General features: G+C 67.3%; 59 protein-coding genes and 2 pseudogenes (1 of these 61 running past the window's edge). 32 read left to right on the top strand and 29 right to left on the bottom strand.

Going from position 1 to position 53718, the window contains the following annotated elements:
• Positions 1–101 precede the first annotated feature (101 nt).
• The 3 genes and pseudogenes from ACW17V_RS19965 to ACW17V_RS19955 all read left to right on the top strand — a co-directional run.
• Complete coding sequence (locus ACW17V_RS19965; protein ID WP_492106761.1) at positions 102–908, top strand: exodeoxyribonuclease III; 807 nt, start codon at positions 102–104, stop codon at positions 906–908.
• 49 nt (positions 909–957) lie between these two features.
• Positions 958–2859 carry a CocE/NonD family hydrolase gene (locus ACW17V_RS19960; RefSeq protein WP_492106760.1) on the top strand — a complete coding sequence of 634 codons (1902 nt, stop codon included), beginning with the start codon at positions 958–960 and terminating at the stop codon, positions 2857–2859.
• 191 nt (positions 2860–3050) lie between these two features.
• Positions 3051–3241, top strand: a pseudogene (locus ACW17V_RS19955) (exodeoxyribonuclease III); the annotation flags it as partial.
• A gap of 38 nt (positions 3242–3279) precedes the next feature.
• Here ACW17V_RS19955 and ACW17V_RS19950 read toward each other — a convergent pair.
• From ACW17V_RS19950 to ACW17V_RS19940, 3 genes are all read right to left on the bottom strand, one after another.
• Entirely contained in the window at positions 3280–4806 is a 1527-nt protein-coding gene (locus ACW17V_RS19950; protein WP_492106759.1) for a tetratricopeptide repeat protein, read from the bottom strand.
• Entirely contained in the window at positions 4793–5494 is a 702-nt protein-coding gene (locus tag ACW17V_RS19945) for a hypothetical protein (protein WP_492106758.1), read from the bottom strand. Before ACW17V_RS19945 ends, ACW17V_RS19950 begins: the two co-directional genes overlap by 14 nt.
• Positions 5495–5683: 189 nt before the next feature.
• Positions 5684–6304: a TetR/AcrR family transcriptional regulator gene (locus tag ACW17V_RS19940; protein ID WP_492106757.1), complete on the bottom strand. Its 621-nt coding sequence runs from the start codon at positions 6302–6304 to the stop codon at positions 5684–5686.
• A 117-nt stretch (positions 6305–6421) separates the two neighbouring features.
• On the opposite strand from ACW17V_RS19940, the gene ACW17V_RS19935 reads away from it, so the two are divergent.
• The gene (locus tag ACW17V_RS19935) at positions 6422–7753 is read left to right on the top strand and encodes an oxygenase MpaB family protein (RefSeq protein WP_492106756.1); all 1332 of its coding nucleotides are present in this window, start codon (positions 6422–6424) and stop codon (positions 7751–7753) included.
• A gap of 674 nt (positions 7754–8427) precedes the next feature.
• On the opposite strand, the gene dnaQ is transcribed toward ACW17V_RS19935, so the two are convergent.
• The 5 genes from dnaQ to ACW17V_RS19910 are packed head-to-tail and all read right to left on the bottom strand — an operon-like array spanning position 8428 to position 12133.
• Positions 8428–9141 carry a DNA polymerase III subunit epsilon gene (gene dnaQ, locus ACW17V_RS19930; RefSeq protein ID WP_492106755.1) on the bottom strand — a complete coding sequence of 238 codons (714 nt, stop codon included), beginning with the start codon at positions 9139–9141 and terminating at the stop codon, positions 8428–8430.
• Between the two features lie 36 nt (positions 9142–9177).
• Entirely contained in the window at positions 9178–9771 is a 594-nt protein-coding gene (gene coaE, locus ACW17V_RS19925; RefSeq protein ID WP_492106754.1) for a dephospho-CoA kinase, read from the bottom strand.
• 3 nt (positions 9772–9774) lie between these two features.
• Positions 9775–10632 (bottom strand): shikimate dehydrogenase, encoded by an 858-nt coding sequence (aroE, locus tag ACW17V_RS19920; RefSeq protein WP_492106753.1) that lies wholly within the window; start codon positions 10630–10632, stop codon positions 9775–9777.
• Positions 10629–11228 carry a Maf family protein gene (locus ACW17V_RS19915; protein ID WP_492106752.1) on the bottom strand — a complete coding sequence of 200 codons (600 nt, stop codon included), beginning with the start codon at positions 11226–11228 and terminating at the stop codon, positions 10629–10631. The genes aroE and ACW17V_RS19915 overlap by 4 nt, the downstream gene beginning before the upstream one ends.
• A complete protein-coding gene (locus ACW17V_RS19910; protein ID WP_492106751.1) occupies positions 11225–12133 on the bottom strand; it encodes a pyruvate, water dikinase regulatory protein in 909 nt (302 codons plus the stop codon). The genes ACW17V_RS19915 and ACW17V_RS19910 overlap by 4 nt, the downstream gene beginning before the upstream one ends.
• 434 nt (positions 12134–12567) lie before the next feature.
• On the opposite strand from ACW17V_RS19910, the gene hemE reads away from it, so the two are divergent.
• The 4 genes from hemE to rho all read left to right on the top strand — a co-directional run bounded on the left by hemE (position 12568) and on the right by rho (position 16800).
• Positions 12568–13608, top strand: coding sequence for a uroporphyrinogen decarboxylase (gene hemE / locus ACW17V_RS19905; RefSeq protein WP_492108841.1), 1041 nt, complete (start codon positions 12568–12570; stop codon positions 13606–13608).
• The gene (gene hemH, locus ACW17V_RS19900) at positions 13605–14648 is read left to right on the top strand and encodes a ferrochelatase (protein ID WP_492106750.1); all 1044 of its coding nucleotides are present in this window, start codon (positions 13605–13607) and stop codon (positions 14646–14648) included. Before hemE ends, hemH begins: the two co-directional genes overlap by 4 nt.
• On the top strand, positions 14597–15112 hold the full coding sequence (locus ACW17V_RS19895; protein ID WP_492108840.1) for a CopD family protein: 516 nt from the start codon (positions 14597–14599) through the stop codon (positions 15110–15112). The genes hemH and ACW17V_RS19895 overlap by 52 nt, the downstream gene beginning before the upstream one ends.
• Positions 15113–15384: 272 nt before the next feature.
• The gene (rho, locus tag ACW17V_RS19890) at positions 15385–16800 is read left to right on the top strand and encodes a transcription termination factor Rho (RefSeq protein WP_492106749.1); all 1416 of its coding nucleotides are present in this window, start codon (positions 15385–15387) and stop codon (positions 16798–16800) included.
• An 81-nt stretch (positions 16801–16881) separates the two neighbouring features.
• Here rho and ACW17V_RS19885 read toward each other — a convergent pair whose 3' ends face one another.
• The gene (locus ACW17V_RS19885; protein WP_492106748.1) at positions 16882–17847 is read right to left on the bottom strand and encodes a quinone oxidoreductase family protein; all 966 of its coding nucleotides are present in this window, start codon (positions 17845–17847) and stop codon (positions 16882–16884) included.
• A gap of 4 nt (positions 17848–17851) precedes the next feature.
• The gene (locus ACW17V_RS19880; RefSeq protein WP_492106747.1) at positions 17852–18547 is read right to left on the bottom strand and encodes a dienelactone hydrolase family protein; all 696 of its coding nucleotides are present in this window, start codon (positions 18545–18547) and stop codon (positions 17852–17854) included.
• Positions 18548–18656: 109 nt separating this feature from the next.
• Between ACW17V_RS19880 and ACW17V_RS19875 the strand changes: the two genes are divergently transcribed.
• From ACW17V_RS19875 to ACW17V_RS19850, 6 genes are all read left to right on the top strand, one after another.
• The gene (locus ACW17V_RS19875) at positions 18657–18902 is read left to right on the top strand and encodes a DUF6489 family protein (RefSeq protein WP_492106746.1); all 246 of its coding nucleotides are present in this window, start codon (positions 18657–18659) and stop codon (positions 18900–18902) included.
• Positions 18902–20245, top strand: coding sequence for a tRNA uridine-5-carboxymethylaminomethyl(34) synthesis GTPase MnmE (gene mnmE / locus ACW17V_RS19870; protein ID WP_492106745.1), 1344 nt, complete (start codon positions 18902–18904; stop codon positions 20243–20245). The genes ACW17V_RS19875 and mnmE overlap by 1 nt, the downstream gene beginning before the upstream one ends.
• 168 nt (positions 20246–20413) lie before the next feature.
• Positions 20414–22267, top strand: a complete 1854-nt coding sequence (mnmG, locus tag ACW17V_RS19865; protein WP_492106744.1) for a tRNA uridine-5-carboxymethylaminomethyl(34) synthesis enzyme MnmG — start codon at positions 20414–20416, stop codon at positions 22265–22267.
• On the top strand, positions 22257–22919 hold the full coding sequence (gene rsmG / locus ACW17V_RS19860) for a 16S rRNA (guanine(527)-N(7))-methyltransferase RsmG (RefSeq protein WP_492106743.1): 663 nt from the start codon (positions 22257–22259) through the stop codon (positions 22917–22919). The genes mnmG and rsmG overlap by 11 nt, the downstream gene beginning before the upstream one ends.
• Positions 22909–23721 carry a ParA family protein gene (locus tag ACW17V_RS19855; protein ID WP_492106742.1) on the top strand — a complete coding sequence of 271 codons (813 nt, stop codon included), beginning with the start codon at positions 22909–22911 and terminating at the stop codon, positions 23719–23721. The genes rsmG and ACW17V_RS19855 overlap by 11 nt, the downstream gene beginning before the upstream one ends.
• A gap of 33 nt (positions 23722–23754) precedes the next feature.
• Positions 23755–24669 carry a ParB/RepB/Spo0J family partition protein gene (locus ACW17V_RS19850; RefSeq protein WP_492108839.1) on the top strand — a complete coding sequence of 305 codons (915 nt, stop codon included), beginning with the start codon at positions 23755–23757 and terminating at the stop codon, positions 24667–24669.
• A 215-nt stretch (positions 24670–24884) separates the two neighbouring features.
• On the opposite strand, the gene holA is transcribed toward ACW17V_RS19850, so the two are convergent.
• From holA to ACW17V_RS19830, 4 genes are all read right to left on the bottom strand, one after another.
• Positions 24885–25937, bottom strand: a complete 1053-nt coding sequence (holA, locus tag ACW17V_RS19845; RefSeq protein ID WP_492106741.1) for a DNA polymerase III subunit delta — start codon at positions 25935–25937, stop codon at positions 24885–24887.
• A gap of 24 nt (positions 25938–25961) precedes the next feature.
• Positions 25962–26465: an LPS assembly lipoprotein LptE gene (lptE, locus tag ACW17V_RS19840; protein WP_492106740.1), complete on the bottom strand. Its 504-nt coding sequence runs from the start codon at positions 26463–26465 to the stop codon at positions 25962–25964.
• 3 nt (positions 26466–26468) lie between these two features.
• Positions 26469–29075, bottom strand: a complete 2607-nt coding sequence (gene leuS, locus ACW17V_RS19835) for a leucine--tRNA ligase (RefSeq protein WP_492106739.1) — start codon at positions 29073–29075, stop codon at positions 26469–26471.
• Positions 29076–29216: 141 nt separating this feature from the next.
• Positions 29217–29750 (bottom strand): DUF3576 domain-containing protein, encoded by a 534-nt coding sequence (locus ACW17V_RS19830; protein ID WP_492106738.1) that lies wholly within the window; start codon positions 29748–29750, stop codon positions 29217–29219.
• A gap of 249 nt (positions 29751–29999) precedes the next feature.
• Here ACW17V_RS19830 and ACW17V_RS19825 point away from each other — a divergent pair, with 249 nt between their 5' ends.
• A complete protein-coding gene (locus ACW17V_RS19825; protein ID WP_492106737.1) occupies positions 30000–30410 on the top strand; it encodes an NtrZ family periplasmic regulatory protein in 411 nt (136 codons plus the stop codon).
• Here the strand turns inward: ACW17V_RS19825 and ACW17V_RS19820 are convergent.
• Positions 30407–31018, bottom strand: a complete 612-nt coding sequence (locus ACW17V_RS19820) for a thiamine phosphate synthase (protein ID WP_492108838.1) — start codon at positions 31016–31018, stop codon at positions 30407–30409. The genes ACW17V_RS19825 and ACW17V_RS19820 overlap by 4 nt on opposite strands.
• A 21-nt stretch (positions 31019–31039) precedes the next feature.
• Here ACW17V_RS19820 and ACW17V_RS19815 point away from each other — a divergent pair, with 21 nt between their 5' ends.
• Complete coding sequence (locus ACW17V_RS19815) at positions 31040–31732, top strand: YggS family pyridoxal phosphate-dependent enzyme (RefSeq protein WP_492106736.1); 693 nt, start codon at positions 31040–31042, stop codon at positions 31730–31732.
• 44 nt (positions 31733–31776) lie between these two features.
• Positions 31777–32088 carry a YdeI/OmpD-associated family protein gene (locus ACW17V_RS19810; protein ID WP_492106735.1) on the top strand — a complete coding sequence of 104 codons (312 nt, stop codon included), beginning with the start codon at positions 31777–31779 and terminating at the stop codon, positions 32086–32088.
• A 7-nt stretch (positions 32089–32095) separates the two neighbouring features.
• Here the strand turns inward: ACW17V_RS19810 and ACW17V_RS19805 are convergent, their stop codons facing one another.
• Positions 32096–32602 carry a L,D-transpeptidase family protein gene (locus tag ACW17V_RS19805; RefSeq protein WP_492106734.1) on the bottom strand — a complete coding sequence of 169 codons (507 nt, stop codon included), beginning with the start codon at positions 32600–32602 and terminating at the stop codon, positions 32096–32098.
• Between the two features lie 61 nt (positions 32603–32663).
• Here ACW17V_RS19805 and ACW17V_RS19800 point away from each other — a divergent pair, with 61 nt between their 5' ends.
• Positions 32664–33350: a response regulator transcription factor gene (locus tag ACW17V_RS19800; protein WP_035048857.1), complete on the top strand. Its 687-nt coding sequence runs from the start codon at positions 32664–32666 to the stop codon at positions 33348–33350.
• 82 nt (positions 33351–33432) lie between these two features.
• Here the strand turns inward: ACW17V_RS19800 and secB are convergent, their stop codons facing one another.
• On the bottom strand, positions 33433–33927 hold the full coding sequence (secB, locus tag ACW17V_RS19795) for a protein-export chaperone SecB (protein ID WP_492106733.1): 495 nt from the start codon (positions 33925–33927) through the stop codon (positions 33433–33435).
• A gap of 161 nt (positions 33928–34088) precedes the next feature.
• Between secB and timA the strand changes: the two genes are divergently transcribed.
• Genes timA through ACW17V_RS19780 form a run of 3 tightly spaced genes read left to right on the top strand, consistent with a single transcriptional unit; the run spans position 34089 to position 36400 of the window.
• Entirely contained in the window at positions 34089–34688 is a 600-nt protein-coding gene (gene timA / locus ACW17V_RS19790) for a TIM44-related membrane protein TimA (protein ID WP_492106732.1), read from the top strand.
• Positions 34688–35842: a murein transglycosylase A gene (gene mltA, locus ACW17V_RS19785; protein WP_492106731.1), complete on the top strand. Its 1155-nt coding sequence runs from the start codon at positions 34688–34690 to the stop codon at positions 35840–35842. The genes timA and mltA overlap by 1 nt, the downstream gene beginning before the upstream one ends.
• A gap of 3 nt (positions 35843–35845) precedes the next feature.
• On the top strand, positions 35846–36400 hold the full coding sequence (locus ACW17V_RS19780; RefSeq protein WP_492106730.1) for a Smr/MutS family protein: 555 nt from the start codon (positions 35846–35848) through the stop codon (positions 36398–36400).
• Between the two features lie 13 nt (positions 36401–36413).
• On the opposite strand, the gene ACW17V_RS19775 is transcribed toward ACW17V_RS19780, so the two are convergent.
• The 6 genes from ACW17V_RS19775 to ACW17V_RS19750 are packed head-to-tail and all read right to left on the bottom strand — an operon-like array spanning position 36414 to position 40479.
• Positions 36414–36737 (bottom strand): phosphoribosyl-ATP diphosphatase, encoded by a 324-nt coding sequence (locus tag ACW17V_RS19775; RefSeq protein ID WP_492106729.1) that lies wholly within the window; start codon positions 36735–36737, stop codon positions 36414–36416.
• Positions 36734–37516: an imidazole glycerol phosphate synthase subunit HisF gene (gene hisF / locus ACW17V_RS19770; protein ID WP_419253506.1), complete on the bottom strand. Its 783-nt coding sequence runs from the start codon at positions 37514–37516 to the stop codon at positions 36734–36736. The genes ACW17V_RS19775 and hisF overlap by 4 nt, the downstream gene beginning before the upstream one ends.
• Entirely contained in the window at positions 37516–38250 is a 735-nt protein-coding gene (hisA, locus tag ACW17V_RS19765; protein ID WP_492106728.1) for a 1-(5-phosphoribosyl)-5-[(5-phosphoribosylamino)methylideneamino]imidazole-4-carboxamide isomerase, read from the bottom strand. Before hisA ends, hisF begins: the two co-directional genes overlap by 1 nt.
• Entirely contained in the window at positions 38238–38879 is a 642-nt protein-coding gene (gene hisH, locus ACW17V_RS19760; RefSeq protein WP_492106727.1) for an imidazole glycerol phosphate synthase subunit HisH, read from the bottom strand. The genes hisA and hisH overlap by 13 nt, the downstream gene beginning before the upstream one ends.
• 11 nt (positions 38880–38890) lie before the next feature.
• A complete protein-coding gene (hisB, locus tag ACW17V_RS19755) occupies positions 38891–39481 on the bottom strand; it encodes an imidazoleglycerol-phosphate dehydratase HisB (protein WP_492106726.1) in 591 nt (196 codons plus the stop codon).
• Positions 39482–39489: 8 nt separating this feature from the next.
• On the bottom strand, positions 39490–40479 hold the full coding sequence (locus tag ACW17V_RS19750) for an adenosine kinase (RefSeq protein ID WP_492106725.1): 990 nt from the start codon (positions 40477–40479) through the stop codon (positions 39490–39492).
• A 126-nt stretch (positions 40480–40605) separates the two neighbouring features.
• Between ACW17V_RS19750 and ACW17V_RS19745 the strand changes: the two genes are divergently transcribed.
• Together ACW17V_RS19745 and ACW17V_RS19740 are read left to right on the top strand one after the other, a co-directional pair.
• Complete coding sequence (locus ACW17V_RS19745; protein WP_492106724.1) at positions 40606–41472, top strand: ATP-grasp domain-containing protein; 867 nt, start codon at positions 40606–40608, stop codon at positions 41470–41472.
• Between the two features lie 48 nt (positions 41473–41520).
• Positions 41521–42225 (top strand): glutathione S-transferase N-terminal domain-containing protein, encoded by a 705-nt coding sequence (locus tag ACW17V_RS19740; protein ID WP_492106723.1) that lies wholly within the window; start codon positions 41521–41523, stop codon positions 42223–42225.
• On the opposite strand, the gene nth is transcribed toward ACW17V_RS19740, so the two are convergent.
• The gene (nth, locus tag ACW17V_RS19735; RefSeq protein ID WP_492108837.1) at positions 42222–42926 is read right to left on the bottom strand and encodes an endonuclease III; all 705 of its coding nucleotides are present in this window, start codon (positions 42924–42926) and stop codon (positions 42222–42224) included. The two genes, ACW17V_RS19740 and nth, sit on opposite strands and share 4 nt — an antisense overlap.
• Positions 42927–42994: 68 nt before the next feature.
• On the opposite strand from nth, the gene ACW17V_RS19730 reads away from it, so the two are divergent.
• Together ACW17V_RS19730 and ACW17V_RS19725 are read left to right on the top strand one after the other, a co-directional pair.
• Positions 42995–43489, top strand: coding sequence for a DUF2244 domain-containing protein (locus ACW17V_RS19730; RefSeq protein WP_492106722.1), 495 nt, complete (start codon positions 42995–42997; stop codon positions 43487–43489).
• Between the two features lie 47 nt (positions 43490–43536).
• Positions 43537–44406, top strand: a complete 870-nt coding sequence (locus ACW17V_RS19725) for a methylated-DNA--[protein]-cysteine S-methyltransferase (RefSeq protein ID WP_492108836.1) — start codon at positions 43537–43539, stop codon at positions 44404–44406.
• Positions 44407–44435: 29 nt separating this feature from the next.
• Here the strand turns inward: ACW17V_RS19725 and hslU are convergent, their stop codons facing one another.
• Positions 44436–45731, bottom strand: coding sequence for an ATP-dependent protease ATPase subunit HslU (gene hslU / locus ACW17V_RS19720; RefSeq protein WP_492106721.1), 1296 nt, complete (start codon positions 45729–45731; stop codon positions 44436–44438).
• Positions 45732–46330: pseudogene (gene hslV, locus ACW17V_RS19715) on the bottom strand (ATP-dependent protease subunit HslV). It lies immediately after the preceding gene.
• Between the two features lie 5 nt (positions 46331–46335).
• Here hslV and ACW17V_RS19710 point away from each other — a divergent pair.
• The 3 genes from ACW17V_RS19710 to ACW17V_RS19700 all read left to right on the top strand — a co-directional run bounded on the left by ACW17V_RS19710 (position 46336) and on the right by ACW17V_RS19700 (position 48593).
• Positions 46336–47073, top strand: coding sequence for a HesA/MoeB/ThiF family protein (locus ACW17V_RS19710; protein WP_492106720.1), 738 nt, complete (start codon positions 46336–46338; stop codon positions 47071–47073).
• A gap of 61 nt (positions 47074–47134) precedes the next feature.
• Positions 47135–48118 (top strand): alpha/beta fold hydrolase, encoded by a 984-nt coding sequence (locus ACW17V_RS19705; protein ID WP_492106719.1) that lies wholly within the window; start codon positions 47135–47137, stop codon positions 48116–48118.
• A gap of 79 nt (positions 48119–48197) precedes the next feature.
• On the top strand, positions 48198–48593 hold the full coding sequence (locus tag ACW17V_RS19700) for a group II truncated hemoglobin (RefSeq protein WP_492106718.1): 396 nt from the start codon (positions 48198–48200) through the stop codon (positions 48591–48593).
• 16 nt (positions 48594–48609) lie between these two features.
• On the opposite strand, the gene ACW17V_RS19695 is transcribed toward ACW17V_RS19700, so the two are convergent.
• On the bottom strand, positions 48610–49596 hold the full coding sequence (locus tag ACW17V_RS19695) for a 2-hydroxyacid dehydrogenase (protein WP_492106717.1): 987 nt from the start codon (positions 49594–49596) through the stop codon (positions 48610–48612).
• A gap of 73 nt (positions 49597–49669) precedes the next feature.
• On the opposite strand from ACW17V_RS19695, the gene ACW17V_RS19690 reads away from it, so the two are divergent.
• From ACW17V_RS19690 to ACW17V_RS19675, 4 genes are all read left to right on the top strand, one after another.
• Positions 49670–50194, top strand: coding sequence for an SH3 domain-containing protein (locus ACW17V_RS19690; protein ID WP_492106716.1), 525 nt, complete (start codon positions 49670–49672; stop codon positions 50192–50194).
• Positions 50195–50288: 94 nt separating this feature from the next.
• Positions 50289–50810 carry a 3-hydroxyacyl-[acyl-carrier-protein] dehydratase FabA gene (gene fabA / locus ACW17V_RS19685; RefSeq protein WP_492106715.1) on the top strand — a complete coding sequence of 174 codons (522 nt, stop codon included), beginning with the start codon at positions 50289–50291 and terminating at the stop codon, positions 50808–50810.
• 52 nt (positions 50811–50862) lie between these two features.
• A complete protein-coding gene (fabB, locus tag ACW17V_RS19680; RefSeq protein WP_492106714.1) occupies positions 50863–52080 on the top strand; it encodes a beta-ketoacyl-ACP synthase I in 1218 nt (405 codons plus the stop codon).
• A gap of 121 nt (positions 52081–52201) precedes the next feature.
• A complete protein-coding gene (locus ACW17V_RS19675) occupies positions 52202–53017 on the top strand; it encodes an enoyl-ACP reductase FabI (protein WP_492106713.1) in 816 nt (271 codons plus the stop codon).
• A gap of 15 nt (positions 53018–53032) precedes the next feature.
• Here ACW17V_RS19675 and ACW17V_RS19670 read toward each other — a convergent pair whose 3' ends face one another.
• Both ACW17V_RS19670 and ACW17V_RS19665 read right to left on the bottom strand, forming a co-directional pair.
• Positions 53033–53641, bottom strand: coding sequence for a TetR/AcrR family transcriptional regulator (locus ACW17V_RS19670; RefSeq protein WP_492106712.1), 609 nt, complete (start codon positions 53639–53641; stop codon positions 53033–53035).
• Positions 53641–53718, bottom strand: partial view of a DHA2 family efflux MFS transporter permease subunit gene (locus ACW17V_RS19665; protein ID WP_492106711.1) — the 3' end only. Its footprint extends 1515 nt past the window's final position; only the last 78 of its 1593 coding nucleotides appear in the window; the start codon falls outside the window, past its right edge — the gene reads right to left on this strand; the stop codon is at positions 53641–53643. Before ACW17V_RS19665 ends, ACW17V_RS19670 begins: the two co-directional genes overlap by 1 nt.

Genomic DNA, 53718 nt, shown 5'->3' with positions numbered 1-53718 from the left:
AGGCGCTTCAGGTGCCTGGGCGTTTTTCGTTTTTGGCCAGCGGGCGCTGGCCGGGGGCGTTTTTCGTTTCCGGCGCTCCTCAAACGCTCTAGAGCGAAATCATGCGCCTCCGTCTCGCCACCTGGAACGTCAACTCCGTCCGCCTGCGCGCCGAGCAGGTCGCCCGCTTCGTCGACGAGCAGGCGCCCGATGTTCTGTGCCTGCAGGAGATCAAGTGCCAGGAGGGCGAGTTTCCGCGCGAGGCCTTCGAGGCCGCCGGCCTGCCGCACCTGAAGATCGCCGGGCAAAAGGGCTGGCACGGCGTGGCCATCGCCTCGCGCCTGCCGTTCGAGGACGTGCCCACCCTGATGAACTGCCGCGAGGGCCACGCCCGCTGCGTGGCGGTCAAGGTGGCCGGGGTCGACATCCAGAACTTCTACATCCCGGCCGGCGGCGACACCCCCGACCGGATCGGCAATCCCAAGTTCGACCACAAGCTGGACTTCTACGAGACCCTGACCGCCGCCCTGAAGAAGCGTGATCCCAGGGATCCGCTGATCGTCACCGGCGACCTCAATATCGCGCCGGGCGAGAACGACGTCTGGAGCCATCGTCAGATGCTGAAGGTGGTCAGCCACACGCCGGCCGAGCTCGAGGCCTTCGATGCGATGATCAAGTCGATGAACCTGCTGGACCTGCCGCGCCTAGCGACGCCCGAACCGGAAAAGCTGTTTTCGTGGTGGAGCTATCGCGCCGCCGACTTCCGCAAGTCCAATCGCGGCCTGCGCCTGGACCACATCCTGGCCAGCCCCGGCCTGCGCGACGCGGCCTTTGTGGACGGCAAGGTGTCGTCCAGAGTGCATGACACCGTCCGCGAATGGGAACGGCCCAGCGACCACGCGCCGGTGACGGCGGATCTGAAGCTTTAAAGGGCGGCCTTCAGGGTCGTCACGACGCGTTCGACTGAAAGGGAATAGCATGCGGTTTTCGGCGACATTCTGCGCGGCCCTCGTTCTGGCGGCGGCGTCATCGCCCGGCTGGGCCCAGGACTATTCCCAGTATTCCGACGCCGCGGTCGAGCGCGAGCTGGCCGAAAAGGTCGATGTCGAGATGTTCTCGATGGTGCCCATGCGCGACGGCGTTCGCCTGGCCACCAATGTCTATCGCCCCAAGGGCGTGTCGGGTCCGTTGCCCACCATCCTGGTCAAGACCCCCTATAATGAGCTGAGCTACAAGGCCGGCAGCAGTCGGGCGGCCCTGGACGCGGTCAAGCACGGCTATGCGCTGGTGCTGCAGAACGAGCGCGGCCGGTTCTATTCCGAGGGCGACTGGGAAATCCTGGGTCGGCCCCAGACCGACGGCTACGACACCCTGAGCTGGATCGCCAAACAGGCCTGGTCCAACGGCAAGGTCGGCACGCGCGGTTGCTCGTCATCGGCCGAATGGCAGCTGGCCCTGGCCGGCCAGAACCATCCGGCCCACGCCGCGATGGTGCCGATGGCCTCGGGCGCCGGCATCGGCAAGGTCGGAGAGTTCCAGGAGCAGGGCAACTGGTACACCGGCGGCGTGCCACGCAGCCTGTTCTTCGTCTGGCTGTACGGCGTCGACAATCCGCTGCGTCCCCAGCCCCCCAAGGGCCTGGACTCCAAGATGATCGCCCGCATCGCCAAGTACAACGATCTGGCCCCCACCAAGCCGCCCGTGAACTGGCCGTCGCAGATCAAGCATCTGCCCGTCGACGGAATCCTGAAGGACCTGGGCGAACCGGCTGGCACGTTCGAGCAGCTGATCGGCCACGACGGCCCGGCCGACCCGGCCTGGCGCAAGGGCGGCCTCTATCACGACGACAAGGGCTGGGGCGTCCCGGCGCTGTGGTTCAACTCGTGGTACGACGTCTCGATCGGCCCGAACATGGCCCTGTTCAACCACGCCCGGACGGTGAATTCGGACAAGGAAGCCAGCGCCAACCAGTTCGTGGTGGTCACCCCCACCAACCACTGCGCCTACAGCGCCAAGGTGCTGACCGGACCCTACAAGTCGGGCGACCGGGCCCTGGGCGAGATCAATTTCGACGCCGACAAGGAGGTCTATGCCTTCTTCGATCGCTGGCTGAAGGGCGACACGGCGGCCTTCCCGTCGACCACGCCGCCGGTCCGCTACTACGCGATGGGCGCCAACAGCTGGAAGCAGTCGGCCCAGTGGCCGCCGGAAAACAGCGCCCCGATGCGCCTGTATCTTCGCTCGAAGGGACGCGCCAACGGTCTGAACGGCGACGGCCAGCTCAGCGCGACGCCGCCCAGCGGGGCCGAACAGCCCGATCGCTATGTCTATGATCCCGCCAACCCCGTTCAGACGATCGGCGGCGGCGACTGCTGCAACGGCGGCCTGGTCACCGCCGGCGCCTTCGACCAACGCGTCATCGAGGCCCGCGACGACGTGCTCGTCTATACCAGCGAGCCGCTGACCGACGCGATGGAGGTGACGGGCTTTGTCCGCGCCGTACTGAAAGTGTCCTCGGACGCCAGGGACACCGATTTCGCGGTCAAGCTGGTCGATGTGGCGCCGGACGGCGCGGCCTATATCCTGGGCGACACCATCATGCGCGCCCGCTATCGCGACGGCTACGAGACGCCGAAGATGATGACCCCGGGCGCGGTGCACTCGGTAAAGCCCACGCCGATCACCACCAGCAACACCTTCCTTCCCGGCCATCGCATCCGCGTCGAGATCACCTCGTCCAACTTCCCCAAGTTCACCCGCAACCTGAACACCGGCGGTGACAACGAAAGCGACACCGCCTTCGTCGTGGCCCGCAACGCCATCCACCACGCGCCCGGCGAGGAATCCTATATCGAGCTGCCGATCGTGAAGTCGAGATAAGCCGCCCCGCCTCCCGTTCCGGCGAAATCCGGAACGGGAGGCTCGGAGGGTTGGCCGCCGCCCCTCCGCCGCGCGCAACAACCCGGCCACCACAAGGGTCATGCGCGAACAGGATTCCGGCGAAAGATCCAGATTGAGCTACGCCTTGCTCGCGATGGCAGCCAGAAAGGCCTGAACGATGGGCCGGCAGCGGCGACACGCCCGACCGGATCGGCAATCCCAAGCTCGACTACAAGCTGGCCTTCTACGAGACCCTGACCACCGCCCTGAAACACGGGACGCGACGGATCCGTCGATCGTCACCGGCGACCTCAAGATCGCGCCGGGCGAGAACGACGTCTGGAGCCACCGCCATATGTTGAAGGTAGTCAGCCACGCGCCAGGTGACGGCGGATCTGCGGGTTAGGCGGGCGAGTGCGTTTAGGTCGGGCTACGGGCCACCGCGCTCAGGAAGCCTTCTCCCAGCATCAGGGTGTTCTGGCCGGCCAGAGGCCGCCTACACGCCAAAGCCTGCACGATCCCGCTAGCTTCCGCGATGACGGGGGCCCAGTCGCGCGGACGAGCCTGCCGGATCAGGTGCACCGAAGCGTACCAGGGCAGGCTGGAGCCGCTTTTCATGTATCGCCACTCGGCATTCTGGGGCAGCAGGCCAATGCAGGGTTTGCCCATGGCTCCAGCCAGATGGACCGTTGCGTTTTGGACCGAAATCACAAGATCCAGGGTCTCGATCAGGTCGGCGAAATCCTGAAAATCCAGAAGCTCCTCCGCCGGAAAGTGGCGAATGGGCGAAGCCAAGGTCGCGTTGGTCTGCTCGATTTCGGCGGCGACATCGCCATACTGAAGACTGATGAATTCGCAGCCCGGCGTTTGGAGCAGGCCGCGCAAGGCTTCCAGGTCGACGGACCTTTCCGCGCGCCCCGTCTGGGCGACTCCGCCGCGCCATGAGATACCGACCCTGAAGGCGGCAGGATGTTCGCCGAGCCGTGTCGCCCAACGTGAAACGCCGTCCGGTCGGGCCTTGAGATACGGACGACCAGGAAAGTCGGCGGCGACCTTGCGGAACGCCGAGCCCAGGCTGCTTATCGCGAGCAGGACGTCCACGGACTCGCTGTCGATCCGCGCGCCGCTGGGGTGAACGAACGACACCCCTGGAAAAGCATTGCCCAGGACCCCCATAAGGCGGGGCTCACACAGGCAGACGATACTTTTGGCAACGCCTTGAAGGTCCGCAAACAGGCTGGCGAACATCACTTGATCGCCGATGCCCTGATCCCCGATTACCAGCACCCGCTTTCCAGCAAGCTCCGATACCGTCGGGGCGGTTTTCAGCATCGGGACAAGCGCCGCCGGAACAAAGCCGCGAGTCTGGGCAAAGTCCTCCGATCGCCAACGCGCCTCGTAGTCGGGCCAGCCCTGAGCAAAATCGCCATTGGCCAGCCTCAGAAGTCCGCGTTCGTACAGGGGGGCGATGGCGTCCGGTCGCAGCTGGGCGGCTTGGTCGAAAAAGGCCAGGGCTTGGTCGTTCTCACCCAGCACCCGATGCATCTTGCCAAGGCGCACCAGGGTGTCAAAGGTGACCGCTTCGTCCTGCAAGGCCTTCACGTAGGCTTCGATCGCCTCTCGCTGCCGACCGGAATTGGCCAGAGAATCCCCGCGCAATTGCCATGCCGCGCCAAAGCCAGCGTTCTCGGCCAGCGCCGCGTCGGCTATGGCAAGAGCATCGTCGTAGCGGCCTTGCAGCTGGAGGATTCTGCCCAGAACCCAGAGTGGTTGGGGCGCCGCAGGGCCGAAACGGTGCGCTTTCCGCGCCAAGATCTCGGCCTCCTGAAACTGCCCGGCTGCCTCGAGCTGGATCGCGAGGGCGAGAAGAGCTTCCTGGTCCCGAGGATTCTTCAGGAGGCGGCGGCGCAGCAGGTTGACGGCCTTGCGCGGATCAGCCTCCAGCATCTGACCTCGCGACGCTTACGGTGCGGGCTAGGGCCTCGCGCCATTCGTCGGCATAATCGCAATCGACGTATTCCTTGAAATAGGGGCCGCCGCGCGTGAAGTGCGCGATCTTCGCCGCGGGATTGGGCGGGTATTCGCCCACCAGCCAGTTCCATTCCAGGGGCAGGGCCCCGATCTGATCGTCGCTTTCCAGCCAGCGAAACTGGTGAAGATCCAGGCCGCTGGCGGTGTTGACATAGTCCGGCGTCAGCGCCCCACAGCGCGCGTTGTTGAACAGGACCACGCTGGACCAATTCTTCTTCGGATAGGGCAGTTGCGCGTGTCCGAGGAACTTCTCGCGGTCGCGCGGTTCGTACTCGTGCCGCGCCACGATCACCGCGAAGCGATCGTCGGCCTGAGCGAACAGTTCGGCGATGTCAGCGCGAACCAGCATGTCGCAGTCCATGAACAGCGACCAGCCCTCATAGCCTGACAAGTACGGCGTCAAGAACCGGCTGAAAGAGAAATCGGTGGACTGCTGCGTCACGCGGGGCCGATCGTGCAGCGCCCCCAGCGTGGAGAGCGCGATCGGCACAATGCGGATCGGGCGGGAAGCGTGATCGATAAGGCTCTGGCAAAGGGCGTGGTAGGCGACGCGCTCCGCCACGTCGTAACCGATGTAAATGTCCAGAGTGGGGGGAAGTGACAACCGAGGCTCCAAGGGCGGCGCTGCGGGGCTAAGTCTTCCCGAAACGAAGCTAACCTTTTAACGACGGTAGACAAAACGCCAAGATGATTTGGCCCCATAAGGGAGGAAGTCCACCAGGGGCCGCGCTGTGGTGATTTACGATCTCGACGCCCATCCCAGGACGCGATGGCGGCTTTTTCGCCTGAAACCTCAGCCGCCTAGTCCGGCGCCGCCTCTCCCCCGCGCGATCAGCGCCGACAGATAGCTCTCCATCAGCAGCACCAGTTCGTCCTCCAGCACGGCGGGCGACAGGTTCAGGTCCGGCTCGGCGGCCGCGGCGCGCAGCAGGCCGGCCACCGCGTGGGTCAGGACGAACAGCGACTCCGGCGACAGATCCAGACTGAGCCGGGCCTTGCCGTCGATGGTCGCCAGGAACGCCTGGTGGTGGTGGGCCATCACCGCGTCGCCGCCGCCCTGAAACAGCGCGTCCAGCAGCGCCCTGCGGGTTTCGGGCGAGCCTTCGAACGTCGTCATCAGGGCCTGGACGATGGACCGGACGCTGCCCAGTTGCGGGGCCGCGATCAGGGTCTGGGCGATCTTGCCGCGCGCCGCTTCGGCCCGGCGCTGGGCCATGGCCGCCAGGATCTCCGACTTGCCGGCGAAATATTGATACAGGGTGCCGATGCTGACCCCCGCCCGCTGGGCGATGTGATTGGTGGTCAGGCTCTCCAGGCCGCCGGCCTCCAGAAGTTGAAAGGTCGCGTCGAAGATCGCCTCGACCGTGACCTCGGCCCGGGCCTGCCGGGGCGTTCTCCTCGATTTTTCAGTCACTTGCCGGCTTCCTTCGCGCGAGGATCGCTCGCCGGGCAAGGCGAGTAGAAACATGAGCAATGCTTACATAACCTGACATCCAGGGCGAGGGGCCATCCGTCGCAAGGGATTTCGAGCATGAACGGCACGATCGAACAGGTCCGCGCCCGGGTCGCCGACCAGAAGACCCGCCAGCCGGAGCTCTATGGCGGCATCGACTTCACCGTGACGCCCGAGCGGTTCACCGAGGACCCGGCCGACAGCATCGCGCCGCGCACCGTCAAGGGCGCCGAGCCGACGGCGGAACATTTCGATCTGGTGCGGGCCTACACCCTGCTGGGCGACCGGGTGGCCGACGCCTATGCCGGCCTGATGCCGCAGCACGGCTTCCGGGGTCTGATCGCGATGCTGACCAGGGCCTGTGACGAGGGGCTGGAGGCCGTGCCCGACGCTCCGCCTGAGCTGGTGGCTTTCATTCGCGACATGGAGCACGTCCCTGACTGGGTCGACATGGATCTGGTGCGCGAGGGCGCGCGGCTGGACCGCAACGCCGCCGCCAACCTGTCGCCCTTCGCCATCCGGGGCGCGTTCGTCGCCACCTTCATGAACAAGTACGCGGCCCTGCCGATGGCCCTGACCGGCACCCTGGGCCACGAGACCGCCGCGCGGCGGGTCAATGAGACGGCCAGCTTCTTCACCTCGACCCTGCTGCCCGGCGCCCTGGAGCGGCATGGCGAAGGGTTCAAGGCCGCGGCCATGGTGCGGCTGATGCACTCGATGGTCCGCTTCAACGCCCTGCGCCGGCCCGGCGCCTGGGATTCCAAGGTCTATGGCGTACCCATCCCGCAGGTCGACCAGATGCCGGCGGGCCTGATCCCGATCTTCCTGCTCAGCTACAAGCTGCTGGCCCGGGGCCGCACCACCTTCACCCCGGCCGAGCGGGCCCGGGTCGAGCTCAGTCGCTACCGCTGCTATCTGCTGGGCCTGCCCGAGGACCTGCTGGCCGACACGCCGGTGGGCGTGGTCCAGACCATGACCGCCCGCAACCAGACCCTGCGCAAAGGCTTCGACGACGAGACCTGCGGAACCCTGGTCCGCGCCACCCTGGCGGCCTATCTGCCGCCCGACCGTTCGTGGCGCAATCGCCTGTTCGACACCGTCGAGCGCGGCTTCGCCAAGGTGTTCTTCCTGCGCCAGTTCATGGGCGGCGACGTCGCGGCGGCGGCCCGGATGGGGGTGCGGATCACCGGCGGCGACCGCGCCCTGTTCCTGCTGGTCGCTGCGATCGTCACCAGCCGCATGGCGATCTATGGCCTGGCGCTGAAGATCCCGGGCCTGCGCGATCTGGCCGACCGCGATCTGGTGGCCCAGCTGCGCCGGCATTTGGTTCGCTATGGCCACGCCGAATTCACCACCGACGCGGCGCAGTATCGACCCACCCGGCCGGCGCCGGAGCCCGCGACGGCCTGATGAACTACGGGGATAGAGGGCGCTCAATCCCCCTTCTTTCGAGAACAAACCCCCGCCCAATCAGCCACTTGTAAAATAGTTGATCGCGCCAATCCTCGGCGCTCAAACCACCCGTATTCTTGAGCCTGTCCCTGTCGCAGGGGGAGGCGCCTGGATCCGGCCCAACAGCGGCGATGGGGATGGAGCTGAGCGGGGCCGCGCGGTCAAGCGGCGAGGACGAAGGTGGTCTGTTCGTTGGATAGATCCGGGACCACCGGAAGGCTCGTCGGAGGAACAGCGTGGAGCGACAGGGCGAGGGATCGTAAACCCGCCTATCGCGCATCGTCGGGGGTCGAGACGGTTAGCCGATTGACCTTGGTGCGCGCCCGTACGGGGGCTCTTGGGTATCAGAGCTGAAACACGCTCGCTTGGCCCAATCCTCACGCAAGAACAGCTTCTGCGAAGCGGACAGGTCGAGCCGAAACGCACAAAACACATCACGGTCATCCGGGGTCGCCCCGGCCGCTTCGCGCCTCCCCATCCCCTTCAGTGGCTGATGCCGCGTGAGGCTGAGAGCCCGTGTCTTCTCCCTTCCCCCTTGATGGGGGAAGGGCGTCGAAAGGAGAACGCCCCAAAGGAGGAGGACGACCGCGACGGCAGGTCAGGAGAGAGCCAGTTCAGTCGCCCGGGGACGATCAGCCTTGCAGCTCAACCAGACCCAGCTTCACCCAGACGGCCTTGTCCTTCAGGGTCGACTGGATCCACTCGACATGCACCGCGCGCTCGGCCTCGGTCGAGCGGGGCGGCAGCGGCCGGGGGCGGACGCCATAGGCGCCAGCCTGCAGCTGGCCGGCCATGACTTCGGTGACCACCGCCGTCAGCTCCAGGGCGCGTTCCTTGCCGCCCTGCAGTTCCAGATAGACCTCGGCCAGCAGGTGGGCGTCGATCAGCGCGCCGTGCTTGTCGCGGCTTTCGAGGCTGATCTTGTAGCGTTTGCACAGGGCGTCGAGCGAATTGTACATGCCCGGAAAGCGCTTCTTGGCCATGGCCAGGGTATCGACCCAGCGGGCTTCGGGCAGGGCTGGGCGACCGCACTTTTCCAGCTCGAAATTGACGAAGCTGCGGTCGAAGGCGGCGTTGTGGGCGACGACGACGCTATCGCCCACGAAGTCCAGAAAGCGGTCGGCGATGGCCTCGAAGCGGGGCTTGCCGGTCAGGAACTCCGACGACAGGCCGTGAACCTTCTGCGCTTCGGCCGGCATGTCGCGCAGCGGGTCGCAATATTCATGGAACGAGCGGCCGGTCGGCATGAAGTCGACCACCTCGATACAGCCGATTTCGACCAGACGGTCGCCCGTCTTCGGATCAAAGCCGGTGGTTTCGGTGTCGAGGATGATTTCCCGGGCCATGGCGATTCAATGGGCCGGTTCGGCGGCCCCTTCAAGTCACGCAGGTTGTCGCAGGGTCGCCAGGATCTGACGAACCTGTTGATGGGCATGGTCCAGCCCCTGGCTGGTGTCGATGACGAAGTCGGCCCGGGCCCGCTTTTCGGCGTCGGGCAGCTGGCGGGCCAGGATGGCGTCCAGCTTGGCCTCGTCCATGCCGGGCCGGGCCAGGACCCGGGCGCGCTGGACGTCAGCAGGGGCCGAGACCACCACGACCTTGTGGACCCTCTTGTCGCCGCCGGTTTCGTACAGCAGGGGCACGTCCAGCAGGACGATGTCCTTGCCCTGGGCCGCCGCCTTTTCGAAGAAGCCGATCCGGTCGGCGCCGACCAACGGATGGACGATGGTTTCCAGCTTCTGCAGGGCTTCCGGATCGCCGACCACGGCGGCGCTCAGCCGGGTGCGGTCAATGGCGCCGTCGACGACCACGCCGGGAAAGGCCGCCTCGACCGGGGCCACGGCCGCCCCGCCGGCCGCGTAGAGCGCATGCACCGCCGCGTCGCTGTCATAGACGGGCACGCACTCGGCCTCGAACATCGCCGAGGTGGTCGACTTGCCCATGCCGATGGAGCCCGTAAGGCCGACGATGATCATGGTTCAGGCCTCGCCCAGCAGGTTCAGCGCCAGGCCGCGCACGTCGACCGACGCCGGCGGGGTCTGGCCATAAAAGGCTTCGAAGGACGGGACGGCCTGGCGCAGCAGCATTTCCAGACCATCCACCGTACGGCGGCCCAGAGCGTCGGCGCGCTGGAGAAATTCGGTGCGCAGCGGCTTGTAGACCATGTCGACCACCACCGCGTCGGTTGGGGTCAGCTCCAAGGGTGCGACGGGCCCATCGCCGCCGCCCAGCCCCAGCGAGGTGGCGTTGATCACCAGGCCGGCGTCGGCCAGCAGCCAGGGTAGGTCAGCCTCGGCGGCGGCGAGGGTCTGTTCCCCGAACGCCGCGACCAGTTCCTCGGCCCGGGCCAGAGTGCGATTGACGATCCGCACCTGTGGCGCGCCGGCCAGCAGCAGGGCCGCGACGGCCCCGCGCGCCGCGCCGCCGGCGCCAAGGATCACGACCGGCGCGGCGGAAACGTCAAAGCCCGGGGCCTGGGCGGCGATGGCGCCCAGCAGGCCGGGGCCGTCGGTATTGTCGGCCCGGATCGAACCGTCGGCCTCGAAGATCAGCAGGTTGGCGGCGCCGGCCATCCGGGCCAGATCGCTGGCGGTGTCGGCCGCCGCCAGAGCGCGTTCCTTGAAAGGGATGGTGACGTTCAGACCACGAATGGCTCCGCCGCGCAGGCCCTCGATGAAGGCTTCGAAGCGATTCTCCGCCGGAGCGAAAGGAACATAGGCGGCGTCGAGGCCGGCGGCGGCGATCCAGGCATTGTGGATGACCGGGCTCATCGAGTGCTTGATCGGCGCGCCGCAGACGCCGGCGACGATCGCCGCGCCGGTGAGGGTCGAACTCATGCCTCGAGGGCTCCATGAAGACGCAGGAAGTCCAGCAGCCCCACCAGCGGCAGGCCCAGGATCGTGAAATAGTCGCCGTCGATGGCGTCGAACAGCTGCACGCCTTCGCTTTCCAGCTCGTAGCAGCCGACGCAGTGCAGGATGTGCTCGCCGCGCCGCGCCAGATAGCCGTCGAGCCAGGCGTCGCTGAACGGGCGGACGGAAAGCTTGGCGCTCTGCACGACCCGCCAGATCGGCTTTCCGTCGCGGGCGACGACCACGGCCGAATGCAGCTTGTGGGTCTGGCCCCGCAGCTCCAGCAGCAGGGCGCGGGCCTGATCCAGGGTCTCGACCTTGTCGATCAGCCGGCCGGCGAAATCCAGCGTCTGGTCGGCGCCGATCACCAGGCCCGGCCGCTTGGTCGAGACCTTGACCGCCTTCAGCTCGGCCAGGGCGTCGGCCACCTCGCGGGGGCTGGCGCCCTCGGCCAGCAGCCCGGCCTTGGTCGCGTCTTCATCCACACCGGCGATGACGGCTTCGAAATCGATCCCGGCATTGCGCAGGATCGCCTGCCGGGCCGAGCTTTTCGAGGCCAGGGTGACCGGGGTGCGGCTCATCCCAGAACCTCGACCTGGCCGCGACCGCCCGACAGCAGGTTGATGATCGCCGCGGCGGTCTCTTCCACCGAGCGGCGGGTGACGTCGATGATCGGCCAGCCCATTTTCTCGAACAGGCGGCGGGCGGCGATGATCTCGCTGCGCACCGAGTCGGTGTCGATATAGTCGCTCTCGCGGTTTTCCTTCAGCGACAGCAGCCGGTTGCGGCGGATCTGGATCAGCCGGTCGGGCGAGGTCATCAGGCCGACGATCAGGGTATTTTTCAGCTCGAACAGTTCAGACGGCGGCGGCCGGCCCGGCACCAGCGGCACGTTGGCGGCGCGCACGCCCCGGTGGGCCAGATAGATGCAGGTCGGAGTCTTGGAGGTGCGCGACACCCCCACCAGGATGACGTCGGCCTGGGTCAGGTCCTGGCCGCCCTGGCCGTCGTCATGGGCGATGGCGTAGTCCAGCGCCTCGATCCGATCGAAATAGTCATTGTTGAGCGCGTGCTGCGCGCCGACCCGCGTGGAGATCCGCGCGCCCAGATAGCGCGACATGGCGCTGACCACGGGATCCAGGGCGGCGATGCAGGGCATTTCCAGCCGCCGGCAGCCTTCCTCCAGCGCCGAGCGCAGGTTGGGATCGATGATCGTGTGCATCACCACGCCCGGCGCGCCGGCGATCTCCTCCAGCGCCCGGTCCAGCTGACGGGTGGAGCGGACCAGGGCGTAGATGTGTTCGATCGGCAGGATGTCGGTGAACCGGGCGCAAACGGCGCGAGCCATCGCGTTCAGGGTTTCCCCGGTCGAATCCGACACCAGGTGGATATGGAAATAGGTCGCGAAGCGCGGCGCGGGCCGGTCTTCGCCCGGCCCTCCGCCCGAACCTTCCTGTGGATCATCCGTTAACGGTTGCTTAACCACTTGGCCTGCCTCTGGGGACGCGTGGGCGCCAAAGCCGTCCCGAAGCGTCATGTCATGGCGCCGCTGTGATCAACGGCCATATTGACCGCGTAACATCCCCAAGCCGAAGCCGCATCCCTGGAAGTTGGATGATCGCCATCCCATGTCCGGGGATGAATGGTTAACGAGGCCTTAAGGACGGCGAGGCGCGTTAAGAGTTCATTAAGGAACCTAAGGCCCTAGCCATTCATCCCCGTGATTAACAGGGCGTCGTCCCCATGTGGGGGATCGTGGGAATAAGCCGGGATGGCGTGTGCGCGACGACGACCGCCGGGCGGTTTTCCCCAGTTCCCACTTGCCCTGCCTCTCCTGCTTCCAAACTTAAGATCTTATTAAGAAATGGAAGAATGGCCTTCGGACTTGAGCCCAAGGGCAGGACGGGATTTAAGGCCTTCATGAACGCCCCGACCCTGATCGCTCCGACGCCCAAGCTGCTCTCCGTCCTCGCCGGACAGACCGCCGAACGCCCGCCCGTCTGGTTCATGCGCCAGGCCGGTCGCTATCTTCCGGAATACCGGGCCGTTCGCGCCACGACGCCGGACTTCATCAGCTTCTGCTTCGATCCTGAAAAGGCCGCCGAGGTGACGCTGCAGCCGATGCGGCGTTTTCCCTATGACGCGGCCATCGTGTTCGCCGACATCCTGTTGATCCCCGGCGCTCTGGGTCAGAAGGTCTGGTTCGAGGCAGGAGAAGGTCCGCGCCTCGGCGAAATGCCTTCCATTGAATCCATGGCCGAACTGGCCGGTGATGCGGGCGCCAGCCTGTCCAACATCGGCGAGACCCTGCGTCGCGTTCGCGCTGCGCTGGATCCCGAAAAGGCGCTGATCGGTTTCGCCGGCGCGCCCTGGACCGTCGCGACCTACATGATCGAAGGCGGCTCAAGCGACAGGACCGGCGCGCGGACCTATGCCTATCAGAACCCTGAAAAGCTGGACCAGCTGATCGCCGTGCTGGTCGAGGCGACGATCGACTATCTGGTCATGCAGGTGAAGGCCGGGGCACAGGCCCTGAAGCTGTTCGAAAGCTGGGCCGAGGGCCTGTCCGAACCGCAGTTCGAGCGGCTGGTGATCAAGCCGCATGCCGCCATCGTGCAGGGTCTGCGCGATCGGGGCGTGACCGTTCCGGTGATCGGCTTCCCGCGCGGCGCCGGCGCCCTGGTGGAAAACTATGCGTCGGTCGTGCCGGTGCAGGGCGTGGCCCTGGACACCCAGGTCAGCGCGGCGATGGGCCTTCGCATCCAGAAGATTAAGCCGATCCAGGGCGCGCTGGATCCCCTGCTGCTGCGGGCCGGCGGCGATGCGCTGCTGCGCCGGGTGGACCAGATGATCGAGCAGTGGGGGCAGGGCCCTTACATCTTCAATCTGGGGCACGGCATTCTGCCCGATACGCCGATCGCCCACGTCGAACAGGTTCTGGCCCGGGTGACCGGCAAATGACCGCCCGCAAGAAAGTCGCCGTCGTCCTGTTCAATCTGGGCGGGCCCGATGGCCCGGACGCCGTGCGTCCGTTCCTGTTCAATCTCTTTCGCGACAAGGCCATCATCGGCGCGCCGGCGATCATCCGGTATCCGATCGCGGCCCTGATCTCGACGACCCGGGAAAAGAGCGCTCAGGCCAATTACGCGATGATGGGCGGCGGCTCGCCCTTGCTGCCGGAAACCCAGAAGCAGGCTGCTGCTCTGGAAGCCTCGCTGGCTGAGGCCATGCCAGACGCCGAGACCAAGTGCTTCATCGCCATGCGCTACTGGAAGCCTTTGACGGAAGAGACGGCCAAGGCGGTCCAGGCCTGGGCTCCGGACGAGATCGTCCTGCTGCCGCTCTATCCGCACTTTTCAACCACGACGACCGGCTCGTCGGTCAAGGCGTGGAACAAGGCTTATCGCGGCCCGGGCAAGGCGCGGACAGTCTGTTGCTATCCCACCGACGACGCGCTGATCGAGGCGCACGCCCGCCTGATCCGCGAGGCCTATGAAAAGGCCGGCAGTCCCAAGCCGGCGCGGCTTCTGTTCTCCGCTCACGGGCTGCCCGAGAAGGTCATTCTGGCCGGCGACCCCTACCAGACGCAGATCGAGGCCACGGCCGCCGCCGTCGCGGCCCGGCTGGGCGAGGGCTGGGACTGGAAGGTCAGCTATCAGAGCCGGGTCGGCCCGCTGAAATGGATCGGTCCCTCGACCGACGATGAGATCCGCGCCGCCAGCCACCAGGGTCTGGCCCTGGTGGTGACGCCCATCGCCTTTGTCTCGGAGCACATCGAGACCCTGGTCGAGCTGGATCACGAATATCGCGAACTGGCGGTCGAGGCCGGCTGTCCGGCCTATATCCGCGTTCCGGCCCTGGGGATTGAGCCCGGCTTCATCGCCGGTCTCGCCAGGGCAGTGGTCGACGCCCTGCCCCGCGAAGGCGTGGCTCCGGCCTGCGCCTGGCGCTGCGCCGGCGACCGCAGCCAGTGTCCCCGCACGCAAGGAGCCGCGGCGTGACCGATTTCCTGGTTCAGAACTTCAACGTCTTTCGCGGCCTGCACATCCTGGCCGTGATCGCGTTCATGGCCGGCATGCTCTATCTGCCGCGGCTCTACGTCTATCACACCAAGGCCACGCCCGGTTCCGAGATGGACGAGACGTTCAAGGTGATGGAGCGCCGGCTGCTGCGCGGGATCATCAATCCGGCCGCGGTCCTGACCTTTGTGTTCGGCCTGGCCCTGATCCTGGCCGACAGCCAGATTCGCGGCTGGGACTTCCTCTTGCAGCCCTGGATGATCACCAAGCTGGTGGCGCTGGTCGGTCTCTATGGCTGGCACGGCTTCCTGTCGGCGTCGCGGCGCAAGTTCGAGCGGGGCGAGAACACCCGCTCGGAAAAGTTCTGGCGGATCACCAACGAGATCCCGTTTGTGCTGGCGATCATCATCGTGATCTCGGTCACCACCAAGTTCCTGAACCACTAGGTTGGGCCCCAGCGGGGCGGCGGCGCTTGACCCGCCCCCCTGCATGTGGTTCCCATCGGCTTCAAGCCTGACGCCCAGCGTCCGACTTGTGTCTTCACGGACTGGCGCCCGTCCTGGCGCGCCCCCTGGAGCCTGGCTCCGAAGGTCCGTTCCCCAATCGATCCGCGTCGTCGTCATGGCGCGCTCGCCCGGTTTCCTGAACCTGGCGTGGAACTGAAATCCTTTCCGACCGGATCGCCTCTCGCGGTCCGCGTCCCCGTTTGAGTCAAACCATGACCGAAGACACCGAACACCAAGACGCGTCCGCCGATCAGGAACCCGTCGTCGACACCACCACCCCCGCCGAAGTCCCCGGCGCCGAGTCCGAAGAGGATGGCGGCGACGAAGGCTCCGAGATCAGCGCCGCCGTCGCGGCCCTGGGCCTGAAGACCATGTCGCTGCAGGAGCTGAAGGAGAAATCCCCGGCCGACCTGCTGGCCTTCGCCGAGACCTTCGAGGTCGAGAACGCCAACTCCATGCGCAAGCAGGACATGATGTTCGCGATCCTGAAGACCCTCGCCGAAGAAGGCGTGGAGATCTCGGGCTCGGGCACCATGGAAGTGCTGCAGGACGGCTTCGGCTTCCTGCGCTCGCCGGAAGCCAATTATCTGCCGGGTCCGGACGACATCTATGTTTCGCCCTCGCAGATCCGCAAGTATGGCCTGCGCACCGGTGACACCGTCGACGGCGCCATCCGCTCACCGCGGGAGGGCGAGCGCTACTTCGCCCTGACCGGCGTGGCCAAGATCAATTTCGAGGCCCCCGACAACGTCAAGCACAAGATCCACTTCGACAACCTGACGCCGCTCTATCCCGAAGAGCGCCTGAACATGGAACTGCCCGATCCGACCGTGAAGGATCGCTCGGGCCGGATCATCGATATCGTCGCCCCGCTCGGTAAAGGCCAACGCTGCCTGATCGTCGCCCCGCCGCGCGTGGGTAAGACCGTCATGCTGCAGAACATCGCCAAGTCGATCGAGACCAACCATCCGGAAATCTACCTGATCGTCCTGCTGATCGACGAGCGTCCAGAAGAAGTCACCGACATGCAGCGCACGGTGAAGGGCGAGGTCATCGCCTCGACCTTCGACGAACCGGCGACCCGCCACGTGCAAGTGGCCGAGATGGTCATCGAAAAGGCCAAGCGCCTGGTCGAGCACAAGCGCGACGTCGTCATCCTGCTGGACTCCGTCACCCGTTTGGGCCGCGCCTACAACACCACGGTCCCGTCGTCGGGCAAGGTGCTGACCGGCGGTGTTGACGCCAACGCCCTGCAGCGTCCCAAGCGCTTCTTCGGCGCGGCGCGCAATGTGGAGGAGGGCGGTTCGCTGACCATCATCGCCACCGCCCTGATCGATACCGGCAGCCGCATGGACGAAGTGATCTTCGAAGAGTTCAAGGGCACCGGTAACTCGGAAATCATCCTGGACCGCAAGGTCGCCGACAAGCGCATCTTCCCGGCCATCGACGTGCTGAAGTCCGGCACTCGCAAGGAAGAGCTGATCACCCCGCGCGACCAGCTGCAGAAGACCTATGTGTTGCGCCGCATCCTCAACCCGATGGGCGCGTCGGACGCCATCGAGTTCCTGCTCGAGAAGATGCGCCAGTCCAAGACCAACGGCGACTTCTTCCAGTCGATGAACACCTGAGTCCGAACCGACTCATCGCCATACGGAAAAGCCCCGGGGATGACCCGGGGCTTTTTTGTGGGTCTGACCGGGTATGCGGCCCTACGGCAGCAGCAGGGTAGCGCCGGTCGTACGTCGACCTTCCAGGGCCTCATGCGCGGCGCGGGCCTCCGACAGCGGGAAGGTCTGGCCGATATCGATCTTGACCGCGCCTGAGGCCAGGACCGCGAATAGGGCCTCTGCACTTTCGTCCAGCTCGTCGGTAGTGACGATGTAGTCGAACAGGCGAGGGCGGGTCACGAACAGCGATTTGCCTGACAGCTCCAGCGGCGAGAACGGTGGGACGGGCCCCGAGGCGTTGCCGAAGGTGGCCAGAACGCCGCGTCGCGCCAGGCTCTTGAGGCTGGCCTCGAAGGTGTCATTGCCGACGCCGTCATAGACCACGGCGACGCCCTTGCCGCCGGTGATCTCGGCGACGCGCGCGGCGACGTCCTCGTGGTCATAGAGGATCACGTGGTCGGCGCCGAGATCGCGGGCGATGGCGGCCTTGGCCTCCGTTCCCACCGTGGCGATCACCGTTGCGCCCAGATTCTTGCACCATTGGACGAGGATCGAGCCCACGCCGCCGGCGGCCGCATGGACCAGCACGATGTCGCCGGGTTTCACGTGGAAACATCGGCGGACCAGGAACTCGGCGGTCATGCCCTTGAGCAGGACAGCCGCGGCGATCTCCAGGCTGACGTCGTCGGGAACCTTCACCGCCCGATCGGCCGCGACGACAGCCGCTTCGGCATAGGCGCCGAGCGAGCCGTTATAGGCGACGCGGTCGCCGACGGCGAAACGCGTGACGCCCTCGCCTAGCGCCTCGACGACGCCTGCCGCCTCCAGCCCCAGCACCACCGGCATCTTCATCGGATACAGGCCGGAGCGGTGATAGGTGTCGATGAAGTTCAGGCCCACCGCGTGGTGGCGGACGAGGATCTGGCCCGGCCCCGGCGTGGGGACAGGCAGGTCGACGGCCTCGAGCACTTCGGGTCCACCGGCCTTGGTCGCTTGGATCGCCAGCATAGGATCAGGTCAGGTTGGTCTGGAAGAAGGTCAGCGACCGGCCATTGGCCTTGGCCGCGTCGGCAGCGTCATAGTGTGCGCCGCCTTCGCGGGCGAAGGCGTGATCGCGGCCGGCATAGGTATGGATCTGGATCTGCGGGTGATCCTTCAGGGCGGCCAGGATCACCTGCTGCGCTTCCGGCGGCACGAACTGGTCCTTTTCGGCGATGTGCATCAGCAGGGGACGCGCCAGCTTGTCGGCCTCGCCCACGTGCTTCTCCAGACCGACGCCGTAGTAGGAGACGCAGGCGTCTGCGTCCGTGCGGGTGGCGGTCAGGAAAGCCAGCAGGCCACCCAGGCAATAGCCGACCGCGCCGACCTTGCCGGACACGCCGGGCAGGGCGCGGACGACGGCGATGGTGGCGGCGATGTCGGCGACGCCGGCGTCGACGTCGAACGCATTGAACAGTTCAAAGGCCCGCTTCCACTCGGCCTCCGACTGGTCGGTGATGTCGATGCCGGGCTCGATCCGCCAGAACAGGTCGGGACAGATGGCCACGAAACCCTGGGCGGCCAGGCCGTCGCAGATGTCGCGCATTACCTTGTTGACGCCGAAGATCTCCTGGATGACCACCACGGCGGGAGCGCGCTCTGCCTGGGGCCGCGCCACATAGGCGGTGAAGGCGCCGTCAGGCGTGGTGATGGTGAGGGTCTCGCTCATCAGGGCTCTCCGTCGTATGGCGTCGATGTGACTTTCGACCAAAGCGCTCTAACGTGACGCGTCGGGCCTGGCCCATAACAATATCGTGCCCTGACCTGAGGGAACCGCCATGAAGATGACCATCGAGATTGACTGCACCCCCGTGGAGGCGCGCACCTTTCTGGGCCTGCCGGATGTCAGCACGCTTAACGACCACCTCGTCAAAGAGATGCAGACGCGCATGGACGCCAACATGGCCATGCTGGCGCCTGAAGAGCTGATGAAGAACTGGATGGCGTTCGGGACTGGCGCCCAGGATCAGTTCCGCAAGCTGATGACGGCGGCGGCCGGTGCGGCGGTCGGCAAGCGCGACTGATGACCGATACGATCTTCGCCCTGGCCACAGCGGCCGGGCGGGCGGCGGTGGCCGTGGTGCGCGTGTCGGGTCCCCACACGCATGACATCGTGGCGGCGCTGGCGGGCAGGGTTCCGCCGCCGCGCCAGGCCGCGCTTCGCCGGTTGAAGCACGACGGCGTGGAGCTCGACGAGGCCCTGGTGCTCTTCTTCCAGGGACCGGCCAGCTATACCGGCGAGGACGCCGCCGAGTTTCACGTGCATGGCGGTCGGGCCGTGGTCGAGGCGTTGCTGGAGGCGCTGGTCGCTCTGGGGCTGCGCCTGGCCGAGCCCGGCGAATTCACCCGCCGCGCCTTTGAGAACGGCAAGCTGGACCTGGCCCAGGCCGAGGGCGTGGCCGATCTGGTCGACGCCGAAACCGAAGGCCAGCGTCGTCAGGCTTTGGGTCAGATCGGTGGCGCACTCAGCCAACGGTATGATCGCTGGCGCGAGCTGATGGTCCATGCCCTGGCCATGCTGGAAGCGGCCGTCGACTTCCCCGATGAAGACCTCCCGGAAGAGGTGGCCGCCCGCGCTCGTCCCGGACTAGAGACCCTGGCGGCCGAGATCGACACCGCTCTGGCTGATGCGGCGCGCGGCCGTCGGGTTCGGGATGGCTATCGTATCGCCCTGATCGGCGCGCCGAATGCCGGCAAGAGCACGGTGCTCAATGGTCTGGCCCAGCGCGACGCCGCGATCGTCACCGAGATCGCCGGCACCACACGGGACATCATCGAGGTCCCGCTGGTGCTGGGCGGCTATCGCGTGCTGCTGGCCGACACCGCCGGCCTTCGCGAGACCGTGGATGTCGTCGAGGCCGAAGGTGTGCGTCGCGCCCGGGCCTGGGCCCACGACGCGGACCTGCGGATCTGGGTCATCGACGGGTTTCACGTGGAACAGGCGGGCGGTGAGGGCGTCGATCTTCTGGCCCCGGGCGACTGGGTGCTGATCAACAAGATGGACATCGCCGACCCCGATGCGGTGGCCAGGGCGAGCGTCGCTCTGGTCGAGCGGGGCCTGACGGTTCGGACCGCCGCAGCGAAAACGGACGGCGCGGTCGACCGTCTCAAGGCGGACCTGACGTTCCACGTGACCGCAGCGCTGTCCGGCTCTGAGTTTCCCGCCGCAACCCGGCTGCGCCATGCCGAACGGCTGCGCGAAGCCCGTGGCTATCTGGGAAGAGCTCTCTCCGAGTCCGGGCTGGAGGTTGAACTTGCGGCCGAAGACGTGCGTCTTGCCGCGCGCGCCTTGGCCAAGATCACGGGCCGTATTGATGCTGAGGATGTGCTGGACCGGGTCTTCTCCAGCTTCTGTATCGGCAAGTAGAGTTTCACGTGAAACATGTACAGGTTATCCACAGGCTGATCACAGCTGTGCCATGAGTGTTTCACGTGAAACCTCCGGGACTCACGTCGACCTTTTCGCCTGAAGAGGGTATATGTGACTCCAGCGCCCCCGCCAGATCCGGGGGCGTTCGCATTGAGGCGCGCACCTTTGTCCAACACCTGGGATGTTATTGTCATCGGCGGCGGCCACGCCGGCTGCGAGGCGGCCAGCGCCGCCGCGCGCACGGGGGCTCGCACCCTGCTGCTGACCCACAAGCTTGAGACCATCGGCGAGATGTCCTGCAACCCGGCCATCGGCGGCCTGGGCAAGGGCCACCTGGTCCGCGAGATTGACGCCCTCGACGGGGTGATGGGCCGCATGGCCGACAAGGCCGGCATCCAGTTCCGGATGCTGAACCGCTCCAAGGGCCCCGCCGTCCGCGGCCCGCGCTCGCAGATCGACCGCCGGCTCTATCGCGAGGCCATGCAGGCCGAGCTGAACGCCACGTGTAACCTCGACATCGTCGCGGCCGCCGCCGAGGACCTCATTGTTGACGACGGCAAGGTGGCGGGCGTGATCGATGGGGCAGGGGTCGCCTACCACGCGCCGCGCGTGGTGCTGACCACCGGCACCTTCCTGAAGGGCCTGATCCATTTGGGCGAGACCCGCACGCCGGCCGGCCGGGTCGGCGACGCGCCATCCATCGGTCTGTCGGATCGCCTCTACGGCCTCGACTTCCACATGGGACGGCTGAAGACCGGCACGCCCGCCCGTCTGGACGGCGCGACCATCGCCTGGGATCGCCTGGAGATGCAGGCGGCCGATGAAGAGCCCGTGCCGTTCTCGTTCCTGACCGACCGGATCACCGTTCCGCAGATCCAGTGCGGCGTGACCTGGACGACCCCCGAGACCCACCAGATCATCGCCGACCGCCTCGGCGAGTCGGCCGTGTATGGCGGTCGCGCCACGGGGATCGGCCCGCGCTATTGCCCGTCGATCGAGGACAAGGTCGTCCGCTTCGCTGACAAGACCAGCCACCAGATCTTCCTGGAGCCGGAAGGGCTGGATGACACGACGGTCTATCCGAACGGTATCTCGACATCTGTTTCGGAAGAAACACAGCTGATGTTCCTGCGCACGATCCCCGGCCTGGAGCTGGTCGAGGTCAAGCGCTACGGCTACGCCATCGAATATGACTACGTGGATCCGCGCGAGCTGTTCCCGACCCTGGAGACCAAGCGACTGCCGGGCCTGTATCTGGCCGGCCAGATCAACGGCACCACGGGGTATGAAGAGGCCGGCGCCCAGGGCCTGGTCGCTGGCCTCAATGCCGCGCTCGCGGCTCAGGGCCGGGAGCCCGCCACTTTCGCGCGCGACGAGGCCTATATCGGCGTGATGATCGACGACCTCGTCACCCGTGGCGTCACCGAACCCTATCGCATGTTCACCAGCCGGGCCGAGTTCCGCCTGACCCTGCGCGCGGACAATGCCGACCAGCGCCTGACCGATCGGGGCGTCGCCCTGGGCGTTGTGGGCTCCGTGCGCGCCGAGGCCTGGGCCGACAAGAAGACCAAGCTGGAAGAGGCCCGCGCCTTCGCCCGCTCCGTCAGCCTGACCCCGCCGGAAGCGCTGAGGGGCGGCTTCAAGGTCAAGGAAGACGGCGAGCGCCGGAACATCTTCGCCCTGCTGGCCTATCCAGAGGTGACCCTGGATCGTCTCGGCGAGGTGTGGCCCGAGGTTTCCACGTGGAACATGGCGGTGCGCGAGCAGATCGAAATCGAGGCGGCCTATGCCGGCTATCTCGACCGCCAGCGCGCCGACGCCGAGTCTTTCCGCCGGGAAGAGGACCTGCGCCTGCCGGCCGATCTCGACTATCGCGCCGTCGGCAGCCTCTCCAACGAGGTCCGCGAGAAGCTGGCGCGAGTGAAGCCTCTGACCCTGGGCCAGGCCGCCCGTATCGAAGGCGTGACGCCTGGCGCGCTGACAGCGCTGCTGGCCCACGTGCGTCGCCATGCAGCCTGAGACCGTTTTGACCTCCGAAGCCGTGGCTGAACCCGTTCTGGACGCGGCCGGCTATCAGGCCCTGACCGGCGTCACCGACAGCCAGCTGGCGGATCTGGCCCGCTATCAGGACCTGCTGGCCGAATGGAACGCGGTGATGAACCTGGTGGGTCCGGCGACCATCGCCACCTACTGGACGCGCCACGTGCTCGACAGTTCCCAGCTGCTGGAGATGGCCCCGGGCGCGAAAATCTGGGCTGACCTCGGCGCCGGCGCCGGTCTGCCCGGTATCGTCCTGGCCATACTTTTGAAAGACACACCGGGCGCCAGGGTCCATCTGGTCGAGAGCATGGCCAAGCGCTGCCGGTTTCTGAGCGAGGTCGTCTCGGCCCTCGATCTGCCGGCCCAGGTGCACAACGCCCGGGCCGAAGAGCTCAATCTCAAGGTCGAGGTGGTCACCGCCCGCGCCTGCGCGCCGATGACCAAACTTCTGGGTTTTTCCTGGCCCTATCTGCACCGGGGCGCGCTTGGCCTGTTCCTGAAGGGACAGGATGTGGCCAGCGAGCTTTCCGAAGCCGAGACCGCTTGGAATTTCGAGGCCGAGCTGCGACCCAGTCAAAGCGACCCTCGCGGTCGCATCGTTCAAGTAAAGAGGCTTTCCCGTGTCCGCTAAGCCACTCCAGCCGCTCCGCGTCCTCGCCATCGCCAACCAGAAGGGCGGGGTGGGCAAGACGACCACGGCCATCAATCTGGGCACGGCCCTGGCGGCCTGTGGCGAACGCGTGCTGCTGATCGACGCCGATCCGCAGGGCAACTGCTCGACGGGCCTGGGCATCACCCGCCAGCAGCGCCGCACGACCCTGTATGACGTGCTGATGGGCGAGTCTCCGGTGGTCGACGCCGCCGTGGCCACCAGCCTGCCGGGCCTGGACGTCGTACCGGCCGACGCCGACCTGTCAGGTGTCGAGCTGGAACTGGGTCAGACCGCCCGCCGGTCCTACCGCCTGCGCGACGCCCTGGAGCCCCTGCGCGCCAATGGGCCCTATACCTATGTGCTGATTGACTGCCCGCCGTCGCTGAACGTGCTGACCGTCAACGCCATGACCGCCGCCGACGCGGTGTTCGTGCCGCTGCAGTGCGAGTTCTTCGCCCTGGAAGGCCTGACCCAGCTGATCCGCACGATCGAGCGGGTGCGCGGCAGCCTCAATCCGCACCTGGAAATCCAGGGCGTGGTCCTGACCATGTACGACAAGCGCAACAGCCTGTCGGAGCAGGTGGCCAAGGACGTGCGCGCCCACTTCGGCGACAAGGTCTATGACGCGGTCATTCCGCGCAACGTGCGGGTCTCGGAGGCGCCGTCCTTCGGCAAGCCCGTCCTGCTGTACGATCTGAAATGCGCGGGCAGCCAGGCCTATCTGAAACTGGCCCGTGAAGTGATCAGTCGCGAACGCGCCCGTCTGTCCCACGCCGCCTAGAACCGAATAACAGTCGTCGATACGAGCTTGAAGATGGAGTCCGTCGTGGTGGGAGAGCCGGGTATGGCCGAAGGGCGTAGGGGTTTGGGTCGCGGTCTGTCCGCCCTGCTGGGCGAGGTCGACGCCGCGCCGGCCCAGGCGCCGGGCGAACGGCTGGGTGGGGCCAATGAGGCGCCGATCGAGCTGCTGCGCCGCAATCCGGATCAGCCACGCCGGACCTTCCGCGAGGACGACCTGGTCGAGCTGTCCAATTCCATCCGCGAAAAGGGCGTCCTGCAGCCGATCCTGGTGCGTCCCGCGCCCGGCGCGGCCGGGGAATACCAGATCGTCGCCGGCGAGCGCCGCTGGCGCGCGGCCCAGCGAGCCGGCCTGCGCAGCGTGCCGATCCTGGTCCGCGAGCTGGACGACCTGGCCGTCCTTGAGATCGGCATCATCGAGAACGTCCAGCGGTCCGACCTCAACATCCTGGAAGAGGCGCTGTCCTACCGCGTCCTGATGGACAAGTTCGACCGCACCCAGGAAAACATCGCCCAGACCATCGGCAAGAGCCGCAGCCACGTGGCCAACACACTGCGGCTGCTGGCCCTACCGGAAGAGGTTCAGCAACACCTGGTCAGCGGCGAGCTGTCGGCCGGTCATGCCCGCGCCATCGCCGCCGCCGAGGACCCCGCCGCCCTGGCGCGCGAGATCATCGGCAAGGGCCTATCGGTGCGCGACACCGAAGCCCTGGCTCGCAAGACGCCCGACGCCCGTCCGGCCAAGAACAAGGGTGGTCGTCCGCCCAAGGTCAAGGACACCGACACCCAGGCCCTGGAGTCCGACCTGTCGTCGGTGCTGGGCCTCGATGTGGTCATCGACCATCGCGACGGCGCCGGCCAGCTGACCATCCGCTATGCGACGCTCGAGCAGCTGGACGACCTCTGCAACCGGCTGACACGCGGGGTCTGATCGACCACACGCAATGCGATTTTGAAGAGTGTAAGATCACGCTTTTTGAACACCCTCTGTCGCGCACAGAACGGCGCCTTTCCGTACTCGGGGAGGCGCCGTTTTCGTGAGGCGAGGGCGGATTTCGCGATAATCCGCGTAAAGCCCTGTTCGATAAGGCTTTCCTGAAAGTCATCCACAGGCGCGCAAACGCCCTGTTTTCGGGGTCTTTTGGCCTAAAGGCCCAGTCGGCGCGCGCGACCGGCGATCATCAGGGCCAGGCGCTCGGAAATCAGCTGGTCGGGCGAGCCGGAGGTCTTGCACGCCCGGTCGGCGTTGAGAATTTCGCCCTGGATGTCGAGCAGCAGCTCCAGGGTCCAGGCGCGGGCCTGGCGCAGGAACTCGCGCTCCTGTTTCCAGAACACACCCGAGGCCTTGGCCGCCGCCGTCAGGTCGATGCCGTTCTTGTGCAGGGTCAGGGTGCGGCGCAGGCGGCCCAGGTGATAGCCCATGGCCCGCACCGCCGCGGGGCCGCCTTCGCCTTCCGCCGCCGCGCGACGCAGTCCCGCCTGGGCGGCGCCGAGGCGGCCGCCAAAGGCGTCGATGGCGGCGTCGCCCAGCGAGGCCTCGGGTTCGACCCCCAGGAAGTCGGTCAGGTCGGCCGCCGTGGCGTTGACGCCGCTGCCGGGGCCCAGGAACAGGATCAGGCGCTCGATCTCCATCCGCGCCACGCCGCGTTCCTTGGGCAGGCGTGAGACGAACAGGTCGAGGGCTTCGCTGTTGAGGCTGACCTTGTCCCGGGCCAGGGTTTCACGGGCCAGGCGGGCCATGTCGCCGGCCTCGTCCTCGTAGCAGGGGATGACGGCGCAGCCGCTGGCCTTCTCGCCGACCTTGCGCAGGGTCGAGTCGCGGCCCAGCGCGCCGGCCTCGACGATGAACAGCGCCTCGGGATTGAGCTGGCCGTCGACATGGCGGGTCAGGGCCTCGGCCGTGGCCTTGTCGGGTCCAGCCTTCTCGCCGGTCAGGCGCAGGCGCACCAGCCGGCGGCCGCCCATCATCGACAGGGCGGAGAGCTCTTCCTCCAGCTTACCGGGATGGGACTCGACGTCGCTTTCGGTCAGCTGGGCGGTGTCGAAGGGATCATCGGGCCGCGCGAACAGGCGCTTGGCCAGCTGGTCGGCGCGATCGCGCACGACGCCGCGATCCTTGCCGTAGATCACCACGGCGCGGATATCCGGGGCCGGATCCTTCAGAAAGCGTTCGACGTCCGGCCGCTTGGACAGGATCATGGCGTCAGGCCTTAAGCGGGGGCGTCAGGTCTTGGCCTTGCGGCCGCCGGCCATCCAGGCGGCGAGATCCAGCTGGATGTTGCGGGCCACCTCGGCGGCGGCGCGTTCCTGGCCGTCGTTCTGGGCGGCGATGGCGGCATAGGGCTGGTCGGCCGAGTCATAGGTCACGGCGGCCTCGCTGCGGCCCTTGCGGACCTCGGCGCCGGTCTTGCCGTCCAGCAGGCGCCAGTTGACGACCATCCGCAGCTCGTAGCGGTTGGCGACATTGTCGACCCGCACGCCGCGCGCATAGCGCTGCTCGTTGATCGCCAGGGTCAGGCGGTAGGCGGCTGGCGCATCGACCGCGTGAACAAAGGCGTCATCCAGCTGCTCGCGCAGCAGGAAGCCGGCGCGGCCGTCGGGGGCGACGGTCTCGATCGAGGCCAGGCCCGGCGTGACGCCCGGCGTGGCGTACAGCGGCGTGAACCCGCAGGCCGAGAGGCCGAGGGTGGAGACGGCGAGCGCGCCAACCAGGAGAATGCGTTTCATCGGTCAGTTGGCCACGATGTTGACGATACGGTCCTTGACCACGATCACCTTGCGGACCGTGACCCCCTCAAGGTGGGCCAGAACGGCCGGATCGGCCAGCGCGATCTTCTCGACTTCGCTTTCCGAGAGGCCGGCCTTGACCTTGATCTCGCCGCGACGCTTGCCGTTGATCTGGATCGGCAGCACGCGTTCGTCGTCGGCGGCCAGGGCCGGGTCGGCCTTGGGCCAGGGCGCGTCGACCACCAGGCCTTCGCCGCCCAGGCTGGCCCAGGCTTCCTCTGCCAGGTGGGGCGTGAACGGGGCCACCAGTCGGGCCAGGATGTGCAGGGCCTCCTTGCGGGCCGCCAGCACAGCTTGTGAGGCTCCCTCTGCCGGAGCGGCCTTCAGGGCGTTCAGGAACTCGTACAGGCGCGCCACGCCGCTGTTGAAGCGAAAGCCCTCGATGCTGTCCGTGACGAAGCCGATCAGCTTGTGCGCCGACTTGCGTAGGGCCAGGGCGGCCTCGTCCGAAGGGTCATGGACGAAATCGCCGGCCGGCTGGCTGTCGAACTCGTTCCACAGGCGATGGGTGAAGCGCCAGGAGCCTTCGACGCCCGAATTGGTCCACTGCACGTCGCGCTCGGGCGGGCTGTCGCTCATCACGAACAGGCGCGCGGCGTCGACGCCATAGGCATCGAAGATGTCTTCGGGCGCGACGACGTTCTTCTTGGACTTCGACATCTTCTCGATGTCGCCGATCTTGATGGGCAGGCCCGAGCCGATGCGACGCGCCTGGCGGAGGCCGTCGACGACCTGGAACTCGACCTCGGAGGGCTCGACCCACTCGCCCTGGGCGCCGGTATAGGTCTCGTGCGTGACCATGCCCTGGGTGAACAGGCCCGCGAAGGGCTCTTCCACAGACAGCAGGCCCTCGTCCTTCAGGGCGCGGGTGATGAAGCGGGCGTACAGCAGGTGCAGGATCGCGTGCTCGACGCCGCCGATATACTGGTCGACGGGCATCCAGTGATCGGCCGAAGCCTTGTCGATGCACTCGTCGGCGGTGGGATTGGCGAAGCGCGCGAAGTACCACGAGCTGTCCATGAAGGTGTCGAGCGTGTCGGTCTCGCGCTGAGCCGGAGCCCCGCACGACGGACAGCTGACGTTCTTCCAGGTCGGGTGACGCACCAGCGGATTGCCCGGCTTGTCGGCCTCGAAGGTGACGTCGTCGGGCAGCACCACCGGCAGCTGGTCTTCCGGCACGGGTACGGGACCGCAGGCCTCGCAGTGGATGATCGGGATCGGGCAGCCCCAGTAGCGCTGGCGGCTGACGCCCCAGTCGCGCAGGCGATAGACCGTCGCGCCCTGGCCCTGGTCCTGGGCCTCGATGCGGGCGACGACCTCGGATTTGGCGGACTCGATGTCCATCCCGTCCAGGAAGCCTGAATTATAGATCGCGCCGGGGCCGACATAGGCCTCCTTGCCGACCGCGAAGGTCGCCGGATCCTCGCCGGGCGGCAGAACCACCGGCAGCACCGGCAGGTCGTACTTGCGGGCGAAGTCCAGATCGCGCTGGTCGTGGGCCGGGCAGGCGAAGATCGCGCCCGTGCCGTAGTCCATCAGGATGAAGTTGGCGATCCAGACGGGCAGGGTGATGGTCGGGTCCAGCGGGTGGACGACGCGCAGGCCGGTGTCGCGGCCCAGCTTCTCGGCGCCTTCGATATCGGCTTCCGAGGTCCCGCCCTTGCGGCATTCGGCGATGAAGGCCTGCAGCTCGGGGTTCTCGACCGCCAGCTGCTCGGCCAGCGGGTGCTCGGGAGCGATGCCTACGAAGCTGGCGCCGAACAGGGTGTCGGGGCGGGTGGTGTAGACCTCCAGCCCGGCCGCGTGGCCATCGGGGGCCTCGCTCCCATTTCCGTTGTTGGCGAACTTGAAGGTGAAGCGCAGGCCCTTGGACCGGCCGATCCAGTTCTCCTGCATGATACGGACCTTTTCAGGCCAGCGATCCAGGGTCTTCAAGCCGTCGATCAGAGCGTCGGCATAGTCGGTGATGCGCAGGAACCACTGGGTCAGCTTGCGCTTCTCGACCGGGGCGCCCGAGCGCCAGCCCTTGCCGTCGATGACCTGCTCGTTGGCCAGGACGGTCATGTCGACCGGATCCCAGTTGACCGAGGCCTCCTTGCGATAGACCAGGCCGCGCTTCAGCAGCTTCAGGAACCAGGCCTGCTGCTTGCCGTAATATTCCGGGTCGCAGGTGGCGAATTCGCGCGACCAGTCGATCGACAGGCCCAGGGCCTTCAACTGCTCGCGCATGGCGGCGATGTTGTCGTAGGTCCAGCCCTTGGGGTGGACGCCGCGCTCCATGGCGGCGTTCTCGGCCGGCATGCCAAAGGCGTCCCAGCCCATCGGGTGCAGCACCGAGAAGCCCTGGGCGCGCTTGTAGCGGGCCACGACGTCGCCCATGGCGTAGTTGCGCACATGGCCCATGTGGATGCGCCCGGATGGATACGGGAACATCTCGAGCACATAGTATTTCGGCCGCGCGTCCGAGATGTCCGCCGTCTTGAAGACGTCGGCTTTCGCCCAGGCGTCGCGCCATTTGGGCTCGGTGTCTTTGGGATTGTAGCGGGCCATGCAAACCGAATGTCTAGATTAGGCGGAAAGGGGCGCCTAAGGGCGCGTCCGCGAGACATATAAGCGGTTTCGCGGCCGGAGCGCGCTTGAAAGTGCGGCGGTTCGGGTCTTCGCCGCGAACGACAAAGACCCGCCGGGGCCTTAGCCCTTGATGTTCGAAAGTCGAAGCTGACGGGCGCGGGTCAGGATCGCGTTCTCGATGTCCGTGGCCGTCTGGTCGGCAGCGGCGGCGTCGGTCCAGCCGCCAGCGGCGTCCTTGGCCTGCTTGAACACGTTGACGTTCAGACCGTCGGCGCGCAGGCGGGTGTCCAGGATGTAGACGGTCGCCTTGAAGCGCTCGTCGGGCTTTTCCGGGTTCACATACCAGTCGGTGACGATCACGCCGCCGTAGGGGTCGGCCGAGGCCAGGGGCATGAAGGCCAGGGTGTCGAGCGTCGCGCGCCACAGATAGCCGTTGACGCCGATCGACCCTTCGCTGGCCGGAGCCTTGCCGCCGCCGCCGCCCAGACCCTTGAAGGGGTTGAAGCCGCCGCCATCGTCCGAGACGGTGGAGAAAACCTTGGGACCCTTGGTGCTGCCGCAGGCGGTAACGCCCAGAACCGACAGCGCCAGCACGCCAGCGGCGACGCCGCGCAACACTGATCCACGCTTAAACGCCATAGTACCTCGCTCCAATGTCTCGCCGGCGCGATCGCGCACTTTGGCGCGCCCCCGCGGCCGGAGCCGGTCTATAGCATGGGCGCGCTGCCTCAAAACAGGAATCGCGTGACCGGTCCGCCACAGGCGCCGTCTGAATCGCGACGATAGCGGTATCCTGCGACCAAACGCCGGTTGACCGCGTTCTGGTCAGGCCTTTAATCGATTATCAGGGCGCGCGTTCTTATGTTTGGAACGTGTGGGGTTTGGGACAGGTGACGAGTAGCGATGACCGCGACGCGTTTCATTACGGCAAGTGCTGCGGCGCTGATCCTCACCGGATCGGCGACGATCGCCCATGCCCAGGTCAAGACCCGCTCCGCCACGCCTGACTTCACGGTCAAGAACGACTTCACCAGCAACCCCAAGGGCGTGTTCGGCCCGCAGGACTCCAAGAAGACCCTGCAGTGGGACGCCAAGAAGGGCAAATGGGGCCTGAAGCTCGGCCTCGACCAGCCGGTCGGTCGTGAAATGGAACTGAAAGACGTCGAAGCCGGCGCCTATTTCAAGCTGACCCCTTCGATCCGCGTCGGCGGCGCCGTCGCGCTCGGCGACAACAACCCGGCCCTGGCCGCCCGCAAGGCCGAGCCGGTCGAGCCCGCGCCCCGCGTTCGCCTGGAAACCGCGTTCAAGTTCTAGTCCAGGAACGCTTCGACGGCCGCGAGGCCGACGATCCCCGTATTTTTCAGATTTTCCAAGGTTCCCGCCCGGATTCCGCCCAGGGCGTAGACCGGCGTGTCCGTCGCGCCGACCAGAGTGCGCAGGCCCTCGACGCCCAGCGGCGTTCCCGCCGACGGGCTGTTGCTCTCGAAGACCGGTGACACGACCAGGGCGTCTGCTCCCAGAGCGCTGGCCGACATGACGGCCTGGAGATCGTGAGCCGCGATCGTGACCAGCCAGTCCGGCCGCCTGGCGCGTAGACGCGGCGCGGTCTCTCTGGCGCGTTCAGGCAGATGCAGGCCATCGGCCTCGATGGCCTGGGCCAGTGCTTCGTCCGCGCCGACCAGCAGAGCCAGGCCGCGTCGGTCGGCGATGGCGCGCAGGCGCAGTCCCCGGGTCACTGCATCCGCCGCGCCGAAGGCCCGAAACACCACCCCCGCGCCGGGCGGCAGACGCTCGGCTACGGCCTCGGGGTCGGGAACCCGCGCCGGGTCGGTGAAGAAAAGCAGGCCGGGCAGGGCTAATCCGCGCGCCGTCCTTGGCGCGAAGGTCATGGCCGTCCTAGACAGGGCTTCCAGCTCATCCATCGGTTTCAAGCGATCTCCTGCATGCCCGACGCCCCCCAAGACAGCGCACTGGCCTCCATCCGCGCCCGCATCGCCGCCGCCGAGACCGCGGCCGGCCGTCCGCCGGGCTCGGTCACGCTGGTGGCGGTGTCCAAGACGCAGGCCTGGGACCATATCGCCCCGGTTCTGGCCGCTGACCAGCGGGTGTTCGGCGAAAATCGCGTCCAGGAGGCGATGGAGCGCTGGACGCCGCATCGCGAGGGGCTGGAGCTTCACCTGATCGGGCCGCTGCAGACCAACAAGGTGCGCGACGCCATCGGCTTCTTCGATGTGATCGAGACGGTGGACCGCGAGAAGCTGGCCAGGGCCCTGGCCGACGAAATCCGCCGCCAGGGCAAGGCTCCCCGCCTCTATGTGCAGGTCAATATCGGGCAGGAACCGCAGAAAGCCGGCATCGCGCCTGCCGAGGCCGACGGTTTCATCGCCCTTTGCCGCGAGCTGGGCCTGACCATTGAGGGGCTGATGTGCATCCCGCCGGCGGAAGACGACCCCGCGCCGCACTTCGCGGCCCTGCGGGAAATCGCCGGGCGCAACGGGGTCGCCAAGCTGTCCATGGGCATGAGTGACGACTTCGAGATCGCCATCGCCCAGGGCGCGACCTCGGTGCGGGTGGGATCAGCGATTTTTGGCGCGCGCGACACTGGCGGTCTTGGAACGACCCCTCCTGCCGGGTGATATGGCAGGCTGAAGGCTCTATCTCGTCGCAGGGAGATTTCGTGATGAACGCCTTTCCCCAAGGGACGGTCCACCAGGCGGGTGAAGATCTGCAGGCGGCGGTGCAATCGGATCCCGACGTTCTGGAGCTTTGGGCGCGCCTGACGCCGCTGGGGCGAAATGAGTTCATTTGCTGGGTCGACGACGCCAAGCAGCCGGCAACACGCCAGCGCCGCATCCAGCGAACCCGCGAGGAACTGCTGGAGGGCAAGAAACGGCCCTGTTGCTGGGCGGGTTGTATCCACCGCACCGACAAGGCGCCGAGCCGCTGGCAGCAGGCCGTCCTGATCGATGGGAAGGCCAAGAGCGGTCTATAGGCCGGGTCTAGGGCGCGATCTCGATGGCGTCGCCGGGCTTTGCCATCGCCAGCAGGGCCTCCAGATCCCCGCGCGCCAGGGCCACGCAGCCCTCGGTGCCGGAATAGTCCTCGCGCGCCAGGTGCAGGAAGATCGCCGAGCCCATCCCTGGGACCGGCGGATCGTCATTGTGAGCCAGGATCCCGACCAGGTCGTAGACTTGGTCATCCCGCCACAGCCGCTCGGCGCTGGCGGGGTAGGGCAGCTTGACCGGGCGGTTATAGGCCGGGTCGCCCGGCGCGTCGCACCAGCCGTCATCCGGGGCCATCGCCGCGACGGGCAGGGCGGTGGTCGGACCGTTGGGATAGACATCCGGGCGATAAAGCACCTGCCGGATCGTCCAGACGCCCACGGGGCTTCTGTTGTCGCCCTCGCGCTTGTCGGCGGCGGCGATGACACCGGCCTTGCCCAGGGCGCATCGAACCGTGCGTCCGTTGACGTCAATCTGGCCGTCGGGGCGGGCCCTGAAGATCATTGTCGGCTTCTCCGATCCCAAGGGTTGTCGCAGGGGGTCGCACCGGTGCATGTTCCGGCATATGGCGCAACGCAAGACCCTTCTGCTCATCGACGACGACGACGACCTGCGCGGCGCGCTGGCCGAACAGCTCGCCCTGCACGAAGAGTTCGCGGTGGCTGAAGCGGCCACGGCCGGCGAGGGCGTGCGCATGGCGCGCGAGATCAAGCCGGATCTGGTCCTGCTGGACGTCGACCTGCCCGACATGGACGGCCGCGAGGCCTGCCGGCTGATGCGCAAGAACGGCGTCATGGCCCCGGTGATCATGCTGACGGCCGCCGCCAGCGACAGCGACACCATTCTGGGGCTGGAATCCGGCGCCAACGACTATGTGACCAAGCCCTTCCGCTTCGGCGTGCTGCTGGCCCGCATCCGCGCCCAGCTGCGCAGCTACGAGGCCTCGGAAGACGCCCTGTTCCGCATCGGTCCCTACGAGTTCCGCCCCTCGGCCAAGCTTCTGGTCGACGAAAAGCAGAAAAAGGTGCGGTTGACCGAGAAGGAAACCAACATCCTGAAATACCTCTACCGCGCCGGCTCAAAGCCCGTGTCGCGCGAGGAACTGCTGACCGAGGTCTGGGGCTATAACGCCGGGGTCACCACCCACACCCTGGAAACCCATGTCTATCGCCTGCGCCAGAAGATCGAGCCCGATCCGGCCATGGCCAAGATCCTGATCACCGAAATGGGCGGGTATCGGCTGCAGCCGTAACGACAGAGGTCGCGACAGAAAAGAAAAACCCCGGCCGCATCGCTGCGCCGGGGTTTCTCAAATCTATCGGATCGAAAACGCCTCAGGCGTTGCCGACCACCACGCTTTCGGCCTGGGCCTTGCGGGCCGTGTAGACGCCGGCGAAGTCGATCGGGTCGATCAGGAAGGGCGGGAAGCCGCCTTCGCTGGTGATGTCGGCGATCACCCGGCGGGCGAACGGGAACAGGAAGCGCGGGCACTCGATCAGCAGCACTTCTTCCAGGGCCGCTTCGGCCACGCCGGCGATGTGGAACAGGCCGCCATAGACGACCTCGACATGGAACACCGGCTGGTCGTCGCGCGTGGCGCGGGCCGACAGCTTCAGGTCCACCTCGAACAGGCCGTCGGTGCGACCGCGGGCGTTCATTTCAACGCCCATGTCGATGGCCGGCTGGGCCGTGCCCGAGCGCAGGCTGTCGGGCGCCAGCGGGCTCTCGAACGAGAAGTCGCGGATGAACTGGGCCATGATGCGGATGCCCGATTGAGCGGCCGCGTTATCGTCCTGGGCGCCCTCGGGGGCGGCGGTCGTGTCGGTCATTAGGAATAAATCCGTACTCGGCCGCTAGAAAGGCCGCTAGGAGAGAGCGGCGCTGCTAACACGCGGACGGCCCTGGTGCAACGCCAGGCGCCTGACGAGAGAGCTCGCCTCGCCTATATAGACATGGCGACCAGCCTGTCGACGCAGACGCGGATACCCAAGTGCTAATTCAGATTCTCGTTCTCGCGGTTATAGCCGCTGTCGTTCTCTACCAGCTCTACGCGACGCTGGGTCGTCGCGTCGGGCGTCAGCCCGAGGACGCACCCGCCGCCGCCAAGACGGTTCCAGCCCCGGCCGGTCCCGCCGAAGCCGTGGTCACGGGCCCGCTGGAGGGTGTCGCCGCCCTGCGCGCGCGCCAGCCCGACTTCAACACCAGCCATTTTCTGAGCGGGGCCCGCGCGGCCTATGAGATGATCGTCACGGCGTTCGCCGCCGGCGACCGAGAGACGCTCAAGCCGCTTCTGGCCGACGACGTCATGGCCAATTTCGAAGCGGCCATCGTGGCCCGCGAAGCCGAAGGCCGGTCGGAAAAGGTCGAGATCATGACGCCGCCGCGCGTCGACCTCGACAATGTCGCCGTCGTCGGCGACGCCGCCCGCGCTACGGTGCGCATCCTGGCCGAGGTGCGGGCCCGCACCACCAGCGCCGAGGGTGAAGCCGTCGATGACCGCCGCACCGCCGAGCTGTGGACCTTCGAGCGCGACCTGAAATCGGCCAACCCTAACTGGACCCTGGTCCACGTCGCGGCCGCCGAAGCCTGATGTCACGCCTCGGCCTGATCGTCGTCCTGGCGTCGCTGACCCTGGCGGCCTGTACGACCACCGCGCCCCCGCCGGTCGCGACCGGCCCCATCGCGCCGCCGGTTTCGCCGGTCTCGCCGGCCACACCGGACGCTCCCGCCGACGCCGTGCTGACGTTTGGCGCCCTGGCGGGCTGGCAGGACGAGGATCACCTCGCCGCCCTCGACGCTTTCCGCGCCGGCTGCGGCGTGGCCCGCGACCAGGACATGGCCCGCGTCTGCCGCCTGGCCCGCACGGACGGTCCGCGCGACGAATGGGGCGCCCGCCTGTTCCTGGAAGCCAATTTCCGGCCCCAGGCCGTGGGCGACCAGGGCCTGCTGACCGCCTATTTCGCCCCGAAGTACGATGCGCGGATGTCGCGGTCCGACGAGTTCAGCGCCCCGGTGCGCGGCGTGCCCTCCGATCTGGTGATGCTGGACCTTGGGGCGTTCGAGCCCAGCTTCGCCGGCAAGAAGGTCACCGGCCGGGTCAAGGCCGGCAAGTTCGAGCCCTATCCGGACCGCAAGACCATCGAAGCCTCGCCCGCTGACAAGCCCCTGGCCTGGATGCGCCCTGAAGAGCTGTTCTTCCTGCAGATCCAGGGCTCGGGCATTCTGGTCATGCCCGACGGTCGCCGTCTGCGAGCCGCCTTCGCCGGCGGCAACGGCAAGCCCTTCGTCGGGATCGCCACGGCGATGCGCGATCGGGGCCTGCTGACCGACAACAACACCTCGGGCGATGCGATCCGCGCCTGGCTGGCCGATAATCGCGGGCCCAAGGCCGACGAGATCATGCAGCTGAACCCGCGCTACATCTTCTTCAAGCTGTCGGAAGACGACGGCAAGGAAGCCGTGGGCTCGGCCGGCATACCCCTGCCGGCGGGCCGGGCCATCGCCGTCGACCCCAGCCGCCACGCCATGGGCGGCCTCTACTGGCTGGACGCCGCGGCGCCCAAGCTGGCCGGCGCCTTCCCCGCCTATCGCCGCCTGGCCGTGGCGCTGGACGTGGGCGGCGCGATCAAGGGCGAGGTTCGCGCCGATCTCTATACCGGCAGCGGGTCCGGCGCCGGCGTCGAGGCGGGCCGCGTGCGCCATGACCTGCGGATGTACCGCCTGGTTCCGATACCGAAGTCCTGAGTCATGAAACGGCCGCCGCGACCGGAAGAACTGCGCCTGTGGGGCATGGTCGCCGACACGGTGCATGCGCGGCCGGGCGACAAGCCGCTGAAACTGCGGGCCAAGGTCAAGATCAAGCCGGTCAAGGCTCCCAAGGCCGCGAAGGTTCAGCCTACGCACCTGGCCTCCATCGCGCCCCTGCGCATCGATCCGTCCGAGATCAGGCCCGCTCCGGTCAGGACCCCGAAATCGGCGCCGGGCCATATCGAACCCAATCGCCGCAAGCGCCTGATCAAGGAACACGATCCGATCGGCGCGCGCCTGGACATGCACGGCTTCGACCAGGACCAGGCCCGCCCGGCCCTGGAGGGCTTCATCCGCCGCGCCTATGCCGACGGGCATCGCGCCGTGCTGATCATCACCGGCAAGGGCAAGATCGGCCACGGGGTGCTGAAGAAGCGCACGCCGGAGTGGCTGGCGGCGCCGGCCCTGCGCGACATGATCGCCGGGGTGTCGCAGGCCGACCAGCGGCACGGGGGCGAGGGCGCGCTGTACGTGGCGCTGAAGCGGCGGGTCTAGCCCACACCACCCGCTATTGGGCGCGTGAAGCCTTCTCGGCGATGCCCGAGGTCCCCTCGCGCGCCGCCAGCTTGTCGGCCACCGCGTCGAGCGAAACGCCCGAGGCCGCCAGCAGAACCAGCCAGTGGTAAAGCAGGTCGGCGCTTTCGCTGGCGAGTTCGTCCGGGCCCTGGCCGACAGCGGCGATCACCGTTTCGACGGCTTCCTCGCCCAGCTTCTTGGCGGCCAGCTTGGGATCGGCCAGCAGCCTGGCGGTGTAGGACGCGGCCGGATCGCCGCCCTTGCGGGTCTCGATGGTGGCGGCCAGGCGCTCGAGGGTCTCGAACAGCTTGCTCATGCCGCGCCCTTCAGGTCGTCCAGCCGCACGGGGATACCCGCGTCAGCCATGGCCCGCTTGGCCTCGCCGATGCTGATTTCGCCAAAGTGGAAGATCGACGCGGCCAGCACGGCGGCGGCGTGGCCGTCGCGGGCGGCTTCGACAAGATGCTCGGTCTTCCCGGCCCCGCCCGAGGCGATCACGGGCACGGAAACCGCGCCGGTCACGGCCTTCAGCAGGGGAATGTCGTAGCCGATCTTGGCGCCGTCGCGGTCCATCGAGGTCAGCAGGATCTCGCCCGCGCCGCGTTCGACCACCTTGGCGGCCCAGTCGACGACGTCGAGACCGGTGTCCTTGCGGCCGCCATAGGTCCAGACGTTCCAGCCCGAACCGTCCTCGCGCAGCTTGGCGTCGATGGCCACCACCACGCACTGGGCGCCGAAGGCGTCGGCCCCGGCGGCGATCAGGTCGGGGTTCTCGACCGCGGCGGTGTTGGTCGAGACCTTGTCGGCCCCGGCCAGCAGCAGGCGGCGCATGTCGGCCACCTCGCGCACGCCGCCGCCCACCGAAACCGGCATGAAACAGACCTCTGCGGTGCGGGAAATCACGTCCAGGATCAGGCCCCGGCCTTCGCTGGAGGCGGTGATATCGAGAAACATCAGCTCGTCGGCCCCGGCCGCGTCATACGCTCTGGCTTGTTCCACCGGATCGCCGGCGTCGCGCAGGGCCACGAAATTGACGCCCTTGACCACCCGCCCGTCCTTCACGTCGAGGCAGGGAATGATCCGGGTCTTCAGCATCAGGCGGCCGCCACTGTCAGGGCCTCGGCCGGCTGGATGGTGCCGGCATAGAGCGAACGGCCCAGGATGGCGCCGGCGATCTTGACGCCCTTGCGGGCCTTCAGGCGCTCGATATCGGCCACGGCGGCGACGCCGCCCGAGGCGATGACCGGGATCGAGACGGCGTCGGCCAGCTCGCCCACGCCCTCGACATTGACGCCGGTCAGGGCGCCGTCGCGGCTGATGTCGGTGATGATCAGGGCCGCCACGCCGGCGTCCTCGAAGCGACGCGACAGGTCGATGGCCGAAAGCTCCGACAGTCCGGTCCAGCCGTCGACCGCCACCTTGCCGTCGCGCACGTCGACGGCCACGGCGATCTGCTCGGGCCACAGGCGGGCGGCCTTCTTGACCAGGTCGGGATCATGCACGGCCACGGTGCCCAGGATCACGCGGGACACGCCGGCCTCGATCCAGGCCTCAATGCCCTCCAGGGTGCGGATGCCGCCGCCCAGCTGCACCGGGATCGAGATCGATTCCAGGATCGACTGCACGGCGGCCGTATTGACCGACTTGCCCTCGATGGCGCCGTTCAGATCGACCACGTGCAGCCACGAGAAGCCGTCCTTGACGAAGCGTTCGGCCTGGTCGGCGGGCGAGGTGTTGAAGACCGTGGCCTTCTCCATGTCGCCGTGCAGCAGGCGCACGCACTGGCCGTCCTTCAGGTCGATGGCGGGGTAGAGGATCATGGGCGCCATTCCAGAAAGTTGGCGAGCAGGGAAAGACCTGCGGCTTGAGATTTCTCGGGGTGAAACTGTACGCCGGCCACGTTATCCTTGACCACCGCCGCCGTGAACGGGCCGCCGTGGTCTGTGGTCGCCAGGACATCGGCCGGATCGGTCGGCGTCAGGGCGAAGGAGTTGGCGTAGTACATGTGGGCGCCGTCGGCGACGCCCGAAAATAATGGGTGATCGCGCGTCAGTTTGATCGCGTTCCAGCCCATGTGCGGAATGGTCAGGGTCGGGTCGCTGGGCGCCAGTTTCCTGACCTCCCCCGCGATCCAGTCCAGGCCCGGTGTGACGCCGAACTCCAGGCCGCGCGTGGCCAGCAGCTGATGGCCGACGCAGATGCCCAGGAACGGCGCGCCCCGGCCGTGCACGGCCTCGTTCATGGCCTCATACACACCCGAGGCGTCGAGACCCGCGCGGCAGGAGGCAAAGGCCCCCACGCCGGGCAGGACCACGCGGTCGGCGGCGGCCACGCGCTCGGGATCAGCCGTGACAACGATGTCGGCGGCGATCCCGCGACGCCGGGCGGCCTCACGCAGGGCTTTCTCGGCCGAGCGCAGGTTGCCCGACCCGTAATCGATCAGGGCGACGGTCTGCATGGGAGAGGTTCCTACAGCACGCCCTTGGTGGAGGGGGCATGGCCGCCGGTCTTGGGGTCGATCTCGACCGCCTGACGCAGCGCCCGGGCCAGGGCCTTGAACCCGCTCTCGGCGACGTGGTGGGTGTTGTCGCCGTACAGGGTCTCCAGATGCACGCAGGCCCCGCAGTTCATCGCGAACGCGTGGTGGAACTCCTTGAAGAGTTCGGTGTCCATCTCGCCGACCTTGGGCCGCTTGAAATCGACCTTCCAGATCAGATAGGGCCGGTTGGACAGGTCGATGGCGCAGCGGGTCAGGGTCTCGTCCATCGGGATATAGGCGTGGCCGAAGCGTCGGATGCCCTTGAAGCCGTCCAGCGCCTTGTTGACCGCCAGGCCCAGCACGATGCCGGTGTCTTCCACCGTGTGGTGCATGTCGATGTGCAGGTCGCCCTTGGTCTCGACCTTCAGGTCGAAGCCGCCGTGGCGCGCGAAGCTCTCCAGCATATGGTCGTAGAAACCAATGCCGGTGGAGATCGTCGAGGCGCCGGTCCCGTCGAGATCGATCCAGACCCGGATCTGGGTCTCCTTCGTCTCGCGGACCACTTCAGCGGTGCGGGCCATGGTCTTCCTTAGAGTCCGTTTTGAGCTGCGAGGTCCCGCAGGCTGACCTGCGGGCGCGGCCCGTAGTGGGCGATCACCTCGGCGGCGGCCAGGGAGCCCAGCTGGCCGCAGACCGGCAGCGGGCGGCCCTGGGAGAGGCCGTAGAGGAAACCCGCCGCGTATTGGTCGCCCGCGCCCGTGGTGTCCACGACTTTTTCCACGGGATAGGCCGAGATTTCGTGAACCTGACCGCCCGCGACCACGACCGAGCCGTGCTCGCTGCGGGTGACGGCGGCGATCGTGACCTTTTCCGACAGAGCCTTCACGGCGGCGTCGAAATCGTCGGTCTCGAACATCGCGCAGACTTCCGAGGCGTTCGCGAAGACGATGTCGCACTGGGTTTCGACGAAACCCAGCAGGGCGGCGCGGTGGCGCTCGACCACGAAGCTGTCGCTCAGGGTGATGGCGATCTGGCGGCTGGAGCCGTGCGCCAGGGCGGCGGCCTTGGCGAAGGCGCGGCGGGCTTCGGGCGGATCGAACAGATAGCCTTCGAGATAGGAATATTTGGCGGCTTCGATGATGGCGGGATCGACGTCGGCGCTGGTCAGCTCGACGCAGGCGCCCAGATAGGTGCTCATGGTGCGCTGGGCGTCGGGTGTGACGTTGATCAGGCTCTGGGCCGTGGCCGGGCCCTCGGCCAGAGACGGCGTGGTGAAGGCGCAGCCGATGGCCTTCATGTCGTGGCGGAAGACGTTGCCCAGCTGGTCGTCGGCGACCTTGCCGATGAAGGCGCCGCGACCGCCGAAGCTGGCGACGCCGGCCACGGTGTTGGCGGCGCTGCCGCCCGAGGCCTCGATGGCGGCGGCCATGACGTCATACAGGCTCGACGCGCGCGCCGGATCGATCAGGGCCATCGAGCCCTTCACCAGGCCTTCGCGCTCGAGGAAGGCGTCGTCGCACTGGGCGATGACGTCGACGATGGCGTTACCGATGGCGGCGACGTCGTAGAGAGCGGTCATGGAGATCGGCAAGCCTTTGAAAGTGCAGGGCGCGAAAAGCGTCTAAGGGGCGGCAAGTAAAGGAAGCGTGAGGGCAAGGCAACGCGAGGCTTGCCGTGGGACCTGCGTCATTCTAACCGCATGGGTATGAGTTCGACGACCGCTGATATCCTGATCCTGGCGCCCACTTCGGAAAACGCCGCCTATGCGGCGGCGGGGGTGCGGCTGTTCGAGCGGCTTGCCGCCCCGCTGCGGGCCCACGGCCTGACCGTGACCAGCCAGCCTTGGACCGATCCGGTGGATCCTGACTTCGCCCGGCTGGCTCTGCCCTTGCTGGCCTGGGGCTATCACCTGCGTCAGCCCGAGTGGTTTGCCCAGCTGGACGCCATGGAGGCGGCGGGCGTGCCGGTGATCAATCCCGTCCCGACCCTGCGCTGGAACACCACCAAGACCTATCTGATCGAACTGGAAGCCAAGGGCGCGCCGGTGGTCCCGACCCACGCCCATGACCGGTTGACCCCCGAAGCCCTGGCCGCGGCCTTCGATGCGTTCGGTGTCGACGAGGTGGTGGTCAAGCCGCAGATTTCCGGGGGGTCGCAGGACACCGTCCGCTTCAAGCGGCACGGCGCTCTGGAAGGCGGCCCGCCCGGCGCGGCCCTGATCCAGCCTTTCCTGCCGGCGGTGGCCGAAGAGGGCGAGCTGTCGCTGTTCTTTTTCGACGGGGTGTTCAGCCACGCCGTCTCCAAGGTGGCGACCGGCGGCGACTTCCGGGTCCAGCCGCAGTTCGGCGGCCAGATTTCCGGCGTCGCGCCCGAACCCGAGGCCCTGCATGCGGCGCACATGGTGCTGGAGGCGGCCAGCCTGCCCCTGACCTATGCCCGCATCGATCTGATCCGGGGCCTGGACCACACCCCTCAGCTTATGGAGCTGGAGGTGATCGAGCCCGACCTGTTCCTGGAGCACGCCCACGATCACGGCGCGGCCTTCGCCGCGGCGGTGATGGCCAGGCTCTAGCGGATCGCGAGGCCTGACCTATCTAGGGCGTAACCGCAGGAGTTGCTGATGTCCGACCTGTCCGCCTTCCCGATCACGAGCCGCTGGCCCGCCAGCCATCCCGACCGCCTGCAGCTCTATTCGCTGCCCACGCCCAACGGCGTGAAGGTGTCGATCATGCTGGAAGAGATCGGCCTGCCGTACGAGCCTCACGCCATCAACATCATGGCCGACGAGGCCAAGGCTCCGGAATTCCTGTCGCTGAACCCGAACGGCAAGATCCCGGCGATCCTCGATCCCCACGGTCCGGACGGAAAGCCCGTCGCCCTGTGGGAATCCGGCGCGATCCTGCTCTATCTGGCCGAGAAGACCGGCAAATTCCTGCCCACCGACCCGATCGCCCGCATCGAGACCATCCAGTGGGTGTTCTTCCAGATGGCCGCCGTCGGCCCGATGTTTGGCCAGCTGGGCTTCTTCCACAAGTTCGCCGGCAAGGACTACGAGGACAAGCGCCCCCGCGACCGCTACGTCGCCGAGAGCAAGCGCCTGCTGGGCGTTCTGGAAGCCCGCCTGGCCGACCGCCCGTTCATCATGGGCGACGACTACACCATCGCTGACATCTCGATGGTGGGCTGGGTGCGCAACCTGGTCGGCTTCTACGACGCGGGCGCGCTAGTCGACTATGCCAGCCTGAAGGCCGTACCAGCCTGGCTGGAGCGCTGCCTGGCGCGGCCGGCGGTGCAGCGCGGGCTGGAGATCCCGGCGCGGCCCTAGGCGCCCAGGAACAGTTCCCGCGACGGACACAGGTCGGCGATCTTGCAGATCTCGCACCGGGGCTTGCGCGCCACGCACACATAGCGGCCGTGCAGGATCAGCCAGTGATGGGCCCGGGTCTGATAGGGTCCGGGCACGATCCGCATCAGATCCGTCTCGACGGCGTCGGGCGTCTTGCCCGCTGACAGCTTCAGCCGGTGGGCGACGCGGAACACATGGGTGTCGACGGCGATGGCCGGCTCGATGTCCAGTTCGTTGAGCACCACGCTGGCGGTCTTGCGGCCGACGCCCGGCAGGCTTTCCAGATCGGCGCGGTTCAGGGGCACCTGACCGCCGTGGCGATCCATCAGGATGTGGGCCGAGGCGATGACGTTCTTGGCCTTGGTCCGGAAGAGGCCGATCGAAGCGATGTACCTGATCAGGCCGTCCTCGCCGAGCTCGAGCATCTTTTCGGCGCTGTCGGCGACCTGGAACAGCGGCCCGGTGGCCTTGTTGACCTGAACGTCGGTGGCCTGGGCCGAGAGGGCGACGGCGGTGACCAGCTCATAGGCATTGTTGTAGTTCAGCTCGGTCTTGGGCCGCAGCTCCAGGCTCTCGAAGCGGTCGAACAGCACGGCGACCCGCTCGCGCTCGGCCGGCGAGATCCGCCGGGCGGCGGGGCGTTTCTTTTTCAGCGCGGGTTTGACCATCGCCGGGACCATGCCGTGATGCGGCCCCCTCGCCAAGGCGGCCCCTCGCCAAACCAGGCTGGCGCGCCTAAATCGATGACATGGCCGCGCCGCTGTACATGGACGCCGTGATCTCGCCCAACCGGTCGCTGAGCCGGACGGGCATGCATGTGCTTTTGGGCGTCATCATCGCCTTCAACCTGATGATCGCGGTGTTCCTGCTGGTGCTGGGCGCGCCGCCGGTGCTGCCGTTCCTGGGGCTGGACGTGCTGGCGATCTGGCTGGCCCTGCGCGCCAGCTTCCGGGCCGCCGAACGCAAGGAGCGGGTGCGGGTGACCGCCGAGGCCGTCACGGTCAGCCGCGAGGACGAAAAGGGCGTACGGGTCGTCTGGACCTCGCCGACCGCCTTCACGGGCGTTGATCTCGACCAGCCGGATGAACACGAAGCGCGCGTGCGGCTGCGCATCTATCGAAAGCGCCTGACCCTGGCCCGGTCCCTCAGCCCGCCCGAGCGCGTCGTGTTCGCCGACGCCCTGCGGCAGGCCATCCGCAAGGCCCGGGCCGAGCGGTATCCGCTCCCCGGCGCGGGCGCATGAGCAAGAACCGGGCGGACACCTCGGGAGAGCCGCCCTACGCTCCGGCTATGGCTCTCGACATGCACCCCTCCGAAACCTTCGCCCGTCTGTCCGAGCGCTCGGCGGACTATCACCGCATGGCCGTCGCTCTGGACTGGCTGGCCGAGCGCTGGCAGGAGCGGCCGTCGCTGGACGAGGCGGCCGAGGCTGTCGGCCTGTCGCCGTTCCATTTCCAGCGGGTCTTCACGCGCTGGGCCGGGGTCAGCCCCAAGACCTTCGTTTCGGCCATCGCCCATGCCGAGGCCCGCAAATCGCTGGAGGCCGGGGCCAGCGTGCTCGACGCGGCCTTTGACGCGGGGCTTTCAGGCCCTTCGCGCCTGCATGACCTGTTCATCGCCCAGGAAGCCGCCACGCCCGGCGAGGTGCGTCGGCGCGGGGCCGGTATGACCTTGCGGTATGGCTGGGCGCCGACGCCGTTTGGCAGGGGCCTGTTCGTGATGGCCGAGCGCGGCCTCGCGGGTCTGGCCTTTTCCGACGGCGACGACGAAGCGACCTATGCCGACATGCACCGCCGCTTTCCCGCCGCCGACTGGGTCCGCGACGACGAGGCGGCCGGCCAGACCGCCGTCCATGCCTTCACCGGCGGCAAGGGGCCGCTGCCGATCGTGCTGATCGGCTCGCCGTTCCACATCCAGGTCTGGAAGGCCCTGCTGCGCATCCCGGTCGGCGAGACCAGCACCTATGGCCAGGTGGCTTCGTGGGCCGGCAACCCCAGAGCCTATCAGGCCACCGGCGGCGCCATCGGGGCCAATCCGATCTCGCTGCTGATCCCGTGCCACCGCGCCATCGCCAAGGACGGCCGGCTGACCGGCTATCACTGGGGTCTGGCGCGCAAGGCGGCGATGCTGGGGATGGAGGCGGTTCAGGCGGCGGGCTGACTTGCCCCGTAGGGGGCAAGTGTCCGTCGCTACAGAATAAACCGGCTCAGATCCGCATTGGCCGCCAGCGCCCCGACCTTGTCGGCCACATAGGCCGCGTCGATGGTCACCGTCTCGCCGGAGCGATCGGCCGCCGAGAAGCTGATCTCCTCGACCACCTTTTCCAGGATCGTCTGCAGCCGCCGGGCGCCGATGTTCTCGACCGAGCCGTTCACGGCCACGGCCGCGTCGGCCAGGGCGTCGATGGCGTCGGCGGTGAAGACCAGGGTCACGCCCTCGGTCAGCAGCAGGGCCTGGTGCTGGCGGATCAGATTGGCCTCCGGCTCGGTCAGGATCCGGCGCAGGTCGTCGCGGGTCAGGCCTTTCAGCTCCACCCGGATCGGCAGGCGGCCCTGAAGCTCGGGCAGCAGGTCGCTGGGCTTGGCCACATGGAAGGCGCCCGAGGCGATGAACAGGATGTGGTCGGTCTTCACCGGGCCATACTTTGTCGAGACGGTCGTACCCTCGATCAGCGGCAAAAGGTCGCGCTGCACGCCCTCGCGCGACACGTCTGCCCCGCCGCGCTGGGACGAGGAGGCCACCTTGTCGATCTCGTCCAGGAAGACGATGCCGTGGTTCTCGGCCAGTTCGATGGCCTCCTGGGTCAGGGCCTCCTGATCCAGCAGCTTGTCGCTTTCCTCGGCGATCAGCGGCGCATGGGCGGCCGCCACCGTGGTGCGGTGAACCTTCGTGCGTCCGCCGCCGAACGACTTCATCATCTCCGACAGGTTCAGCATAGAGGCGCCCGGCTGGCCGGGGATCTCGAACATCCCGCCGTTGCCGGTGTCGGCCAGCTGCAGCTCGACTTCCTTGTCGTCCAGCTCGCCGGCCCGCAGCTTCTTGCGGAAGCTCTCGCGGGCGGCGGTCGAGCCGGGGCCGGTCAGGGCGTCGAGGATGCGCTCCTCGGCGGCGGCCTCCGCCTTGGCGCGCACGCCGGCCCGGCGCTTGTCGCGCACCATGCCCAGGGCGCTTTCGACCAGGTCGCGGACGATCTGGTCGACGTCGCGGCCGACATAGCCGACCTCGGTGAACTTGGTGGCTTCCACCTTCAGGAACGGAGCCTGGGCCAGCCGGGCCAGACGGCGGGCGATCTCGGTCTTGCCCACGCCGGTGGGGCCGATCAGCAGGATGTTCTTGGGGGTGACCTCATCGCGCAGATCGGCGGGCACCCGGCGACGCCGCCAGCGGTTGCGGAGGGCCACGGCGACGGCCTTCTTGGCCTCGGTATGGCCGACGATGTAGCGGTCGAGTTCGGAGACGATTTCGCGGGGAGAAAACTCGGTCATTTACAGGCTTTCAACCGTCAGATTGCCGTTGGTGTAGACGCAGATCTCTGCGGCGATCGCCATCGCCTTGCGGGCGATGTCTTCCGCCGAAAGATCCTGGTCGATCAGGGCCTTGGCGGCCGCGAGGGCATAGTTGCCGCCCGAGCCGATGGCCGCGACCGAGCCGCCGCCGGCGCTTTCGCCCGGCTCAAGCACGTCGCCCACGCCGGTGACCGTGTAGATGGCGGTGGCGTCGGCCACGAGCAGCATGGCTTCCAGTCGGCGCAGATAGCGGTCGGTGCGCCAGTCCTTGGCCAGGTCCACGCAGGCGCGGGCCAGCTGGTCGGGATACTGTTCCAGTTTAGCTTCCAAGCGCTCAATGAGCGTGAAGGCGTCGGCCGTGGCGCCCGCGAAACCGGCCACCACCTTGCCGCCGGCCAGGCGGCGCACCTTGCGGGCATTGCCCTTGACGACGGTTGGCCCCATGGAGACCTGGCCGTCTCCGGCGATCACGGTCTGGCCGTTCTTGCGCACCGCCAGGATCGTGGTGCCATGCCAGTCGGGGAAGGAATTGCTGTTTTGCATGTCTCGCATGTGGCGAGGCTGGCTGCGGAGATCAAGCGCGATGAGCTTTTCGGACGGCGAGGTCGAACGCTATGCCCGCCATCTGGTGCTGCGCGAGGTCGGCGGACCGGGCCAGCAGAGGCTGAAGGCGGCGCGTGTGCTGCTGGTCGGGGCGGGTGGTCTGGGCGCCCCGGCCGCGCTCTATCTGGCCGCCGCCGGGGTCGGAACCCTGGGTCTGGCGGATCCCGACACCGTTTCGTTGTCCAACCTGCAGCGACAGGTGCTGTACCAGACCGCCGATGTCGGCCGTCCCAAGGTCGAGGTCGCCGCCGAACGTCTGGCGGCGATCAATCCGCATGTGGCGGTCGAAACCCATCCGGTATGGCTGGACGTCGCCAACGCCAGGGACCTTGTTGCCCGGTATGACTTGATCCTCGACGGCACGGATGACTTCGCCACCCGCTTCGCCGTCAGCGACGCCTGTGTGGCCCACGGCAAGACCCTGGTCAGCGGCGCCCTGGGCCGATGGACCGGTCAGGTGGGGGTGTTTCAAGGCCAGCCCTGTTACCGCTGCCTGGTCCCGGACGTTCCGCCGGACGCCGAGACCTGCGCCCTGGTCGGCGTGGTCGGCGCCCTGGCCGGCGTGATCGGATCGATGATGGCGCTGGAGGCGGTCAAGCTGATCACCGGCGCGGGGCAGGCCCTGAGCGGCCGCCTGCTGATCTACGACGCCCTGGCGGTCGAAACCCGCACGGTGCGGATCGGGGCCGATCCGGCCTGTCCCGCCTGCGGCGCTTGACGGCGAAGCTTCGCGGGCCTTCTCTCTCCCCATAAAAACAAGACGTCAGGGGTAGGGCCAGATGAAGACGCTGTTTCGCGGTCTGTTGATCGCCGTGGTTCTGATCCTGGCGCTCGGCGCCGTGGGATGGCTGGCCCTGCAGCGCGGCGACATCCCCTATGACAGCCTGGAAGCCAAGTACGACAGCCCGGCCTCGCGTTACATGGACCTGGGCGGCGGGCTGCGCGTGCACTATCGCGACGAGGGCCGGCGCGACGGTCCGACCCTGGTTCTGGTCCACGGCTATGCGGCGTCGCTGCACGCCTGGGAGCCCTGGGTGCGGTCGCTGTCGGGCGACTATCGCGTCATCACGCTGGACCTGCCCGGCCACGGTCTGACCCGGGCAGGCCAGGGCTATGCTGTCGGCCGTGAGGGCTTTGGGGCGGTGGTCGATACTGTGACCCGCAGACTGGGGGCCGAGCGCTTCACCCTGGCCGGCAATTCCATGGGCGGCGGCGTGGCCTGGCAATACGCCATCGATCATCCCGAGCGGGTCGAGGGTCTGGTGCTGGTCGATGCGGCGGGCTGGCCGCGCGAAGGCGGCGGCGGCGGGGTGCTGATCTTCAACATCCTGCGCCATCCCTGGGGACGGGCCCTGCTGAAGAATATCGACACCCAGGCCCTGGTACGCCAGGGCCTGAAATCGGCCTATGTCGATCAGGGCCTGGTGACGCCCGAGCTGGTCGAGCGCTATGTCGAACTGGCGCGCGCCCCCGGCCACCGCGACATCCTGCTGGGTCTGCAGACCGGCCCGCGCCGCCCGGCCTCGGCCCAGCTCGTGGCGAGCATCAAGGCGCCCACCCTGATCATGTTCGGTCAGAAGGACACCGTCATTCCGGCCTCGGACGGCGCCCGGTTCGCCGCGGCCATACCGGGTTCGACCCTGATCCTGTATCCCGATGTCGGCCACGTGCCGATGGAACAGATCCCCGACCGCTCGGCCAGCGATCTCAAGGCCTGGCTGAAGGCCAGGGTCTATCCGGACCCGGCTGCGCCTAAGCTTTGAATTCGGGCCTTTGAGCCACATCAAGGCGTGGCGCCGCGCTTTCGTCGAGTGAAGGGGCTTTCGTCAGGCGAGGGGCCCCATGACCAGCACGATCGTCGGCGCCGACACGCCTTTCGAGGTGATGGGCGGCGGACCCGGGGTGCGCCGCCTCGTCAACGCCTTCTACGACATCATGGACACCGAACCGGCCTATGCCCGGCTGCGAGCGCTGCACGCGTCGGACCTGACGGCGATGCGCGAGTCTCTGACCGGCTTTCTGGCGGGCTGGCTTGGCGGACCAAGGGACTGGTTCACGACCCATCCAGGCGTCTGCATGATGTCGCTGCACCGCGCCATGCCGATCGACGCCGAGCTGGCGGGGCAGTGGACGTCGGCGATGGCGCAAGCCCTCGCGGCCGCCGATATCGATCCAGAGCTTGTCGCCGCCCTGCGTGACGCCTTCGACCGGATGGCCGGCGGCATGACCACACACTGAGGGCGGCTTCGTCGCCCTACAGCATAGACGGAATGACCCGGTCCGGCGGGCGGTGGCCGTCCATGAAGGTCTTCACGTTGACGATGACCTTTTCGCCCATGTCGATGCGACCCTCGACCGTGGCCGAGCCCATGTGGGGCAGCAGCACGACATTGGGCAGCTTCAGCAGCTTGGGATTGATCGCCGGCTCGTGCTCATAGACGTCGAGGCCCGCGCCGGCCAGGTCGCCGCGCGCCAGCATGTTGGCCAGGGCCCCTTCGTCGATCACCTCGCCGCGGGCGGTGTTGACGACGATGGCGTGCGACCGCAGCAGCTTCAGGCGGCGGGCCGACAGCAGGTGGTAGGTGGCCGGGGTGTGCGGGCAGTTGACCGAGATGAAGTCCATCCGGGCCAGCATCTGGTCCAGGCTCTCCCAGTAGGTGCAGCCCAGCTCCTCGGCGATGCGCGGGCTGACGGGCTTGCGGTTGTGATAGTGCACCTGCATGCCGAAGGCCTTGGCGCGGCGGGCCACAGCCTGGCCGATCCGGCCCATGCCGATGATGCCCAGGCGCTTGCCCCACAGGCGGCGGCCCAGCATCCAGGTCGGTGACCAGCCATGGAAGCCGCCGCTCTTGACCACTTCGGCGCCTTCGACGACGCGGCGCGAGGCGGCCATGATCAGGGTCATGGTCAGGTCGGCGGTGTCTTCGGTGAGGACGCCCGGCGTATTGGTGACGATGATGCCGCGCGCATTGGCGGTGGCGACGTCGATATTGTCGACCCCGGCCCCGAAATTGGCGATGAGCTTGAGCCGATCACCGGATCGCGACAGAAGACGCGAGTCGATCCGGTCGGTGATCGTCGGCACGAGCACATCGGCCCGGCTCATGGCGTCAACCAGTTCATCCGCCGTCAACGGTTTGTCGGTGACGTTGAGTTCGGTGTCGAACAGTTCGCACATCCGCGTCTCCACTGGATCGGGGAGTTTGCGGGTGACGATGACTTTGAGCTTGCGGGCTGCCATGGGCGGTTTGAAAAGCTCTCTCTGACGGGCGTTTGAAAACCTGTAGCAAAGGGGCCCGGTGGGGCCAAGCAACATGCCGTCGAATTGCAAACATCGTTCGTTCGGCGTCGTGGCCGTCCTGACCCTGATGGGCGCCGCTTCCAACGCGGGCGCCGCCGATCCGCCGCGCGTCACGCCCTCCGGTCTGGAGGTCCCCCGCTACGTTTCGCTGAAATATGAGACCGTTAACGCCCGCAACGGCCCCGACGAAGCCCATCGCCTGCTGTGGGTCTATCGCGCCAGGGGTCTGCCGGTGCAGGTGGTGGCCGAAACCCGCGAATGGCGGCGGGTCTGCGATCCCGAAGGCGGCCTGGCCTGGGTGCACAAGCGCACCACCGATGGTCGTCGCACCGCCATGCGCGTCCAGCCCACGCCTCTGGCCCTGCTGACCCATCCCCGGGAGGGCGCCAGGATCAGCGCCTGGCTGCGCGGACGCTCGACCGCCAATCTCGACAAGTGCGAAAGGGGCTGGTGCCGCCTCAAGGCCGAGGGATCGGCAGGCTGGGCGCGCGAAAGCCAGATCTGGGGCGCGTCGCCGCGACCGCAGTGCGGACGGTGACCGCCAACAGGCGTGACGAGGGAGCCCGGAACGTTCACAAGCGTTACCGAAAGTAACATTGAGGCGCGACCCACCGTCGTGCTAGGGCGTGACCATGCAACAGAGCTCCTACACCTTCGATGAACTCCTAGCCTCTGGTCGGGGCGAGCTGTTCGGTCCTGGAAACGCCCAGCTTCCGGCGCCCCCGATGCTGATGTTCGACAGGATCACCACCATCACCAGCGATGGCGGGGAATACGGCAAGGGCTATCTTGAGGCCGAGTTGGATATCCATCCCGACCTTTGGTTCTTCGGCTGCCACTTCATCGGCGATCCGGTCATGCCAGGGTGCCTCGGCCTAGACGCCATGTGGCAGCTGGTCGGCTTCTATCTGGGCTGGATCGGCGGCCAAGGCCGCGGTCGGGCGCTCGGCGTTGGCGAGGTGAAGTTCAAGGGCCAGGTCGAACCCCATATCAAGCGGGTCACCTACAAGATCACGCTCAAGCGCGTCATCAACCGCCGCCTGGTGATGGGCATCGCTGATGGCGTTCTGGAAGCGGACGGCGTGCCCATCTATACGGCAACCGACATGCGTGTTGGGCTGTTCCAGCCCGGCGAGAAGCCCGTCGAGGCCTGAAACCAGCAAGAACCGCGGTCAACGCGGGCGTTAGGTTAGAGAAGGAAAGTTCATGCGTCGCGTCGTCGTCACCGGACTGGGGATCGTCTCGTCCATCGGCAACAACGCCAATGAGGTGCTCGCCTCACTGCGTGAAGCCAAGTCCGGCGTGGTCACCGCGCCCGAATATGCGGAGCTGGGCTTCCGCTGCCAGGTGCACGCCACGGTCAAGCTCGACTCGTGGGAAGCCCTGGTCGACCGTCGGGCGGCGCGCTTCCTGGCGCCCGGCACGGCCTATGCCCACATCGCCATGGAACAGGCGATCGCGGACTCCGGACTGGAAGAGTCCGAGATTTCCAACGAACGCACCGGCCTGATCGTGGGCTCGGGCGGTCCATCCACCCGGGTGATCGTCGAAGCCGCCGCCACGACCCAGGAAAAGGGCCCCAAGCGCATCGGTCCCTTCGCGGTGCCCAAGGCCATGAGCTCGGGTCCGTCGGCCGTGCTGTCGACCTGGTTCAAGATCCGCGGGATCAACTATTCGATCAGCTCGGCCTGCGCGACCAGCGCCCACTGCATCGGCGCGGGCGCCGAGCAGATCCAGATGGGCAAGCAGGACATCGTCTTCGCCGGCGGCTGCGAGGAGCTGGACTGGACCCTGTCCAACCTGTTCGACGCCATGGGCGCCATGAGCAGCAACTTCAACGACCGTCCGGCCGTGGCCAGCCGCGCCTATGACAAGGATCGCGACGGCTTCGTGATCGCCGGCGGGGCCGGCATCGTGGTGTTGGAAGAATACGAACACGCCAAGGCGCGTGGGGCCAAGATCTACGGCGAAGTGGTCGGCTATGCCGCCAATTCGGACGGCTTCGACATGGTGGCGCCGTCCGGCGAGGGCGCGGCCCGCTGCATGAAGCTGGCCATGGCCCAGGCCGGTGGTCGCACGATCGACTATCTGAACCCGCACGGCACCTCGACGCCGGTCGGCGACAGCAAGGAAATGGGCGCGGTGCGGGACGTGTTTGGCGACAAGGCCCCGCTGATCTCCTCGACCAAGTCGCTGACCGGCCACAGCCTGGGCGCCGCCGGCGCGCAGGAGGCGATCTATTCGATCCTGATGCTCAACAACGGCTTCGCCGCCCAGAGCGCCAATATCGAGACCCTCGACCCCGAGTTCGCCGATCTGCCGATCCTGCTGGAACGCTCCGACAAGCCCCTGACCACGGTGATGTCCAACAGCTTCGGCTTTGGCGGCACCAATGGCACGCTGATCATCAGCAAGGCCGACTGATCCCGCGCCGCTGGAGGGTTCCAGCGGCGCGCCGACCCTGATAGCTAAACCCCCGAAGATGACGTGTGACGGCGGCCCGCTTGGCTTGCCTGTCACTTCCCAGAACACGGAGCCGCAACCCATGGCCGACGATTACGCATTCCCCAAGGGCGAGCTGATGCGGGGCAAGAAGGGCCTCGTCATGGGCGTGGCCAATCACAACTCCATCGCCTGGGGCATCGCCTCGCAGCTGGCGGCCCAGGGCGCCGAGATGATCTTCACCTATCAGGGCGAAGCGCTGGAGCGCCGCGTGCGCCCGCTGGCCGAGAGCATCGGCGTCACCACCCTGGTGCCGGCCGACGTCACCGACGACGCCTCGATGGACGCGGCCTTCAAGGCCATTGAAGAGAAGTTCGGCACGATCGACTTCGTCGTCCACTCGGTGGCCTTCGCCAACAAGGACGAGCTGAAGGGCTCGTTCGTCGACAACACCACCCGCGAGGGCTTCCTGCTGGCCATGAACATCTCGGCCTTCAGCTTCGTCGATGTCGCCAAGCGCGCCGCGAAACTGATGCCCAATGGCGGCTCGCTGATCACCATGACCTATCTGGGGTCGGAGCGGACCATCCCCAACTACAACACCATGGGCGTGGCCAAGGCCGCCCTGGAAGCGGCGACCCGCTATATCGCCCGCGACCTGGGCCCCAAAGGCATCCGCTGCAACGCCATCTCGGCCGGCGCCATGCGCACCCTGGCCCTGGCGGGCATCGCCGGCGGCCGGGGCATGATCGCCCAGGGCCGCGCGTTCAGCGCCATGAAGGAAGACACCTCGATGGAAGGCGTCGCCGGCGCCGCCCTGTGGCTGGTCTCGGACCTGGGCCGTTCGACCACGGGCGAAGTCGTCCATGTCGACGCCGGCTTCCACATGATGGGCATGCCCGACGAAGTCGAAGCCTAGACCTCGCTTCGTCCCCTAGGGGGCATAGGCGCGCATGAAGCGGCGGGCGATCTCGCCCGCCATGGCTTCGAACTGGGCCTGGGTCTTTTCGGGGGGCAGGCACAGAAGCGCCCGCAGCTGGCTCTGCCCCATCACCATGCCGGAGAAAATCTCGGCCGCCTGGTCGAAGTCATCGACCGCCAGGCGGCCGAGGCGGGTTTCCGTCTTGAGGAAATCGGCCAACTGGCCGCGTGTCTGGCGTGGGCCGGCCTCGAAAACCTCATGGGCCACTTCGGGCATTCCCCCCGCGCCCTGGATGATCACCCGCATGATCGAATAGCCGTTGGCCGCGACAACGGTCTCCAGCATCGTGCGGGCGAAGGCCTCAAGGGTTTCGGTCGGGTTCTTGGCGGCGTCCGGATCGCGGAGCGGCGCGGTCAGCCGGTCGACGCGACGCTCGATCAGGGCGCGGACCAGCTCGGCCTTGCAGCCATAGTGGTTATAGACCGTCTGTTTGGAGACCCCGGCGCGGCGGGCGATCTCTTCCATCGGGGCCGACAGGCCGCGCTGGCCGATCACCTCGACGGCGGCGTCCAGAATGGCCTCGGTCTTGGCGACGTCGATCTGTCCTGGGATCCTGGGCATCAGTGGGCGTCCGAAGGGGGCGGCGCGGCGCCGGCGGCCGGCTTGGCCAGCAGCGAGACGCCGGCGGCGATGAAGCA

It is taken from the genome of Caulobacter sp. FV2ye17ST, from assembly GCF_058680955.1.
Note: the sequence above shows the minus strand (reverse complement) of the source record. Positions and strands in the feature narration are given on the sequence as shown.

Coding starts and splice junctions, on each gene's coding strand:
- ACW17V_RS19950 (WP_492106759.1), bottom strand. CDS start 4,806: ATGCTGGAGGCTGATCCGCGCAAGGCCGTCAACCTGCTGCGCCGCCGC.
- leuS (WP_492106739.1), bottom strand. CDS start 29,075: ATGGCCCGCTACAATCCCAAAGACACCGAGCCCAAATGGCGCGACGCC.
- ACW17V_RS19800 (WP_035048857.1), top strand. CDS start 32,664: ATGGCGCAACGCAAGACCCTTCTGCTCATCGACGACGACGACGACCTG.
- mltA (WP_492106731.1), top strand. CDS start 34,688: ATGTCACGCCTCGGCCTGATCGTCGTCCTGGCGTCGCTGACCCTGGCG.
- ACW17V_RS19820 (WP_492108838.1), bottom strand. CDS start 31,018: ATGGATGAGCTGGAAGCCCTGTCTAGGACGGCCATGACCTTCGCGCCA.
- coaE (WP_492106754.1), bottom strand. CDS start 9,771: ATGATCATCGTCGGCCTTACGGGCTCCATCGGCATGGGCAAGTCGACC.
- ACW17V_RS19710 (WP_492106720.1), top strand. CDS start 46,336: ATGAGCTTTTCGGACGGCGAGGTCGAACGCTATGCCCGCCATCTGGTG.
- hemH (WP_492106750.1), top strand. CDS start 13,605: ATGACCGCCCGCAAGAAAGTCGCCGTCGTCCTGTTCAATCTGGGCGGG.
- fabA (WP_492106715.1), top strand. CDS start 50,289: ATGCAACAGAGCTCCTACACCTTCGATGAACTCCTAGCCTCTGGTCGG.
- ACW17V_RS19725 (WP_492108836.1), top strand. CDS start 43,537: ATGGCTCTCGACATGCACCCCTCCGAAACCTTCGCCCGTCTGTCCGAG.
- hisB (WP_492106726.1), bottom strand. CDS start 39,481: ATGGCCCGCACCGCTGAAGTGGTCCGCGAGACGAAGGAGACCCAGATC.
- ACW17V_RS19675 (WP_492106713.1), top strand. CDS start 52,202: ATGGCCGACGATTACGCATTCCCCAAGGGCGAGCTGATGCGGGGCAAG.
- ACW17V_RS19775 (WP_492106729.1), bottom strand. CDS start 36,737: ATGAGCAAGCTGTTCGAGACCCTCGAGCGCCTGGCCGCCACCATCGAG.
- ACW17V_RS19880 (WP_492106747.1), bottom strand. CDS start 18,547: ATGAGCGAGACCCTCACCATCACCACGCCTGACGGCGCCTTCACCGCC.
- ACW17V_RS19705 (WP_492106719.1), top strand. CDS start 47,135: ATGAAGACGCTGTTTCGCGGTCTGTTGATCGCCGTGGTTCTGATCCTG.
- ACW17V_RS19745 (WP_492106724.1), top strand. CDS start 40,606: ATGAGTTCGACGACCGCTGATATCCTGATCCTGGCGCCCACTTCGGAA.
- ACW17V_RS19885 (WP_492106748.1), bottom strand. CDS start 17,847: ATGCTGGCGATCCAAGCGACCAAGGCCGGTGGACCCGAAGTGCTCGAG.
- rho (WP_492106749.1), top strand. CDS start 15,385: ATGACCGAAGACACCGAACACCAAGACGCGTCCGCCGATCAGGAACCC.
- aroE (WP_492106753.1), bottom strand. CDS start 10,632: ATGAGTTCGACCCTCACCGGCGCGGCGATCGTCGCCGGCGTCTGCGGC.
- ACW17V_RS19740 (WP_492106723.1), top strand. CDS start 41,521: ATGTCCGACCTGTCCGCCTTCCCGATCACGAGCCGCTGGCCCGCCAGC.
- mnmE (WP_492106745.1), top strand. CDS start 18,902: ATGACCGATACGATCTTCGCCCTGGCCACAGCGGCCGGGCGGGCGGCG.
- secB (WP_492106733.1), bottom strand. CDS start 33,927: ATGACCGACACGACCGCCGCCCCCGAGGGCGCCCAGGACGATAACGCG.
- ACW17V_RS19700 (WP_492106718.1), top strand. CDS start 48,198: ATGACCAGCACGATCGTCGGCGCCGACACGCCTTTCGAGGTGATGGGC.
- ACW17V_RS19780 (WP_492106730.1), top strand. CDS start 35,846: ATGAAACGGCCGCCGCGACCGGAAGAACTGCGCCTGTGGGGCATGGTC.
- hslU (WP_492106721.1), bottom strand. CDS start 45,731: ATGACCGAGTTTTCTCCCCGCGAAATCGTCTCCGAACTCGACCGCTAC.
- ACW17V_RS19875 (WP_492106746.1), top strand. CDS start 18,657: ATGAAGATGACCATCGAGATTGACTGCACCCCCGTGGAGGCGCGCACC.
- holA (WP_492106741.1), bottom strand. CDS start 25,937: ATGATCCTGTCCAAGCGGCCGGACGTCGAACGCTTTCTGAAGGATCCG.
- ACW17V_RS19915 (WP_492106752.1), bottom strand. CDS start 11,228: ATGAGCCGCACCCCGGTCACCCTGGCCTCGAAAAGCTCGGCCCGGCAG.
- ACW17V_RS19730 (WP_492106722.1), top strand. CDS start 42,995: ATGGCCGCGCCGCTGTACATGGACGCCGTGATCTCGCCCAACCGGTCG.
- ACW17V_RS19750 (WP_492106725.1), bottom strand. CDS start 40,479: ATGACCGCTCTCTACGACGTCGCCGCCATCGGTAACGCCATCGTCGAC.
- ACW17V_RS19690 (WP_492106716.1), top strand. CDS start 49,670: ATGCCGTCGAATTGCAAACATCGTTCGTTCGGCGTCGTGGCCGTCCTG.
- ACW17V_RS19815 (WP_492106736.1), top strand. CDS start 31,040: ATGCCCGACGCCCCCCAAGACAGCGCACTGGCCTCCATCCGCGCCCGC.
- rsmG (WP_492106743.1), top strand. CDS start 22,257: ATGCAGCCTGAGACCGTTTTGACCTCCGAAGCCGTGGCTGAACCCGTT.
- ACW17V_RS19810 (WP_492106735.1), top strand. CDS start 31,777: ATGAACGCCTTTCCCCAAGGGACGGTCCACCAGGCGGGTGAAGATCTG.
- nth (WP_492108837.1), bottom strand. CDS start 42,926: ATGGTCCCGGCGATGGTCAAACCCGCGCTGAAAAAGAAACGCCCCGCC.
- ACW17V_RS19850 (WP_492108839.1), top strand. CDS start 23,755: ATGGAGTCCGTCGTGGTGGGAGAGCCGGGTATGGCCGAAGGGCGTAGG.
- ACW17V_RS19935 (WP_492106756.1), top strand. CDS start 6,422: ATGAACGGCACGATCGAACAGGTCCGCGCCCGGGTCGCCGACCAGAAG.
- dnaQ (WP_492106755.1), bottom strand. CDS start 9,141: ATGGCCCGGGAAATCATCCTCGACACCGAAACCACCGGCTTTGATCCG.
- hemE (WP_492108841.1), top strand. CDS start 12,568: ATGAACGCCCCGACCCTGATCGCTCCGACGCCCAAGCTGCTCTCCGTC.
- hisF (WP_419253506.1), bottom strand. CDS start 37,516: ATGCTGAAGACCCGGATCATTCCCTGCCTCGACGTGAAGGACGGGCGG.
- ACW17V_RS19965 (WP_492106761.1), top strand. CDS start 102: ATGCGCCTCCGTCTCGCCACCTGGAACGTCAACTCCGTCCGCCTGCGC.
- ACW17V_RS19670 (WP_492106712.1), bottom strand. CDS start 53,641: ATGCCCAGGATCCCAGGACAGATCGACGTCGCCAAGACCGAGGCCATT.
- ACW17V_RS19695 (WP_492106717.1), bottom strand. CDS start 49,596: ATGGCAGCCCGCAAGCTCAAAGTCATCGTCACCCGCAAACTCCCCGAT.
- hisH (WP_492106727.1), bottom strand. CDS start 38,879: ATGCAGACCGTCGCCCTGATCGATTACGGGTCGGGCAACCTGCGCTCG.
- hisA (WP_492106728.1), bottom strand. CDS start 38,250: ATGGCGCCCATGATCCTCTACCCCGCCATCGACCTGAAGGACGGCCAG.
- fabB (WP_492106714.1), top strand. CDS start 50,863: ATGCGTCGCGTCGTCGTCACCGGACTGGGGATCGTCTCGTCCATCGGC.
- ACW17V_RS19960 (WP_492106760.1), top strand. CDS start 958: ATGCGGTTTTCGGCGACATTCTGCGCGGCCCTCGTTCTGGCGGCGGCG.
- ACW17V_RS19825 (WP_492106737.1), top strand. CDS start 30,000: ATGACCGCGACGCGTTTCATTACGGCAAGTGCTGCGGCGCTGATCCTC.
- lptE (WP_492106740.1), bottom strand. CDS start 26,465: ATGAAACGCATTCTCCTGGTTGGCGCGCTCGCCGTCTCCACCCTCGGC.
- ACW17V_RS19805 (WP_492106734.1), bottom strand. CDS start 32,602: ATGATCTTCAGGGCCCGCCCCGACGGCCAGATTGACGTCAACGGACGC.